Origin of the sequence: Alteromonas sp. KUL42, from assembly GCF_006538325.1 — a bacterium.
In the GTDB taxonomy this organism is placed as follows: domain Bacteria; phylum Pseudomonadota; class Gammaproteobacteria; order Enterobacterales; family Alteromonadaceae; genus Alteromonas.
The window spans coordinates 1-57,671 of record NZ_BJKK01000017.1 but is presented as its reverse complement, the minus strand read 5'-3'; the positions used below and the strand labels follow the sequence as shown (position 1 = coordinate 57,671).

48 protein-coding genes and 1 pseudogene (1 of these 49 running past the window's edge) are annotated in these 57,671 nt (G+C 44.6%); 25 read left to right on the top strand and 24 right to left on the bottom strand.

All coding sequences use genetic code 11. The features are described 5' to 3' along the window. The 6 genes from rapA to EYR97_RS17960 all read left to right on the top strand — a co-directional run. Positions 1–1,829, top strand: partial view of an RNA polymerase-associated protein RapA gene (gene rapA / locus EYR97_RS17985; protein WP_131095147.1) — the 3' portion only. 1,015 nt of this gene lie to the left of the window's left edge; only the last 1,829 of its 2,844 coding nucleotides appear in the window; the start codon falls outside the window, past its left edge; the stop codon is at positions 1,827–1,829. Then, on the top strand, positions 1,829–2,551 hold the full coding sequence (gene rluA, locus EYR97_RS17980) for a bifunctional tRNA pseudouridine(32) synthase/23S rRNA pseudouridine(746) synthase RluA (RefSeq protein ID WP_131095146.1): 723 nt from the start codon (positions 1,829–1,831) through the stop codon (positions 2,549–2,551). Before rapA ends, rluA begins: the two co-directional genes overlap by 1 nt. 174 nt (positions 2,552–2,725) lie before the next feature. Continuing rightward, positions 2,726–3,628 carry a DUF3530 family protein gene (locus EYR97_RS17975; protein ID WP_131095145.1) on the top strand — a complete coding sequence of 301 codons (903 nt, stop codon included), beginning with the start codon at positions 2,726–2,728 and terminating at the stop codon, positions 3,626–3,628. Between the two features lie 143 nt (positions 3,629–3,771). Continuing rightward, on the top strand, positions 3,772–4,095 hold the full coding sequence (locus tag EYR97_RS17970; RefSeq protein WP_131095144.1) for a hypothetical protein: 324 nt from the start codon (positions 3,772–3,774) through the stop codon (positions 4,093–4,095). Between the two features lie 105 nt (positions 4,096–4,200). After that, the gene (locus EYR97_RS17965) at positions 4,201–5,511 is read left to right on the top strand and encodes an AmpG family muropeptide MFS transporter (RefSeq protein ID WP_131095143.1); all 1,311 of its coding nucleotides are present in this window, start codon (positions 4,201–4,203) and stop codon (positions 5,509–5,511) included. A gap of 156 nt (positions 5,512–5,667) precedes the next feature. Then, positions 5,668–7,830 (top strand): hybrid sensor histidine kinase/response regulator, encoded by a 2,163-nt coding sequence (locus EYR97_RS17960; protein ID WP_131095163.1) that lies wholly within the window; start codon positions 5,668–5,670, stop codon positions 7,828–7,830. 3 nt (positions 7,831–7,833) lie between these two features. Here EYR97_RS17960 and EYR97_RS17955 read toward each other — a convergent pair whose 3' ends face one another. The 7 genes and pseudogenes from EYR97_RS17955 to rppH all read right to left on the bottom strand — a co-directional run bounded on the left by EYR97_RS17955 (position 7,834) and on the right by rppH (position 15,319). Then, positions 7,834–8,820 (bottom strand): sensor domain-containing diguanylate cyclase, encoded by a 987-nt coding sequence (locus tag EYR97_RS17955; protein WP_131095142.1) that lies wholly within the window; start codon positions 8,818–8,820, stop codon positions 7,834–7,836. Further along, positions 8,817–9,837: pseudogene (locus EYR97_RS17950) on the bottom strand (response regulator). Before EYR97_RS17950 ends, EYR97_RS17955 begins: the two are co-directional and overlap by 4 nt. A 9-nt stretch (positions 9,838–9,846) precedes the next feature. Then, entirely contained in the window at positions 9,847–10,680 is an 834-nt protein-coding gene (locus EYR97_RS17945) for a thymidylate synthase (protein ID WP_131095141.1), read from the bottom strand. 8 nt (positions 10,681–10,688) lie between these two features. Then, entirely contained in the window at positions 10,689–11,501 is an 813-nt protein-coding gene (lgt, locus tag EYR97_RS17940) for a prolipoprotein diacylglyceryl transferase (protein ID WP_131095140.1), read from the bottom strand. 4 nt (positions 11,502–11,505) lie between these two features. Continuing rightward, positions 11,506–12,312, bottom strand: a complete 807-nt coding sequence (locus EYR97_RS17935; RefSeq protein ID WP_131095139.1) for a sulfite exporter TauE/SafE family protein — start codon at positions 12,310–12,312, stop codon at positions 11,506–11,508. Positions 12,313–12,416: 104 nt separating this feature from the next. Continuing rightward, entirely contained in the window at positions 12,417–14,708 is a 2,292-nt protein-coding gene (ptsP, locus tag EYR97_RS17930; protein WP_131095162.1) for a phosphoenolpyruvate--protein phosphotransferase, read from the bottom strand. Positions 14,709–14,776: 68 nt separating this feature from the next. Next, positions 14,777–15,319, bottom strand: a complete 543-nt coding sequence (gene rppH, locus EYR97_RS17925; protein WP_131095138.1) for an RNA pyrophosphohydrolase — start codon at positions 15,317–15,319, stop codon at positions 14,777–14,779. A gap of 113 nt (positions 15,320–15,432) precedes the next feature. Between rppH and mutH the strand changes: the two genes are divergently transcribed. Then, complete coding sequence (mutH, locus tag EYR97_RS17920; RefSeq protein ID WP_131095137.1) at positions 15,433–16,113, top strand: DNA mismatch repair endonuclease MutH; 681 nt, start codon at positions 15,433–15,435, stop codon at positions 16,111–16,113. 90 nt (positions 16,114–16,203) lie between these two features. Here the strand turns inward: mutH and EYR97_RS17915 are convergent, their stop codons facing one another. Together EYR97_RS17915 and EYR97_RS17910 are read right to left on the bottom strand one after the other, a co-directional pair. Then, a complete protein-coding gene (locus tag EYR97_RS17915) occupies positions 16,204–17,274 on the bottom strand; it encodes a DNA mismatch repair protein (RefSeq protein ID WP_131095136.1) in 1,071 nt (356 codons plus the stop codon). A gap of 31 nt (positions 17,275–17,305) precedes the next feature. Next, the gene (locus EYR97_RS17910; RefSeq protein ID WP_131095135.1) at positions 17,306–18,811 is read right to left on the bottom strand and encodes an inorganic triphosphatase; all 1,506 of its coding nucleotides are present in this window, start codon (positions 18,809–18,811) and stop codon (positions 17,306–17,308) included. A gap of 259 nt (positions 18,812–19,070) precedes the next feature. On the opposite strand from EYR97_RS17910, the gene EYR97_RS17905 reads away from it, so the two are divergent. Then, entirely contained in the window at positions 19,071–19,673 is a 603-nt protein-coding gene (locus EYR97_RS17905) for a TIGR04211 family SH3 domain-containing protein (protein ID WP_131095134.1), read from the top strand. A 76-nt stretch (positions 19,674–19,749) separates the two neighbouring features. On the opposite strand, the gene EYR97_RS17900 is transcribed toward EYR97_RS17905, so the two are convergent. From EYR97_RS17900 to EYR97_RS17865, 7 genes are all read right to left on the bottom strand, one after another. Next, the gene (locus EYR97_RS17900; protein ID WP_131095133.1) at positions 19,750–21,102 is read right to left on the bottom strand and encodes a HAMP domain-containing sensor histidine kinase; all 1,353 of its coding nucleotides are present in this window, start codon (positions 21,100–21,102) and stop codon (positions 19,750–19,752) included. Continuing rightward, a complete protein-coding gene (locus tag EYR97_RS17895; RefSeq protein WP_131095132.1) occupies positions 21,102–21,836 on the bottom strand; it encodes a response regulator transcription factor in 735 nt (244 codons plus the stop codon). Before EYR97_RS17895 ends, EYR97_RS17900 begins: the two co-directional genes overlap by 1 nt. Continuing rightward, complete coding sequence (locus EYR97_RS17890) at positions 21,808–25,026, bottom strand: efflux RND transporter permease subunit (RefSeq protein WP_131095131.1); 3,219 nt, start codon at positions 25,024–25,026, stop codon at positions 21,808–21,810. Before EYR97_RS17890 ends, EYR97_RS17895 begins: the two co-directional genes overlap by 29 nt. Continuing rightward, the gene (locus EYR97_RS17885; RefSeq protein ID WP_131095130.1) at positions 25,019–26,452 is read right to left on the bottom strand and encodes an efflux RND transporter periplasmic adaptor subunit; all 1,434 of its coding nucleotides are present in this window, start codon (positions 26,450–26,452) and stop codon (positions 25,019–25,021) included. Before EYR97_RS17885 ends, EYR97_RS17890 begins: the two co-directional genes overlap by 8 nt. After that, entirely contained in the window at positions 26,449–27,891 is a 1,443-nt protein-coding gene (locus EYR97_RS17880; RefSeq protein ID WP_131095129.1) for an efflux transporter outer membrane subunit, read from the bottom strand. The genes EYR97_RS17885 and EYR97_RS17880 overlap by 4 nt, the downstream gene beginning before the upstream one ends. A 274-nt stretch (positions 27,892–28,165) precedes the next feature. Then, complete coding sequence (gene putA, locus EYR97_RS17875; RefSeq protein WP_131095128.1) at positions 28,166–31,963, bottom strand: bifunctional proline dehydrogenase/L-glutamate gamma-semialdehyde dehydrogenase PutA; 3,798 nt, start codon at positions 31,961–31,963, stop codon at positions 28,166–28,168. A 304-nt stretch (positions 31,964–32,267) separates the two neighbouring features. Then, entirely contained in the window at positions 32,268–33,314 is a 1,047-nt protein-coding gene (locus EYR97_RS17865) for a zinc-dependent alcohol dehydrogenase family protein (protein ID WP_131095127.1), read from the bottom strand. A gap of 184 nt (positions 33,315–33,498) precedes the next feature. Here EYR97_RS17865 and EYR97_RS17860 point away from each other — a divergent pair, with 184 nt between their 5' ends. The 12 genes from EYR97_RS17860 to EYR97_RS17805 all read left to right on the top strand — a co-directional run bounded on the left by EYR97_RS17860 (position 33,499) and on the right by EYR97_RS17805 (position 42,839). Beyond that, positions 33,499–33,954, top strand: a complete 456-nt coding sequence (locus EYR97_RS17860) for an Lrp/AsnC family transcriptional regulator (RefSeq protein WP_131095126.1) — start codon at positions 33,499–33,501, stop codon at positions 33,952–33,954. A 224-nt stretch (positions 33,955–34,178) separates the two neighbouring features. Beyond that, positions 34,179–35,894 (top strand): TIGR03545 family protein, encoded by a 1,716-nt coding sequence (locus EYR97_RS17855; protein WP_131095125.1) that lies wholly within the window; start codon positions 34,179–34,181, stop codon positions 35,892–35,894. Positions 35,895–36,008: 114 nt separating this feature from the next. Next, the gene (gene ftsB, locus EYR97_RS17850) at positions 36,009–36,299 is read left to right on the top strand and encodes a cell division protein FtsB (protein ID WP_131095124.1); all 291 of its coding nucleotides are present in this window, start codon (positions 36,009–36,011) and stop codon (positions 36,297–36,299) included. 5 nt (positions 36,300–36,304) lie between these two features. Beyond that, complete coding sequence (gene ispD, locus EYR97_RS17845) at positions 36,305–37,078, top strand: 2-C-methyl-D-erythritol 4-phosphate cytidylyltransferase (RefSeq protein ID WP_131095123.1); 774 nt, start codon at positions 36,305–36,307, stop codon at positions 37,076–37,078. After that, on the top strand, positions 37,069–37,542 hold the full coding sequence (ispF, locus tag EYR97_RS17840) for a 2-C-methyl-D-erythritol 2,4-cyclodiphosphate synthase (RefSeq protein ID WP_131095122.1): 474 nt from the start codon (positions 37,069–37,071) through the stop codon (positions 37,540–37,542). The genes ispD and ispF overlap by 10 nt, the downstream gene beginning before the upstream one ends. Continuing rightward, positions 37,539–38,615, top strand: coding sequence for a tRNA pseudouridine(13) synthase TruD (gene truD, locus EYR97_RS17835; protein ID WP_131095121.1), 1,077 nt, complete (start codon positions 37,539–37,541; stop codon positions 38,613–38,615). Before ispF ends, truD begins: the two co-directional genes overlap by 4 nt. A 129-nt stretch (positions 38,616–38,744) precedes the next feature. After that, a complete protein-coding gene (locus tag EYR97_RS17830; protein WP_131095120.1) occupies positions 38,745–39,380 on the top strand; it encodes a protein-L-isoaspartate(D-aspartate) O-methyltransferase in 636 nt (211 codons plus the stop codon). Further along, the gene (locus EYR97_RS17825; protein WP_131095119.1) at positions 39,377–39,955 is read left to right on the top strand and encodes a YqaA family protein; all 579 of its coding nucleotides are present in this window, start codon (positions 39,377–39,379) and stop codon (positions 39,953–39,955) included. Before EYR97_RS17830 ends, EYR97_RS17825 begins: the two co-directional genes overlap by 4 nt. A 1-nt stretch (position 39,956) precedes the next feature. Beyond that, positions 39,957–40,847 carry a peptidoglycan DD-metalloendopeptidase family protein gene (locus tag EYR97_RS17820; protein WP_131095118.1) on the top strand — a complete coding sequence of 297 codons (891 nt, stop codon included), beginning with the start codon at positions 39,957–39,959 and terminating at the stop codon, positions 40,845–40,847. Positions 40,848–40,921: 74 nt separating this feature from the next. After that, complete coding sequence (rpoS, locus tag EYR97_RS17815) at positions 40,922–41,914, top strand: RNA polymerase sigma factor RpoS (RefSeq protein WP_131095117.1); 993 nt, start codon at positions 40,922–40,924, stop codon at positions 41,912–41,914. A 181-nt stretch (positions 41,915–42,095) separates the two neighbouring features. Continuing rightward, positions 42,096–42,461, top strand: coding sequence for a hypothetical protein (locus EYR97_RS17810; RefSeq protein WP_131095116.1), 366 nt, complete (start codon positions 42,096–42,098; stop codon positions 42,459–42,461). Between the two features lie 48 nt (positions 42,462–42,509). After that, on the top strand, positions 42,510–42,839 hold the full coding sequence (locus EYR97_RS17805) for a superoxide dismutase [Ni] (protein ID WP_242635110.1): 330 nt from the start codon (positions 42,510–42,512) through the stop codon (positions 42,837–42,839). A 148-nt stretch (positions 42,840–42,987) separates the two neighbouring features. On the opposite strand, the gene folA is transcribed toward EYR97_RS17805, so the two are convergent. From folA to rplU, 4 genes are all read right to left on the bottom strand, one after another. Then, on the bottom strand, positions 42,988–43,491 hold the full coding sequence (gene folA, locus EYR97_RS17800) for a type 3 dihydrofolate reductase (protein WP_242635109.1): 504 nt from the start codon (positions 43,489–43,491) through the stop codon (positions 42,988–42,990). A gap of 179 nt (positions 43,492–43,670) precedes the next feature. Continuing rightward, positions 43,671–44,849, bottom strand: a complete 1,179-nt coding sequence (cgtA, locus tag EYR97_RS17795) for an Obg family GTPase CgtA (protein ID WP_131095115.1) — start codon at positions 44,847–44,849, stop codon at positions 43,671–43,673. 146 nt (positions 44,850–44,995) lie between these two features. Beyond that, positions 44,996–45,253, bottom strand: coding sequence for a 50S ribosomal protein L27 (gene rpmA, locus EYR97_RS17790; protein ID WP_012517170.1), 258 nt, complete (start codon positions 45,251–45,253; stop codon positions 44,996–44,998). A gap of 15 nt (positions 45,254–45,268) precedes the next feature. Continuing rightward, positions 45,269–45,580, bottom strand: a complete 312-nt coding sequence (gene rplU / locus EYR97_RS17785; protein WP_131095114.1) for a 50S ribosomal protein L21 — start codon at positions 45,578–45,580, stop codon at positions 45,269–45,271. Positions 45,581–46,012: 432 nt separating this feature from the next. Here rplU and ispB point away from each other — a divergent pair, with 432 nt between their 5' ends. Beyond that, positions 46,013–46,987, top strand: a complete 975-nt coding sequence (gene ispB, locus EYR97_RS17780) for an octaprenyl diphosphate synthase (RefSeq protein ID WP_131095113.1) — start codon at positions 46,013–46,015, stop codon at positions 46,985–46,987. A 181-nt stretch (positions 46,988–47,168) separates the two neighbouring features. Here the strand turns inward: ispB and EYR97_RS17775 are convergent, their stop codons facing one another. The 3 genes from EYR97_RS17775 to EYR97_RS17765 all read right to left on the bottom strand — a co-directional run bounded on the left by EYR97_RS17775 (position 47,169) and on the right by EYR97_RS17765 (position 51,541). Continuing rightward, entirely contained in the window at positions 47,169–47,888 is a 720-nt protein-coding gene (locus EYR97_RS17775) for a ZIP family metal transporter (RefSeq protein ID WP_131095112.1), read from the bottom strand. Between the two features lie 133 nt (positions 47,889–48,021). Beyond that, entirely contained in the window at positions 48,022–49,341 is a 1,320-nt protein-coding gene (gene pepQ / locus EYR97_RS17770) for a Xaa-Pro dipeptidase (protein WP_131095111.1), read from the bottom strand. 106 nt (positions 49,342–49,447) lie between these two features. Then, positions 49,448–51,541 carry a transglycosylase SLT domain-containing protein gene (locus EYR97_RS17765; protein WP_242635108.1) on the bottom strand — a complete coding sequence of 698 codons (2,094 nt, stop codon included), beginning with the start codon at positions 51,539–51,541 and terminating at the stop codon, positions 49,448–49,450. A gap of 585 nt (positions 51,542–52,126) precedes the next feature. Here EYR97_RS17765 and fadB point away from each other — a divergent pair. Together fadB and fadA are read left to right on the top strand one after the other, a co-directional pair. After that, positions 52,127–54,277 carry a fatty acid oxidation complex subunit alpha FadB gene (gene fadB / locus EYR97_RS17760; RefSeq protein ID WP_131095109.1) on the top strand — a complete coding sequence of 717 codons (2,151 nt, stop codon included), beginning with the start codon at positions 52,127–52,129 and terminating at the stop codon, positions 54,275–54,277. An 18-nt stretch (positions 54,278–54,295) separates the two neighbouring features. Beyond that, entirely contained in the window at positions 54,296–55,459 is a 1,164-nt protein-coding gene (fadA, locus tag EYR97_RS17755; protein WP_131095108.1) for an acetyl-CoA C-acyltransferase FadA, read from the top strand. Positions 55,460–55,533: 74 nt separating this feature from the next. Here fadA and EYR97_RS17750 read toward each other — a convergent pair whose 3' ends face one another. Continuing rightward, a complete protein-coding gene (locus EYR97_RS17750; RefSeq protein WP_131095107.1) occupies positions 55,534–56,502 on the bottom strand; it encodes an integron integrase in 969 nt (322 codons plus the stop codon). 277 nt (positions 56,503–56,779) lie between these two features. On the opposite strand from EYR97_RS17750, the gene EYR97_RS17745 reads away from it, so the two are divergent. Both EYR97_RS17745 and EYR97_RS17740 read left to right on the top strand, forming a co-directional pair. Continuing rightward, positions 56,780–57,034 carry a hypothetical protein gene (locus tag EYR97_RS17745; RefSeq protein ID WP_131095106.1) on the top strand — a complete coding sequence of 85 codons (255 nt, stop codon included), beginning with the start codon at positions 56,780–56,782 and terminating at the stop codon, positions 57,032–57,034. 181 nt (positions 57,035–57,215) lie between these two features. After that, positions 57,216–57,635, top strand: a complete 420-nt coding sequence (locus EYR97_RS17740) for a hypothetical protein (protein ID WP_131095105.1) — start codon at positions 57,216–57,218, stop codon at positions 57,633–57,635. Positions 57,636–57,671 lie beyond the last annotated feature (36 nt).

Here is a 57,671-nt window from a genome sequence, read left to right as displayed (position 1 = left end):
TATTAGACTCTGCCCGCTTCCACAGCTACGACGCGTTCTTAGAAGAAGAGTCAAAGTACAGTCAATTAGCCGATGCGGTAGCACCGCTTTTATCAGATGCCGAGCCCAATGAAAAACAACAGGCCAAGCTAAAAGAGTTTGCCCCTGATGTTATGGCACACGCCGGCGACCTAACAAACGCAGAAAATCGCCACAACTTGCTACACCAACTTATCGACTGTCACGGTACAGGACGCATGTTGTTTAGGAACCGCCGTGCAAACATTGAAGGGTTTCCTGAGCGTAAGTTAAATGCCTATGAACTGCCTCTTCCTGAGGTGTATAGCGAAGCTGTGAAAGGCGGCGACCTAACCTATTCTTTATACCCAGAGCGCATGGCTAGTGTGGTAAATAGCTGGACTAAGCAGGATCCTCGCGTGTCGTGGTTACTTAACTTTATGCAGGACGTAAAGCCAGAGAAAATACTGCTTATTTGCGCAAGTGCTCGCACCGCTCAACAGCTCGGTGAAGTTATCCGCACGCAAACAGGTATTCGTCACAGCGTATTCCACGAAGGAATGAGTATAGTTGAGCGCGATAAGGCTGCCCATTACTTTGCCGATGAAGAAGACGGTGCGCAAATTTTACTGTGTAGTGAAATTGGCAGTGAAGGACGAAACTTTCAATTCGCACATCATTTGGTGTTATTTGATTTACCCATTACGCCGGACTTATTAGAACAGCGAATTGGACGTTTAGATCGTATTGGTCAAACCCAAACCGTACAAATTCACGTGCCTTACCTTGCCAAAACAGCCCAGCACGTATTGTTAGATTGGTACCACGAAGGCCTAAACGCCTTTGAAAAAACCTGTCCAACGGGTTCAGGGGTTTTTGAGGATGTTAAGCCCATTCTCATTGGTGCATGTTTGCACCCAGATGATAGCAGTGCGCGTAACGACCTAGTAAACATGAGCGTTACCTTAAACAGTCAATTAGTCGCACAGTTAGAAGCCGGCCGTGACCGCTTGCTTGAATTAAACGCTTCAGGTGAAGGACGGGTAGAACAATTACTTGAAGACATCATCACGTTAGATAGCGAGCAAGACTTGTCACGATTTATGGGCAGAGTATTCGATGCAATTGGCGTGCAACAAGACGAGAAAGGTAATGACTGTTTTATCTTGATGCCAACGGAATCGATGGTAAGTCAATTGCCGGGGCTCGACCCAGAGGGTATGACGGTAACGTACAAACGTCGTGTTGCCACCACTTTGGAAAATGTCCAGTTTTTGAGCTGGGATCACCCACTTGTTCATACAGCAATAGACGTTGTACTGACAGATGTTCATGGCAAAAGTAGCATTGGTTTTATTGCCGAACCTTCACTGCCTAAAGGTGCTTATTGGGTTGAAGCGCTTTTCGTATTGCACGCCCAAGCGCCTAAATCTTTGCAGCTGGGCCGCTTCTTGCCTCAAACACCGGTTAGAATTTGTCTAGATGCACAAGGTAAAGCGTCAGACTTAAGCTTTGATGTGAAACGCAAGGTGGGAAGAAAGATATCAGCTCAACTTATCAAAGCGCTGCAGCAACCTTTGGAATTGGCTATTGAAAAAGCACGCAAGTTGGCCCACCAGCAAGCCAATCAAAAACAGCACGATGCGCTTGCTACCATGCACAATACGCTAAACGCAGAAATACAACGACTTAAAGATCTGCAAAAACGCAACCCAGCGGTGCGTGACAGTGAAATTGAGTTTATAGAGATGCAAATGAATGCGCTGGATAAAGTCATTCAAAGTGCCGATGTGCAATTAGATGCGCTTCGCATTGTGGTGAACAATCCATAATGGCTAACCCTGACTTTGTTTATAATCCTCCACTAACACCTTATCTCGATTTTCTTTATCGAGATGAGGACATGCTAGTAATGCAAAAACCCAGTGGCCTTTTAAGCGTACCCGGTAAAGCCTTAGAGCACCGCGATGCACTTATTACTCGGGTCAACCGTGTATATCCAACGGCAACCGTTGTACATAGGTTAGACATGGCCACATCGGGTTTGATAGTGCTTGCGCTAAACAAAGACAGTCATCGCAATATATCCAAACAATTTGAGTTTCGCCAAACGAAGAAACGCTATTTCGCAAAGGTATATGGTCACGTGTTACAAGACAGTGGAAAAGTAGAATTACCACTTATTTGCGATTGGCCGAACCGCCCCAAACAAATGGTTGACCATGAACGCGGCAAGCCAGCATGTACGCGTTTTGAGGTGATTGAGCGCACAAATGATGGCGAAAATCGTCCATTCACCTTAGTTGCGTTACATCCAATCACAGGGCGTTCGCACCAATTACGAGTGCACATGCTTGCATTGGGGCACCCCATTCTAGGCGACCGTCTCTATGCACATGCAGATGCGCTGGCCATGGCGCCTCGTTTACAACTACATGCTGAGAGTTTGTGCCTTACACACCCGACAAAAAACGAATGGCTTATATTTAATAGTAAGCTTCCGTTTTCCAATTATTGTCCCGAGCCGCTTTCAGACGAAACTACCGAAGCATAACAACGTGGTAGTTCGTTGTATATGTCGATGAAATAAAAACTAGCCCAAGGGCTAATGGCAATCCGCATAGGAGTCTACCCTCTCAGGGTGTAGTAAATGAGTGTAGATTTCTATTCTTGTGCCGATACACTAAAAGTATCCTTTTATTCATCATTTTGAGGTCACGAATAGTCGATGAAACTACGCGCTTTTACCTTTCTGTTAATAACGTTGCTTTTATCAATATCGGTGCGTGCGTCGAACGACTTTTTCACAGATATTAGCAACGCCTATTTGCCCGGAGAGGTGAAAGAGTTGCTCGCCGGTGAGTTAACCATTCCCGTTATTGAATTAGAGGCTCATACACCACTCCCGTTAGGTACAGCAGTCCTGCTAACAGAACCCTTTCCTTCCAGCTTAACATTGGCACAGGGCAATACGTTGGCGCAGTTATTGTCTGAAAAAGGTTGGAATGTGGTGCTAAGCCCTTTTAATTTGCCTACCAAGGATGTCATTGACGCTGATACACAAGGTGACTCATCAGTTGCAAATTCATCAACAGACAGCCTAGCAACGAGCTCGCCAGAGCAACAAGCTGCCAATAAAATCCATCCACGCAGTAACCAGCTAACCCAATACCTCGATTTCGACGCTACATCTACACAGCTTGCACTTCAACTGAATGCTCTTAACAATTATCTACAAGGAAGGCAAGGCTATCGCATGGTCATTGCTCAAGGCATGCTGGCGGCAACTTACCTTGCAGTTACCAAAGACCAAGAGACACTTCACCCTGATACGTTAATTGCAATTTCACCTTTCTGGCCTGATACCACTGTAAACGACCTCATCATAGACAACATTGCGCAAGCCGAATATCCACTGCTTGACCTTTCTTTGGAAGGGTTTAACGATTGGACACAAGATACGCTAGACAGACGAAGAATTAGTGCTCAAAATGCATTGAAGATTCACTACCGACAAATTATTATCCCCACACATGTGTTGGCGATAAGCGCCAATCAAAATCAAAAACCACCACATATTCAACTTGTTGCAAGCAGTACAATTGGATGGACTCGCTATCTTGGCTGGTAATTTTTGTTTTCAGGGTATAGGCTAAATTAGCACCCAAAACAATTACCTAGTAATTGCTAATAAAAAAGCAGTACCCTCTAATTAAGCAGTAAGATGGTTATGAACTATAATAAATACACCAAGCAAATACGGTTGGGTTCCTCGTGACTGTTCAATATTTTGTAGATAGTAAAGCGAAGCAACTGTGTTTTTATTTGAAAGCATTCTGGCTAGGAGAGCTTCCTCTGGAAGAGCTAGAACTATTCTTCTGGGATAGTATGGAAGAGTGGGGCCAGATTGATTACACATTGACACAGCCTTACACACCAAAAGAGCGCGTCTTTTGGCACCTGTTGCACCAAGTGCATTATTGGGGAGAAGACAAACTCATGCATGATGAGTATCTTATTGACGAGCTCAAAAATTGCGTAAGCTACTTAGAAGGATTAGGTCACTGTCCGCTAGACTGTGTTGGTGTACGCCCGTAACTTTTCTTTTTCTATTCTTGAAGTAGCAACATAAGATTGCTTGTTGCTAAACACGCCCTATCGTGGCTCAATATTGTTTTTGCGACTTGGCCAAAGGCGGAATTCTTGTTAGCTGCAATCAAAACCTATAACGACAAACGCTTTTTAAGTATCTTCTTCTTCGGTGTATCAAGCGGCTTTCCGTGGATAATGATTGGCTCGGTCCTTTCTGCTTGGCTGAAAGATGAAGGGCTATCACGTTCTGCCATAGGCTTATTCGGCATGATTTTCGCCACTTACTCGTTCAATTTTTTGTGGTCTCCCTTGGTGGACAAACTCAAGCCCCCTATGCTTGGGCAGCGTCGAGGTTGGATATTCGCCATGCAAAGTTTGATTGTTATGTGCTGTTTAACCATGTCTTTATTGCGCGCTGAAAGCGACTTGTATTACGTGGCCCTTGTCGGGCTTTTTATTGCCATTGCGTCAGCCACCCAAGATATTGCTATAGACGGTTTCAGAATAGATACCATTGCAGAAAATGATAGAGATGGTATGTCTGCCGCCTCATCTGTTGCTACCGCGGGTTGGTGGACTGGCTACGGAGGGTTGGGCGCTATTCCTTTCTTCCTCGCCGACATGACTACCTGGACTTGGCCAAGCATGTATTTATTACTGGCGGGCTTTATGCTGTTACTTATGCTCGCCACACTCTTTACCCAAGAGCCAATCGTAGACAGAGAAGCACTGCTTGACCGTGTTAGCCATAAGCAATCAACACAATCTTCACTGGGGTATTGGTTGAAATCGACCCTAGTTACCCCTTTCGCAGAATTTTTCAGTAGAAATGGCGTGAAGTTAGCCGCGTCTTTTTTACTATTTATCTTCCTATTTAAGATAGGTGAAGCGTTTTTGGGAAGAATGAGCATTGTATTTTACAAGGAAGTCGGATTTTCCAATAGTGACATTGCCACGTACTCAAAACTGCTAAATTGGTGGGTAACAATTCTCTTTTCCATTCTAGGCGGTATCGTCAATATCCGTTATGGCATCTATAAAGGCCTTATGATTGCCGGTATTGCGATGGCAGCTTCTAACTTGCTTTTCGCGGTTATAGCGCAGACTGGCCCTTCTACTTCACTATTGGCTGTAACCGTTATTGTTGATGGGTTTACCGGTGCTTGGAGCACGGTAGCCATGGTGGCCTTTATTTCCTTACTGTGTAATCGCGCATTCAGTGCCACCCAATATGCACTGATGGCATCACTGAGTGTAGCTGGTCGCACACTAGTGGCATCGAGTAGTGGGCTTTTTGTTGACGCATTGGATGGAAACTGGAGTTTATTCTTTGTATGTACAGCCCTAATGGTGATACCAAGCCTTTGCTTTTTATACAGCATTCGGGAAGACATAAAAAAAGTTGAATGTTCAAATAATTAACAACGCCCCTTGCAAGTCCGTGTAAATTATCTACAGTTAAAGAGCAAGGGTGCCAGATGCATAAGAGGCAGGAGTAAAGCCTGCTAACCTTTGGTGTTTGTCATGCAGTATTTCTGGCTAATTTAGGTGGCAATACAAAAGCAAGGAACTGCTACGTTGACAACCAATGTGAATAATTCTCGTCGACAATCCAAATTAATCAGTCGCGCATTTGCTTACTCTAAGATAAAAGTCGCGACTTGGATCATTGTAGTCATTACCTTGCTCATGATGATCTATACATTAAACCTGCAACACACAGCACTTTTGGCTTTGAAGGCCCGTAGCCAATTAGAAGATTACATTGTTGCCACTGAGCAGCATTTAAATCACTACCAATCAGCGAGGAGCGTTCCTGCGCTTAATCAAATACAAAAAGATATATCAGCCACCTACAGCATGATTGAAGCATACTTCAGTCAAGACATCGACCCTCACTTTGTACCCAAAGAACTGTCTTTTCAAAATTTTGAAATCAAATTAGCAAATTTAAATAGGGATTCAGCTCACGGGGTCGTACAAGATATTTTGCTTCTTCTATTTACGTTAAAACAAGTACCAAAAGAGCAGGTAATCAGCTTACTAGATGCAGGCTTTACACTTACGCCAATGATCAACGCCATGCAGGTAGAAGAACAATCACTAATAGATGAGATATCTAATCGCCGTCAGCAACTTGTGTTGATATTGTTTTTTTCATTACTCTCTTTAGCACTTTTACAGTTATTTACATGGTTGTTTTATAAAAGTCACTCTCACAAGCGCGTTACTAAACTCACCCGTTCCCATTTACGCGTTGCAATGGTAGAAAGTGACGCTACACACAAGAAAGAATTCTTGCAGCTTATTAGTCACGAGTTTCGTGCACCGATTAGCGCCATTATTAGTGCCCTTGAGTTAATACCCAATATGAAAGCGCACCAGGAGCGCCTGATTCAGCAAGCGGAACAATCCAGTTACCGGCTATTAAATCTCACCAATAATCTCACCGAATTATTAACCGATAATGTAGAAGATGATTTGCTATTTCAGCAATTAGATTTGATCAGTTTGCTGGATGAATGCATATCTCCATTCTCGGTCGCACTTAAAGATAAAAAAGTCGACTTCAATATGCACTGCAGCCACAGTGTGCCCCATTACATTGAATCTGATCCCACGGCGATATCGAAGGTTATTACTAATGTGTTGGAAAATGCCGTTAAATTCACTGCTAATGGGTTAATTGATGTCACTATTACTACACAAGTTAAAAACCGCGGCGTTTTTCTGGTTGTTATCATTAGTGATACTGGTATCGGCATTAACGATGAAGCACAAACAAAAATTTTCGACAAATTCTACAGGGGTAATCATTCTAGTAGTAAAAAGTTTGCGGGGGCGGGTATTGGTCTGTCAGTGGCGAAACACAGTCTCGATAAGCTAGGCGGTACCGTAACCGTAACAAGTACATTAAACGTAGGTTCTGAATTCAAAATTTTGTTTCCCATTAAACCCGTTGAAATACCACCTGCCAAAGCAGTTCACGTATCTAATGCGAAATTTGCCATTGTCGACGATTTAGAAATTTCGAGACTTCATTTACACGCTATGATCACCACACAAGGGTATAGTGCACGCACGTTTTCATCAGGTGCAGAACTACTCAACTTGCACGATGATGTACTTCAATTTACAGCAATTATTGCTGACCTGTATATGCCTGGTATGACAGGATTGGAGCTAGTAAAAACACTGCACGCCATTTTCGGTGAGCGTATTCCTCCCATCATTGTACTTTCCGCTACACCTGATATCGCCAATATTGTTGCCAATACGGATTTATCTATATTTCAAAGTTTTGTGAAGCCAATAGATAAATATCGCTTTGTTGATACCTTACACCAACTAGCAACCCAAAAGGCTAAAGCGATTGTCGATGTTAAAAAAGCCAAAATACTCGTAGTGGAAGATGAACCAATTAATGCTGAAATGGTTCAATACATGCTTTCTTGCATGGGGCATGAGGTAACAGTTTGCTACACAGGTGAAGAAGCGATAGTCCAAACCAATGAGAACGAGTTTGAATGTTTGCTGCTCGATATCAACTTACCTGATATCAACGGATTGGAAGTAGCCAAAATTGTTAAGGAGCGCCACCCTTTGCTACCTATAATTGCGCTAACGGCCAATGCTAGACGCAACGATAAGGAAGCGTCGTTACAGGCAGGAATTCGCTATCACTTAGTTAAACCTGTAACGTTTCAAGAATTGAAAAATACCTTGAAGCTGGCACTATAATCACTATGCCAATGCTGGCGCAAAAACTCGGAATTGATTACGACCGTTTTGCTTTGCAGTATATAAAGCTTGATCGGCTAATTCGAGCCACGCCATAGCCGAAGAAAACTCAGGGTCAAACTGTGCCAACCCGAGACTAACCGTAAATTGAATGGTTTCGCCTTCGTGTTCTACCATCAAACGTTGTGCAAGTTGACGAATGCGCTCAGCCACAATTTTAGCGTCATCTACCGACGAGTCAGTCAAGATAATAGCAAACTCCTCGCCACCATAACGCCCTGCCAAATCAGTTTCTCGAATACAGCGTTTGATCAATGCCGCTAGCATTTTTATTACTTTGTCACCCGCTTGGTGACCATAGGTATCGTTGATGCGCTTGAAGTGGTCAATATCTAACATCATTGCGGTGCTGGGCTTATCTCGGCGTACACACAATTTAAAGACTTCATCAAAGCGCTCTTGCCAATACCGGCGATTGTACAACCCCGTAAGACCATCTACGCGACTTGCGGTTTCCAACTCACCATTGAGCATTTCCATCCCCAATTTTCCGAGTGCCTGTTCGGTCACATCGTAAACCAACATGCAAAATTGGCTCACATTTCCATGATCATCAACTATCGGAAACATAGTCACGTTCTGGTACATGTGCTCTGCAGCACATGTCACCGGTCGATTACAACCAAATTTAAATAAGTAAGGTCGCTGCTCCCATATAATGAATACAGGGCTTTTCAGATTGAATACAGGGTCAACTTTCGTGCGTAACCACTGCTCCTCTATCTCAGGAAAGTGGGTAAATAAGCTGTGCCCGACAATTTCACCAGAGCGTTTACCACCGTGGTTTTCCATGAACTTATTCCACATCTGTACCTTGAAATCACCATCCAAGATAACAATGCCCACTTCAATAGAGTTAAATAACTCTGCTGGAAATGGCAAGTTGCCTAAGAGCGAAGAAGACGTTGGCGTATTAGTGTGGCTGTTCATAGACTGTCCTTGTCGTCATGTATTAGGCGAGCGTAGATTTGATTGATAGCGTCACCAGGGAACAGGAGTAATAAATCAAACGAGATATCACGTGCTTTAATGGCATAACCTATTTCGATAGCCATTAGCTTACCCCAGCGCTGCACGTTGTCACTCAACAGGGTCGATAACCCCTTGTGCTGGCCAAGTAGTACAGGATGCGTGTGACTAAACGCCACGCTTAATTGTTCAGAAAGGCCATTAAGACAAGCACCAATAAGAATATTAGACACATCCATCAGTGCCTCTAACGCCAGTCTTTCAGGTGACTCTGAAGGCGGATACTTTAAAAGCTCTACAATGTTTTGAGAGTTAGTATCGTTGAATATAACCAGCGCCTCTCCACTTATTCCTTCACTAATAAAGCCCTTTGATACGGCAGACACGCGGTCGTTGCGATTAATTTCCGCAACTGCCATCGACAACTCATTGCTTTCAATCAGATTAACATTCGGAATAGGTAAGTTGATAAACTCACCAAGGAGCTGAGCCAAGCTTTCACCTGCGCGTCCCATTGCAACATTCACCATTTCACGACATGCATCGAGCTTGTCTTCTACAGTGGCAGCTTCATCAATTGTACTCACTGCACTACTGGACTGCGCCTCGCCATTGTATATACCGTAAGACGTGAGAATATTGGTTAATTTTTCATTGTCGATGGGCTTACGAATAAAATCTAGCGCCCCCATGGCCATCAGTTTTTTCTCTGGCTTGCGGCTGCACATCACCAGACACAACGATAACTAGGCACGGTAGATCTTCTTGGCGAATAACCTCCATGGTTTTATAGCCATCCATAACAGGCATATTAAGGTCGAGAAAAACCACATCGCCTTTGCCCTCGCGGATAAGGTCGATAGCTTGCGCACCGTTTTCGGCAAAGGAAATCTCCACCTGCCAACCATCGGGAATACTGCGCGCCATTTGGCGCCTTGCAAAACCGGAGTCGTCACAAATTAATATTGGAGTACTCATCGTAACTCCTTATATGGCGACTGGCGCTTTAATGTGTGGGTGAGACTGATAGTTTTTTAATTCAAAGTCTTCGAAGGTAAACCCAAATATATCTTTTACATCTGGGTTTATTGCCATGGTAGGGCGTGCAAACGGCTCGCGACTTAATTGTAACTCTACCTGCTCTAAATGATTAGAATACAAGTGAGCATCACCTAGAGTATGAATAAAATCACCCGGCTCTAAATCGCACACTTGTGCCATCATCATGGTCAGCAGAGCATAGCTTGCTATATTGAAAGGCACACCTAAGAAAATATCACCGCTGCGTTGATACAATTGACAGCTCAATTTGCCGTCGAGTACATAAAACTGGAACAGCGTGTGGCAAGGTGGCAGCGCCTGTTTACCCATAGCCGCATTTTCTTTCGGTGAATACTGCGTATCAGGCAATACCGCTGGGTTCCAACCACTTACGATTAAACGTCGTGAGTCAGGGTTAGTTTTTATTTGCTCAACCACTTCTGCAATTTGATCGACAGATGTGCCATCACCTCTATCCCAACTACGCCACTGATGACCGTATACTGGACCAAGTTCGCCCTCTTCGGTGGCCCACTCATCCCATATACTCACGCCATGCTCTTTCAAATAAGCAATATTGGTTTCACCTTTGAGAAACCAAAGCAATTCATGAATGATTGATTTTAGGTGACATTTCTTGGTGGTCACCAACGGAAAACCCTCTTGAAGGTTAAAGCGCATTTGATAACCAAATACACTGAGTGTTCCGGTGCCTGTTCTATCTTCTTTTTTCACACCCGTATCACGTACATGGCGCATGAGAGCGAGATATTCTTTCATCGTTATTCTTATATTTTTTCTGATTTAATACGGTCTGTTCCACGCATATATGCGCGAACCATCAATCCTATGCCTAATGCGATCATAGGTAAACAAAGAAGTTGCCCTTGGCTTAGTCCCATTTGATATAAACCAATATGTGCATCGGGTTCTCTAAAGTATTCTACCGTAAAACGAAAGCTCCCATAACCCAGAAGAAAGAGTCCACTTACTGCACCAACGGGGCGCTTCTTAGCTGAAAACAGCCACAGAATCACAAATAAAAGTACACCTTCTAATGCAAATTCATATAGCTGTGAAGGATGGCGAGGAACATTGCCAGCATTAGGAAAAATAACCGCCCAAGGAACGTCTGTGGAACGCCCCCAAAGCTCTGCATTTAAAAAGTTACCGATGCGTCCGGCACCTAAGCCAATGGGCACCAATGGCGCTACAAAATCGCCCAATTGCAAGAAGGTAGTATTCATTCGTTTCGCTTGCCAATATAACGCTGTTAACACACCTAGCAAGCCACCGTGGAACGACATTCCGCCTGCCCATATTTTAAAGAGATAAAGCGGGTCGTCCAAGAACATACCGAACTGATAGAAAAAGACATAGCCAATGCGCCCACCAAGAATAACGCCCACAAAACTCCAAAACAATAGGTCGCTCAGTTGGTCGCGACTCCATGACGTCTGTGATAACCGCTTTTGCGCTAACAGGTAGGCGGCAATGAACCCCACCAGATACATCAACCCGTACCAACGCACACTTAACGGACCAAGACTAAAAATAACGGGGTCGATACTGGGAAAAACCAGAAAACTGCTCTGTTCCATTATATTATTCAATTCCTAAAATCATTCTTATGCTCACAAGCACTAGCAAACAGGCAAGCATCATTTTCAAAATACGTACATTGACCTTTTGCCCCAATTTGGCGCCTATATTAGCGGCAAACACCGAGGTTACAACGATCCCCAGAGTCGCAGGTAAATAAACATAACCTATGCTATGTTCAGGCACATCTGTTGCGTTCCAACCTGCAATTATAAAACTCGCTGTGCCAAATATGGCAATAATTAAACCACTAAAAGCAGCACATCCTATCGCAATTCGCACATTTACTCTAAACCAAACTAATGCTGGTACCAATAACGCTCCGCCGCCAATACCCATTAACGCACTTAGTACGCCGGCACCACTACCAACCGCACCCAAAGTTATCTTTGACGCATCATTTTGCGACGCTTTCTGCTTACCAAAAATCATTTGGGCAGCTATTAAAATTACTAATACGGCAAACACATCTTTGAGTGTTCGCCCCGATATATGACTGGCGATTTGCGCACCAATAATTGCCCCAAAGGCGATACCTACACCAGTATACAGGACGATATTGGCTTTAATATTACCAAGTTTGTAATGCGCGAATGCTGATGACATCCCCGTAAATATTATGGTGGATAATGATGTTGCAACGGCGACAGGCATGACACTTTCCGTTGTCATGTCCAAAAAGTGTACTAGCAGGTATGACAACGCTGGTACAATGATTAACCCACCACCAATGCCCAGCATACCAGCCAAAATACCCACAACTGCTCCTAGCAGTAAACAGGCTAGAAAAATGACAACCATAGGTTCCATACATTATTCCCCTTAAACATCGCACGGAAGCCTATCATATTGCGCTTAGAAGCACATGATTTTGCCCGCAAATGGCACCCTTGATTGTGAATTAGCGAATGGTGCTAAGCACCTGCTCGTATGAGGCCACCTAACCCCTTGGTTTCAAGGTATTCATTTAGGTGGACGAATACTTCTTCCTGACTGGCTGAGGTAAGAGCCAATGCAAGTAATTGTTTGCATTCCTCAATAGTAACTTTGCGAATGAGCCAGTTAATTTTTCTTAAGTTGAACCCATTCATACTCAATCGGCGATATCCCATCCCCATAAGTAGCAAGGCACCGGCAGGTTCACCGGCAATCTCTCCGCATATGGTGACAGGCACCTGTGCTTGATTGGCCTTTTCAACTACATCATACAATGCACCGAGTACCGCAGGGTGATAACTGTTATACAACCCCGCCACCCGCGTATTGTTTCGGTCAACGGCAAGCAAGTACTGGGTTAAATCGTTGCTGCCCACAGAGAAGAAATCTACGTACTTCGCCAATTGAGGTAATTGATAAAGCACAGAAGGAACTTCCAACATGATACCTAGTTTAGGCTTGTGCAAGGTTTTGTTGTCGCTGGCGACTTCGTCAGATATCTCAAAAAAGGCTTGGTTGATTAGCCGTTTTGCTTCTTGAACCTCTGATACTGTGGATATCATTGGCAACATAATCTGTAAATTTTGCAGACCGATGCTGGCACGCAGCATAGCGCGAATTTGCACGAGGAATATTTCAGGGTGATCAAGGGTAAGACGTATGCCGCGCCAACCCAGAAATGGGTTTTCTTCGTTTATAGGAAAGTACGGTAGGGGTTTATCCCCCCCTACATCCAGCGTACGCATGGTGATAGGCAAATCAGGCGCTGCTTCTAGCACTTGTCGGTATAATGCAACCTGCTCTTGTTCAGAAGGAAAGCGCTCGCGAAGCATGAATGGAATTTCAGTTCGATACAACCCAACGCCTGCACCTATTTGCTCTGCGTTTAATTCGACTTCAGCGGATAGCCCGGCGTTGATGTAAAGTGACATGCGACAACCGTCAACGCTTTCACAAGGTTTGTCCGCTTCGGCGTCAATTTTTTCAGCTATTGCCGATTCTTCTTCAATAAGCTGAATAAATTCGGCTTTAATATTGCGCTCTGGCGAGACGATCACTTCCCCTGAATACCCATCGAGCAAAATTTCTTTGTCTTCCAGCAATGAAGGCGTCACGTTTTGACATCCCATTACCGCGGGCACACCCATTGCTCGTGCTAGAATTGCTGCGTGAGAGTTATTCGACCCTCTTATAGAAATAATACCTTTGAGTTTATCTCGGGGAAATTCAGCTAGCATGGGAGCTGACACTTCATGTGCCACTAATATACTGGCGTCAGTAACCGTCTTCTCCGACGCTTTTTGACCGTTTGCTTCAAATAAAATATTCGCAAGTATGCGGTCAGACAAGTCAACAATGTCAATGGCGCGTTCCTGCATGTAGGGGTCGTCCATCGCTTGGAATCGCGCTGCATAGCTTTCTACCACCATTTTTAATGAAGAAGCTGCATCCCACCCCTGGCGAATTTTTTCTTCTACTTCACGCCCTAAGCTATTGGCATCGAGCAAATGGTGATAAAGCTGGAAAATAGACTTAACATCATCAGGTATCCCGTCATCCAAACGGTTTGACAGCGCATCCACGTGTTTGCGGGTAACTTCCACACCTTTGCGATATAACTGAATCTGTTCACTAGGCTGGTTTGTATGTTTGACAACCCAGTTCTTTAGATTCACCGATTTGTCTTGTGAAACCCCCTTGCCAATAGCAAGTCCGGGCGACCCTGCAATACCACGCACATTTTTTTGTTGGGCAATACTGTCTGGTGACGATGACAAGATTAACGCACCGCGAATATCTGCGTTGGTAATTTCAAGGGCAAGTTGCGCCGCCAGTGTAACTAAGAATGCTTCTTCGTCTTCGCTAAAGCGGCGCATTTCGGATTGCTGAAGCGTTATAACACCGAGAACACGGCGTTGGTTAATGATTGGCGTACCTAAGAATGCGTTGTAGCTTTCTTCTTGCACTTCAGGGTAGTGCTTAAAACGTGGGTGACTGTGTGCATTGACGATGTTCAGCGGCTCTTCCCGTTGCCCAACTAAGCCAATAAGCCCTTCTGAGAAACCGATACGTACTTGCTCAACGGCATCTGGGTGTAAGCCGTCGGTAGCTTTTAAAATAAATTCTTGCGCGTCGTAATCGGCCAAATAAATTGAGCAAGAGTCTACGTTTAAGGTTTGCTTAACCCGAGAGGCGAGACGAAACAAAGCGGTATCAAGTGCAGGAATTTGATTCATTTCCTGCACTATCCGTTTTAATGTGGTTAGCATCGAGCCTGTATTGCTTTGCGTACTCACCCAATTATCCTTATTCACGCTTGGTTACACGTTCCATGCTTTCACCCGCGTCTACGTTTTTTACCACGCTTGTTAGGCGGTACGTTTTGTCGTTGTTGCACACGTTGTTGTGCCGACATGACTACCGGCGAAAATTCTTTCATCACCCGTCGGTATACGTCGCGTTTAAACGACACCACATTGCGAATGGGATACCAGTAACTTACCCATCGCCAGTCATCAAATTCAGGATGACCGGTTTTTAACACATTGACGTCTTTTTCGTTGCAATCGAGTTGCAACAAGAACCACTTTTGTTTTTGTCCTATACAAACAGGGTTGCTACCTTGGCGAATTAATCGTTTTGGCAGTTTATATCTAAGCCAGTTACGGGTAACACTTAAAATGGTGACATCTTTCGGTGTCAGTCCTACTTCTTCGTGAAGCTCGCGGTACATAGCTTGTTCAGCAGATTCCCCTTCATCAATTCCGCCTTGAGGGAACTGCCATGAATGTTGACCATAACGTCTTGCCCAAAATACTTGACCCATTTTGTTGCAAATCACTATGCCCACATTCGCACGGAATCCATCGGCATCTATCACATAGACTCCCGGGCACACTATACTGTTATATGTTTTCATTCTTCCACAAACTATGCTCCAATCATAGTGTTAATGTTCACTATGGCTTTTCAATTAGGAAATTTATAACAAATATGCATCTCCCCATGTCTCCCCCAGTATCCTCTGATGACTTACTTGCGCGCTGTCACGCTATTGCAGGGCTTACGTTAGGGGAATTAGCCGATATGGCACATGTCGCTATACCTGAGAACCTACAACGTCACAAAGGGTGGCCTGGTATGCTGATTGAAAAGTGGTTAGGTGCAAGCGCAGGCTCTAAGCCTCAACAAGACTTTCCGGAACTTGGTATAGAACTCAAAACTATTCCGATTGACAGACAGTTTACACCTTTAGAAACCACGTATGTCTGTTTTGCGCCTTTACTGATGGCACCAGGTGTGACATGGGAAACCTCAAATGTGCGAAATAAACTTCAACAAGTCTTGTGGCTACCAGTAGAAGGAGAAAGAACCATTCCACTGGCTGAACGCCGAGTAGCAACAGGTTTTTATTGGCGTCCGAATGAAGACGAAGACATGCTACTAAGAGCAGATTGGGAAGAGCTTACCGAACAAATTATCACAGGATACGTTGAATCCATTACCTCTAGACAGGGTAATGCACTTCATATTCGACCTAAGGCTGCAAATGGAAAAGTACTCACCGACGCATTAAACCCGGACGGTGAGCGAATTAAAACCCGTCCGAGGGGCTTTTACTTGCGTAAAACGTTCACCCAAAACATACTGGCCAATGCGTTTTTTACGCCTTAGTCTACAGTTTATCTGGTCGATACGTTTTAGCGACAGTGAAAGCCCGTAGCGAAGGTAAAAGCCCTTAGCGAAGGTAGAAGGTAAAAGCCCTTAGCGATGATTTAAGTGCTTAACCAAATAGTCACTCAAGAACTTCTCAGAATTAATACCCATGCGCTTGGCGACTGCGGCTAATTTAGCATCGCTGTGTAGTAAGACATTTTTGGCATACTCCAAACGATAGTGCTGCATAAAACGACGAAAATTCTTCTTTTCACTTAGTCGCAGTGCCAGCGCAAGTGATGTAGGGTCAATATCAGCCCCCTCGCAAAATTCCGAAAGGGTAATAAAACGAGTTTTATACACTTTAGACTCTATCGTATAACGCTCTGCTTTTGACACAGTATGACTAATTTCATAGGGCGTTGCTTTACCTGAATCTAAACGTTCGTAGTCAATTGGAGACGGTAAGCTATTGCGCACGAATGTGAGTGAAAAGAGCACTGCCAGCAGTGCACTACCCAACATTAAGTGATGAAAGCTTTCCCAAAATGGTATTTTCAAAAATCCAAATGTAGCGGCAGTAACCAACAAAATACTCATGAAAGCTACGCCAACGACGCTGCCCAGCACACCTGCCAAGCGAGGCATTCGAAGACCTTTTATATCAACTGCTTGCTCGGGCAAATGACGATGATACATTTGAATATGCTCGGTAATAAATATACCAATGAGCAAAACACTGAACCCAGTTAATAGAGACGTTATGTACAAAGGCCAATAAGCAAGAGGGTCACCTATTGGTGAAACACTGAGCCATTGCTGCTTTTGACCAGTAGCGATAAGTAACATACTGCATTGCACCACAGCTGTAACGATCACGGGCAGCCACAACCTTTTTCGAGCAGACGGTTTAGCAATCAACATAGGCTTGATTGCGCGGTAGCACAAGGTAATTGCGAGCACTGCAAATACCTCTGTTAAGCCATAAATAACCGTGAATTGTGAGGTTTGTAGCAGGCGCAACACTTCATCAACCATAAACAATGGCCAACACAGAAAGGCGCCTATTAAATACGGCATGCTGGTAAGATTTACTTTAAACAGTACCAATCTACCTAGGCCTACAACATACAAGCCTAACAACACATACAACAGATACTCATGTACAACTGAGGTCATTGTAACTCTCTATTATTGAAAATTCGCTTAATTACCAATAGATCTCACGTTGCATGGCAACTGTGCGAGTTCTCTCCATTACACGGATAAGTGTGGTTAACTTCTCCGCCGTCCATTTTCTTAACTCGTTATGAGATTCCAGGTCAGCATCATCAACTGAGCGCTTGAGCATTAGCAAGGCGTTCAATTCATCAATACCTGTTAATAAATCTAGCCAAGGTGCACGAAAGTTGCCACGCTCTTCAACAAACAAATCGCCTAGCAAAAAGCCACTCCACAACGTTTGTCTTAATACTATTTCAACAGCGACGTAGTTAGCCGGCCCCATTGTTTTGCTCAATGGCATACTTTGCTGTACCGTTTGCCAACCTTGAGACAGCCATCCCTTTGCGTGCTCTAGTACCGTGTGATCATACCCAGTTGCCACTTTGCGCCACGGTTTATTTTGGACTAGTTTAATTGCCAGAATTTTGATATCGGTTGCATCGTTATCAAACAACAACTTTTTAGGCTCATGGGCGTACAACAAGCCGGCCTGACGACCTTGCAAATAACTCACCATAGCGGGGTGTTTATTCAGCGCTTTGTTAAACAAACTTTTTTTGGACAGTAAATAGCGCAAGCTTTGAAGATCGTCTTGCCAACGCCATTTTTGCGCGTGATTGACCAGCTTTTTGTGTAGTGAGAGTAATTCTGGGCACTGTAAGACCGGCAGATATAAAGACACGCTCTGAAGTAATAGGCGAATACTCTTCTCAATTTCCGCCAACATCTTGATAGATTCACTCTCACAAAAGATATATTCGTGATGTTGCCAATGAGCCAGTGCCGTTTGGACTGCTAAACAAAATGCCTCTTCAGTGGATGTATCATCATCTAAGGCAAGGAAATCAGGAAGTGGGTTTATCTTGGCATTAAAGCCATGCAGTAATTGATAACCTTGCGCAGCTTTAGAAACATCACTTAGACGCACAGGCATATTGTCATTTATTAATGTTGCCAAGGTGAAAAGGCTATTGATATCACCTGAGATCAACTCTAATTCAATTTCATTAATGGGCGAGCTCGCCTTATCGGTGCATGCTTCTCCACAATCTAAAACCAATTCAACTTTACTTTCTCCCAGCTCTAACATGTAAGCATTACGCGTAAAGTGTGTACTGAACTGCTTAGTTAGGCCGGCATTCTTTTCTGTAACATCCCAATCTCGAGGCCATACATCAGCATCAAATAGGGTTAAATCCGGTTGCGGGTAATTCAGCGGAATATTAAATTCAGAGCGCGTATGCAAACCACCACTGACCACACCATTGGTTTTAAGGGTTTGTTCGTATCGACCATCATTTCCGCGTACGCGAAAGCCCATTTTTTGATTTTGAAAATCGTGCTTGTTCGTATCGTAGTAGTCATTCTCCAAACGCATTTCTCGATGGGACGCTACATGAATACTGTGTTTTTCAAACAAAGGGAGTACGCTTTGTGTAAAAGCGTGGTGAGCATGCTCACCGGTAACAAATTTTAATTCAATTTCAGACATGGTTGCGCTAAGGCCTGTTGCTCTTCAAACACCCGCCTTGTCTACACGACACACAGATCGCTGCAAAAACACACAGTATAGATCAGCGGTCCCTAGACATAGCTGTAGATGGTTACACCTTACCTTTGTCGATGGGTTTTCGCAATGTGATTAGTACTGTGTTGAATTAATTGCCAATGTGTTTAAAACGGGAACAAACTTGCCTTTACTGCGGTCAACCAATACCATCGACATTTTTAAACGCAGAATTGGACCTTATATGATTCGAAAGTGGTTAGCAGCAACCCTTATTGCATGCTCTTTTCAAGCATTTTCGCTACAAGACACCGCCGATTTAGAAGCATCGTTATCTCATTACATCAGAGATGACTTATTTATTTTCATACACACGGGCCCAAGTCGTAATTATCGCATTTTAGGCTCGGTCGTGGCAGGAACGCCTATTACGGTACTAGAAGAAAATAGTGAAACCGAGTTTACTCAAATTACCGACAATGAAGGACGTACAGGCTGGGTAGAAAGTCGATTTGTTACCTCGACCATGTCACAAGCAGAGCAATTGCCCAAATTGCGTGAAGCGCTAACGCAAACACAAGATAGCTTGCAGACGGCACAATCTGAAAACGCAAGAATGCGACAGCAACTTAACGATGCGCGCCAGCAAGTGTCCGAATTAACAACAGAGAATGAATCTCAAGCCAACACAATAAAGCGCTTAACAGCACAGGTAGACAACGCTGATAATGAAGAAATGGTCATGTGGTTTACCCGCGGCGGTATTGTAGCTGGGGCTGGAATATTATTGGGTGTATTGTTAACGTTTATCCCTAAGCGTCGTCGTCGCAACAACGAGTGGATGTAAATTATCTCGTCTAGCCTATTTCCCTTTGAGCCGAGATTTATCGGCTCATTCGGAGACTCATGATCTTCCTTTCTTATTACTGAAGAGTGAGTACAACTCGATAGCCTGTCGCCCTAAGGCCTCTTTTGTTTTGTTCCGCTTCTATTATTTCTTTATCGGTATTTTTTAGATCCACCGACTCATGAAAATAACCCCAATTAAGTTTTGCACATAACTTATCAATAAGCTTTAAACCTATTCCGAATCCACCGTCTAAGTTGTTCCCTTCAGAGTACTGAGGCAGCACCACTCTCTCCTCTGCTACTAACTCTAACTCTTCGTTTAGAACGGTAAGTGAATTACCTAAAAGACGAATTGTAACCTCACCTTCTTGGGTATGCTGATAGGCATTTCGAATAACATTACCAATGACGATTTCACTTGCCGTTCTTGGTAGTGTTAATTCGCACTCGTTGAGGTCAATTAACACGTTCACATCTTTGCCAGACAATAAGTACATTAAGTCTTGGCTAAGCGTTTCAACTAAGTCTTTAACATTAACTGTCTCTCTCGGCAATACAGCGTTTTCATCTCTTCCAAGCCAAAGCAAGGTTTCAGTTAAATCAGTCATTGTCTTTGAAGCATGATCAACACGTGATAGCGCATTATTGCCTTTGGTGTTTGTACTATCGATTACACGATTTAATAAAGCAATGCTGCTTCTTATCACTGCTATGGGCGTTCTAAGCTCGTGACTGGCGTGATTGACAAACTCCCGCTCTCGATTAAGCGTGTTACGCACATTCTGTAAACTGCCGTGTATCATACTTGCAAGTACATTGAGTTCTTTATAACGAAATTCTGGAATAGGCTTGTCTAGCTCATTTTCATCGAGAGAGGCTGCCCACAACTGAAGGGATTCGATAGGACGAGATACACTGCGCATCAAGAAAAGAAGCGCAACAAAGAAAGAAATCATAGCTGCAATTCCCACAATAGCACTGTAAATTACATGATTGATTCTAAAGTGCTTTCCACCATCAGAAGGCGGGGCAACAAAAACTTGTGAAACGTAGCGCTTTTGCCCATTTTCCAACGGAACTAATATCGCAAAATACGCAGATAGTGGGCGTGAAAACCAGTTAGGCTTGTTGATGTTTTTCATTAACAAAAAAGGCATAAAACTTTCTTCAGCGAAGCTCTGTTTTACTTCGCTGGGCAAGTCATCATAATTAGCATAGACATGAAAGCCGAGTATTTGAGCATGATTACTATTACCAAGTTCGGTGCTTTGCGCCGCTCGTATCATCGTATTTCGAAGCATTCCGTCCATACCATCGAAAAAGCTATCACTGCTTTGTACAGAGAAAAGCACAATAATTACCGCCGCCAAACTTAACAACGTCCATAAAACATATCGTCTTAAGCTGATACGAAGACCGCTTACCATTAATCAGCCCCTTGATTGTTAGTTTGTGATAACTGGTTTTCTTTATCCACATTAGTTGCTTGTTCTGGCTTTATAACCAAGCAAAAACCTGTGCTCGCTATCGCCTTCACTTCAATATTAGCATTTGCATTAACTAACGATTTACGTAAGTTATGAAGATGAACTTTAAGCGCATTACTTTCTGGTGCGTCCTCTCCCCACACAGCTTCAACTAAGCGTGCCCTAGGCATAACCCTACCTCGCTTTTGTAGCAATGCTTTCAGCAGCGTAAATGCTGTGGGACTTAGCTTGATAGGCGTGCTCTCCACATTGACCACCTCGTTTCCCACTTCCAAACTTACATTACCGAAACTCAGTTTTTTAATCTGCGAAGAGCGCCTGTGTGACAGCGCTTGGACCCGAGCGACAAGTTCAGGCATATCAAACGGCTTTACTAAATAATCATCAGCGCCTTTTTGAAACCCTTCTAGCTTGTTTTCCAATTGATCACGGGCGGTAAGCATAATGATAGGTGTATCATTGCCATCATCGCGTACTTTCTCGCATACGCTTAAACCATCAAGTCGCGGTAAATTAATGTCCAGCACTACAACATCAAACGGATGCTTTTGGATAAGAGACAGCGCGGCCACACCGTTTGCAGCGTGGTCGCATACCATGTTTTCAAGCTCCAAATAGTCGATAATATTGCCCGCTAGGCCCAAATCATCTTCCACTAGCAAGACACGGATCATTAGCCGTACTCTCCTTTGTGGGTTTAACCAAATACTTTGCCACTAATCGGCTTACATCGTCATAAATTAACAGTAAAGCCGGTATTAATAAAAGTGTGATGACGGTGGCAAACAAAATTCCATACCCTAGCGACGCCGCAGCCGGAATTAAGAACTGTGCTTGTACCGAGGTTTCGCCCAATATGGGGTACAAACCTACAAAGGTGGTAATTGAAGTGAGTAGCACGGCACGCAAGCGACTAGTACAAGCTTCGATAACTGCTGTTTCCACTGGCACACCATCTTCTCTCAAAGCATTAAATCGTGAAACTAATAGCAAGCTGTCGTTAACCACCACACCGCTTAGCGCCAATATGCCGTTTAGAGAAAGTAGACTAATCATAAGTCCATTCGACCAGTGGCCAATAATAGCACCAACAATGCCGAAAGGGATTGCGGTCATAATAATAAGCGGCTGAACATAGGATTTAAGCGGTATTGCTAACAACGCGAAGATAGACAACAAGGCTAATATAAACACGCTTTGCATTGAACTTTGTGTCTCAGCTTGCTGCTCAGCCTCACCAGCAAAATAAAGCGATAAGTCTTGATACTGGCGTGATAGCTGAGGAACGAACTCGCTATTTAGGTTTTTCACTAATTCTGTAGAAGTAATAACATCGCTATCCACCGACGCACTTACCGTAAGAGCACGTAAGCCATCTATACGAACAACCTGCTTTTCTTGTACATCTTGAATAACGTTAGCCACGACAGAAAGTGGAACTACTGTGCCATCATCTAGGCGCACTTGGGTATTCATTACATCAGACGGATTCATCCTATCTTTTTCAGGGTAACGCACCCGCACTTTTACTTCGTTTTTGTCGCGCAAATAACGTTGTACAATTTCTCCACCAAATGCTTTTAACAGTTGCTGCGATAGGCTTTGCGTATTTAATCCTAAAGCTCGTCCTTCAGGAGTGAGTTCGAAGCGCATCATGGCTTCGCCGGGTGTCAGCGAGCTTTCTACCGCGTATACGCCATCGATACTATTTAGTACTTCAATAAAGGCATCATTAGCCGCCGTCAGGGTATCGTCGTTAATGCTTTTAATTTCAACGTTAAACCCGTCAACCATCTCTCGTCGTGAGCGTATTTTTAGGCTTTTTACTCCTTCTAAATTGCCGGTTAGAGCATTCCAGCGCGCTGATAATTCATCGAGAGAATAAGAAGAGTCTTTATCAAGTGAAATGGTGATGGTTCCACTTTGATCGCCACTTGCCGTCACTTGCAAACTACTAATGCCGCTCTTAGTCACGCCTTTCTCTTGTGTTAATTGACGATCTGCCTCAAGCGCATTTCTCTCTAGCAGCATTAAGTTGCGTTCGTTCTGCCCATAGCTCGCATCACTATAAAGCGACATATTGGCCGATACCGTGTCGCCCTGCATGCTAGGGAAGAAGCTCACTCTTACCGCGCCTGTTAACGGTAAGCTAACCACCATTATAAAAAGTGCAATAAACAACAATACAGCGGCATAACGGTAGGCTACGGTAATGTTCAACAACCGTTGATACACGCGATAGTTAAACCACTGAAGTCCATCATCCGCTTTTTGTTGCACTTTGTTCCACAAGCCACCTAAGCCTTTGCGGGCTTTCTGTTTCGTTGGCAGATGGGCTAAATGAGAAGGTAAGATCAGCTTTGATTCCACCACCGACAACAATAAACACAAGGTAACGATAGTGCCGAACTGAGAATAAAGCGTACCTAAGCCGCCCGAAACGTTTGATAAAGCGAAAAAGGTGGCCACCGTGGTCAAAACCCCAAACAGTGTGGGAACAGCCACTTTATGAGTACCTAAAATGGTGTTTTGAAGTGTATCGCCGTGCTGTTTACGCGTGGCGTACACACTCTCCCCCACCACCACGGCATCGTCCACCACAATACCAAGGGCCATGATAAAACCGAATGTGGTCATCTCGTTTAACGTCATTCCCGTATAGCTGTCGGTCATGAAGTACAAGGTGCCGAAGAAGATAAACGGCAAGCCTGCCGCCACCCAAAATGCTACACGTAAATTAAGAAACACTGCAAGAGTAACAAACACCAACACAATGCCCATAAGCGCGTTGTTGGTGAGTAACGCCAATCGCTCAGTAATAAGCGTGCTTTTGTCATACCAGGTTTCAAGCTCTACGCCTTCGGGCAGTACACCTTTTTCGTGCCATTCATCCACTACTTCGTGGGCCTGCTGCACCATTTTGGTCACGTCACCATATTCATCCATGAGCACTTGAATGCCGTACCCATTGGAACCGTTGTAACGTGATAGGTGATAGCTATCATCGGCAAACATATCGCGTACTGTAGCGACATCGCCAACAGTGAGTATGACGCCATTGGTATCGGTAATCAGGGGAATGTTGGCAAAATCTCTCGCCCAGTAAGACTGTTCAGACGCTTTTAAACGAATCACCTTTTCTTTGTTGCGCAAGCTGGTGGTAAGCGCGGTATTCGACTCCTGGTTAACGGCATCAGCTACGTCTGACAGCGTTAATCCGTAGGCTTGAAGCTTGCCTTCGTCTATTTCAATAGACATCATAGGGTCAACAAAGCTGCCTGCGCTGACTTCGCGAATGTCGTCTGTTGCTAGTAAATCTCGCTCTAATTGCTCACCCAAGTACTGAAGCGTAGCATGGTCTACATCACCATAAAGCTGCACCCAAATAGCATGTTCTTGTCGGCGTGCTTTGCTAATAACAGGGTTTTCAGCATCAGATGGAAAGTTAGAAATACTATCTACTTCGGTTTTGATGTCGTTGAAAAGCGTGTCTAAATCGTATTCGGTTTCTTTTTCTACCTGCACACTTGCGCCGCTGGCGTTCGAGGTAGACGTAATTCGCTTAATCCCCGGGATCGCTTCCAGAGCGGTTTCAATTTTGATAGCTATGCCTTCTTCAGCTTGTTTAGGATCACCGCTATCGTATGTCATCGATATGGTAACAAAGCGCGGTTCCATACTAGGAAACGCTTCTTTGCGGATATCATTCATAGAAACCAAACCAAGCACAATTAGGCTGATCATCAACAAATTGGCCGCCACCGAATTCTGTGCAAACCAAGCGATAACTCCCCTGGAACTTTGCGCATTGTCTTTAGGTTCTTCGCTCCCACCCAAAGGTGCACCGCCTCGATTGTTAGTCATTGGCTCGCCCTCCTGTTTTTCCTTCTATCACAGGCTTTACTTGCGCATTCACCAAGTAACTATTTAAAGGCCGCGCAACCACAAGCGCTTGGCGTATTTCGTCAACCTGTTCTGACATGCTGTCGCCGCTAACGTTACCCGAGGTTTTACCCGCAACATTACTCACAATATCGCCCGTAACTTCACTGGTTTTTGGTGGGGTGATGTAGGCATAACCTTCACTTTCAAACAGCACCGAAGGCGTAAATTTTGCCAACTGCCCGGTAGATGGCATTACTATCCATACTTCTTGCTTTTGCGAGATAGCAGAAGCCGGCAGTTTCCACACATTCTCAAGTACTCTACCTTCAATATCGGCCTGCACAAAGCTGCCGAATAAAAGAGGCGTGGAATATGCTAACGGCTTTTCAATAGCAGCAATGGCGTTACGCTGCCGTGTTGTATCGCTTTGATGCCATTCAGCGCGTACGATATTGGCATCCCAGGTATTTCCCGTAGTAGTATCGGTAAGCGTTACCGACCAATTAAGGGGTACATCACCAGACAACTGCGTTTTAGAACCAGAAGGTAATTGAGCCCATTGCCTAGGTGAAAGGCCAATAGCCACTTCGGCAATATCTGCAGAATAGAGTGTGGCAACGGCACTACCAGCTTGAACATAGCTCCCTAGCGCAATGTCACGGCTGACTACCAACGCATTGAAAGGGGCACGTAACGCGGTAAACGCCAAATCTCGCTTGGCTGAATTTACACTTTGCTCGGCTTCATCCAATGTTGCCTGAGCGGCTTTTAGCTGTGGTTCACGCAATACCAACGTCGACAGTGGCTCTCCATCAAGCCCTGAACGTGTCCACTCATCTTTCGCTTGAATACCCTGTAATCGCTCTTCTTCTAGGCTTACCAACGCGGTTTGATAAGTTGCAGTGGCACTTGCTAACGCCTGTTGATAGCTGGTGTCATCAATACGTGCCAATACCGTATTATCACTAACCAATGCGCCGGTTTTAAAAAGTGGCGATACGTGGGTAACTTGACCACTAACCTGTGCGACTAAGCTCAAACTATCTTGCGGAACAACCTGACCATACCCCCTCACCTTAGCACTATAGCTGTCGGCGGTTACATCAATAACGCCTACTTGCGCTAGGTGAGAATCACTAGTTTTCTCTTTTTCTAATGCCCGTGTAGACAAAACGTCTGTGGTCACATCACTACTATGTGCACTTTCACCATTTACTGCTTTCTTTGCTTGAAAACCCTTTTTTGATTGCTCAGAATTAGCGGGCATTTCCTGAGGCATTGACTTCGAAGCTTCCTGCGGCCTGGCGCCTGGGTGCTGGGCGCCCATATTTATCATGGTATACATGACCGCTAGCGCAATACTTGCAGCGGCGAGTAAGGTTACAATCATTCGTTTGTTTCTCATTGCGACACTCCAAGGCCAAGGGCTAGGCCTAAGTCAATTCGGTTTTGTAGTTTCTGGGCGTTAAGCTCAACTGCTTGAGCTTGTAGGTTAAAGCGCGTGTCATACACGGAAAGTACGTCCAAGATATCAGCAAGGCCTTGTCGATATTGACCTTCAATGTTAGAGACGCTGCGCTCTGCATTCGCTAACGCCACATTGGTGTGGCTAATTCGAGCACTCAATGCGGTTTCGCTATCCAGCGCATTTTGGGTTTCCTGCACCGCCGTTAATAGCGTTTCGCGATACTGCCACCAAGCGTTGGCTGAGGTTAGCTTTGCATCTTCAACTTGCGCCCTTAAAGCGCCCCCCTGAAACAGTGGCGCAGTCATTTGCCCAAGCAAACTCCATAAAGGGTTAGTAAACAAAGCTTGTGAAGGTGTGGAGGCATTATCAGAAAAGGACGCTGATAAGCTAATACTTGGCAACAGCGCTTTGTAGGCCACATCGACTTCAAACTCTGTTGCTTTTAACGCATAAAAAGCCGCCTGAAGATCGGGTCTACGCGCTAGATCCTGTTTAGGCAAAGTTGTCAGCGGCAATAACACGTCGGGAAAACTAACTTGCGTGTTGAGCTCGTTTAGCGACTGGTCTTGCCTGCCTAAGAATACGGCCAACGTGCGCTTTGCTGTTAACAGTGCATTTTCATATTGAGCAATAGTAGCGCGTGTATTTGCACTGCTTGTACGCGCAGTATCTAAATCGTCTAGGCTTCCCAGCCCAGTGCTATAGCGCTTTAAGATAACGGCTTCGTTATTTTCTAATACCATTAACCGAGACTGTTCAATATTCAGTAATTGCTGCTGAGTAAGTATGTCGATATAGCTTCTTATTACGTTAGCGACCAGAGAATCTCTGGCTGACTGATAGCTGGCTCTGGCACTTATTGCATCTAAGTTTGCTGCACTTATTCCATCGCTGATTTTTTGCCATAGGTCCAGCTCCCAACTGACGTTCATGCTCGCACTATAGCTCGGACTACTCGTGTTTGAGCTGTTGTTTAAGTTGGTAGATGCACTGCTATTGGTGGATTCACTTTTTGACGCAGAAAAGCTTACGTCAACATTAAGGTTACTATCCGCTTTTGCGCTATCAATGGCTACTTGTGCTTTTCTAAGCGTTATTAGCGACTGCTGCAGACTAGCATTAGAAGACAAGGCTTCATCAATGTAACCGGCTAAGTGGGCTAACTCTTTGAAATCAATGACATCGGTTAACGTCGTGTCCGAATTCAGCAGCAAGGTTTGTGTTGATTCTTGTTGCCGTGCTTGAGACTGCCAGACGACGTTGCTCCCCGTTGACGTAGATGCCGATTCGCTCAACACTCTGTCATCAGTACTTGCGCATGCAGACAGCAAAATGCAAAGGGTAATACTATTTACCGTCAGTTTTATCTTGCCCATTACTTGTGCCTATTACTTGGCGCATAGCTTACTTTCGAAGGTCTATGCGCAGCCTTTTTAAATTAACTGACACGAGTATTTCAAACGCAGGGTTAAGGCCCGGTTAAGGAAAGAAAAAGGAAAGGGTAAGGTATTAGAAAAGCTGAAAGAAAATCCAAGGTAAGCAAAATAAAAAGGCCAGCTTAACGCTGGCCTTTGAATGAGGTGTTGTGAAGATAGCTATTTTATTAAGTAGCTATCTTACCAAGAAGGTAATTACCACAAGCATTATCGCTTATTCATCATCTTCAACTAAGGTCATCAATGACGTGTTTCCACCTGATGCCGTAGTATCAATACTGATGGTCTTCTCTGTCATCAAACGTTGAATCAAGTTGTCGTTATACTCTGCGGTGATAACTGGCAAAATTGCACCTTCGCGCGATGAAAGCATGGCTGTGATACGCGCTGTACGCTGGGTACTTGAATCTACAACAACGCCTGACAAATCTTCGTCCATCAGCAAGGTGTCTAAATGCGCAAGACGTGCAACTTGGAATAGACCAGATGGCGCGCCTGTAGACTCAAACTTGTTCTGAATTTCTACGGCTTCCTCGTAGAATATTTCAGACACAACCGACACTACAGGGTTACCTGTTGATAGTGCAGTTACAATAGACAATAACCAGTATTCAAAAGTTACGTCCTTATCGGCAAAACACACCAAGATACCACGAGGCTCAAGGTACAGCTTATTAGACTCGCCTGTTGGGCCTGGCAATGTTTGTGGCTTCGCCAACTTACGCTCAACACTGGTTAGCTGTTGACGTGCTGTAGCCAAGGTACGGTTCAAATCGTCTGCCAACTCGTCAACAATATCGACCTTAGCAATTTTTGCTAGCAGCTGACGAACCATGGAAATGCGGTCGTTCAACGCAGTGTGTCGCCATTGCCCTTCTACCGCTTTTGCCTTGTCCATCATAACATGGGCGCGTTCTGCAATTTTTTCATCACCCACTAACGCTGCATCTGTACTGTCGACGTCCTCAATGTGTGATGGTTTAGGCGTTGCACGCTCCATCATTAAACGCGGTAAGTAGTTAGGGCCACCCGCTTTTGGCCCTGTGCCTGACAGACCTCGACCGCCAAATGGCTGCACACCAACAATGGCACCAATCATATTGCGGTTTATGTATACGTTACCCGCACGGCTCTTAGCAGCTAATTCATTCGCACGCTCTTCAATGCGAGAATGAATTCCCATGGTCAAGCCGTAACCTGTACTATTGATTTGCTCAAGTACGTTTTCCAGCTCTTTAGACTTGAATCTAACAATGTGAACCACCGGGCCGAAGACTTCTTTCTCAAGTACATTAATGTTCTTGATTTCATACAAGGTTGGCGTAAAGAAGGTACCGTTTTCAAAACCTTCTGGCATGTCATTGCGATAAAGTAGCTTTGCTTTGTCTTCCATGTATTTCTGATGATCGGTCAGGCTCTTAAGTGCCTTTTCATCGATTACAGGACCAACATCAGTGGCTAGTTGTGTTGGGTCGCCGACGGTAAGCTCTTTCATTGCACCAATCAACATATCAGTGAGATCGTCAGCAATATCTTCTTGTACAAACAATACGCGTAGTGCTGAACAGCGCTGACCCGCACTTTGGAAACCTGAATGGATAACATCGTCAACAACTTGTTCAGGTAGCGCTGTTGAGTCAACAATCATACAGTTTTGACCACCGGTTTCGGCAATCAATGGTACTTGCTCTCCACCGCGCTCTGCTAGTACTTGTGAAATAAGCGTTCCAGTTTGTGTTGAACCAGTGAACATAACCGCTTTAATGCGCTCGTCAGGTAGCAAGGTGTCACCCACGTCTTTGCCTGGTGCAATAATGAGTTTTAGTGCATCTTCTGGTAAACCAACGGAATGCATAATATCAACTGCACGCTGAGCAATAATGCTGGTTTGCTCAGCAGGCTTTGCAATAACCGTATTACCTGTCACCAATGCAGCAGCGACCTGTCCCAAGAAAATGGCAAGTGGGAAGTTCCACGGGCTGATACAAAGTACTACGCCACGGGGAAGTAAGCGTTGATCTTCAGCCAGCTCTTCTGCGCGTACCGCATAATAGCGACAGAAATCTACCGCTTCGCGCACTTCATCAATACTGTCTTGTGCCACTTTGCCAGCTTCTCGCATACAAATTGCGATAAGCTCTGCCATATGGCGTTCTAGGGCATCTGCGGTACGGTTGAGAATTTCGGCACGCTCTTTAACATCGCGTTTTGACCATGCATCAAAGCCCGTATCAGTCGCGCCAAGGGCCTTTAACATGTCATCAGGTTTGGCATAATAGTGATAGCCCACAACATCGTTGTGATCAGTAGGACTACGCACAGGCGTAGCACCCTCTGGTATTTCGCCTGTCACTTTGTAATGCTCTTGCCAGCGCTCTAGCTCGTGCTTAAGCGCAGTGACCGCGTTGGTGTCAGTAAGATCTAACCCTCTGGAGTTATCTCGCTCAGGTGCATACAACCCACGGGGTGTTTTGATGAGTTTGTTATAGCGCACTTTAAGACGCTGGGTTTTCTCTACTGGGTCTTCTAGCAGTGACTCAACGGGCTTTTCATCATCCACGATGGCGTTTACAAAAGAAGAGTTCGCACCGTTTTCAAGAAGGCGACGAACAAGGTAAGCCAATAGGTCTTCATGCTCACCTACTGGTGCATATACGCGACACTGAATTTTGTCTTGTGTTACAACTTGGTCATACAGGGTATCACCCATGCCGTGTAAGCACTGGAATTCAAACCCTTCTTTGTCGTCACCCGCTAGCTCAACAATGACAGAGGCAGTGTAGGCGTTGTGTGTAGCAAACTGCGGGTAAATTGAATCGCGGTACTCAAGTAAGCGGTTAGCACAGGCGTGATATGACACATCCGTTGACGATTTACGCGTAAATACAGGAAACTCTTCAAGCCCAGCTTGTTGAGTCAGTTTAATTTCTGTATCCCAGTATGCGCCTTTAACTAAGCGCACCATCAATGGACGCCCTACTTCTAACGTTAGTGCACGCAAATGCTCGATAACGTGAATAGCGCGCTTTTGGTATGCTTGAACCGCCAAGCCAAAGCCCGACCAACCATTGAGGTCTTCGTCGCGAAATACCGCTTCAATAATATCGAGTGATAACTCAAGTCTGTCAGCTTCTTCAGCATCAACTGTCAAGCCTATGTCGTATTCCTTCGCCATCATGCACAGTGCTTTTAGGCGAGGAGGGATCTCTTCCATCGCGCGCTCGCGGTGCGAAAATTCGAAACGTGGATGAATGGCAGAAAGCTTGACAGAAATACCGGGAGAACGCTTTGGTCCACGGCCATTTGCCGCTTTACCAATAACTTTTATGGCTTTTACATAGGCATCGTAATAGCGGTCGGCGTCACGCATGGTGCGGGCGCCTTCACCTAGCATATCGTATGAGTATACATAGCCTTTAGTTTCTTTATCTTTTGCACGCTCTACCGCATCTTCGATAGTTTCACCCATTACGAATTGGCGACCCATGACGCGCATGGCGATATTCATAGCACGGCGAATTACCGGCTCACCCAATCTACCCAAGGTTTTCTTCAATAGGCCAAACTGCTCTTGTTTACGCTTATCGGCGTAATTCACCATGTTGCCGGTAAACAATAACCCCCATGCTGATGCGTTAACAAAAAGCGAATCTGAATTACCTAAATGGGGAGTCCACTGTCCTTTTGACAGTTTATCGCGAATGAGCTCGTCTTGTGTTGCTCTGTCTGGTACGCGCAGTAAAGCTTCGGCCAAACACATTAACACCACACCTTCGGCGGTAGACAATGAGTACTCGTTTAACAGTGCATCAACACCACCGTGCCCTTCTTGTTCACGGCGAATTTGGAGTACCATTTTCCGTGCTCTTTCCCAAGCGCGACTTCTCGCACGAGGGTTTACCTCGGCAATAGGCAATATTTGATCGACGGCCACCGACTCACTAATGCGATAGTAATCTCGAATACGTTGGCGTAGGGGTGATGTTGTGTGAAGTGTGTCGTTAATGAGCATTGCAACCCTTTCATAGAAATAGCTGTAACAAAAAAAAGCGTTCCTGCCGTGATAGGCCTACCCACGGTTACATGGAAGCGACTAAAAAACAAGCAAAGTAGCTACTTTGCAATTACGCATCGTTCTTATCTTTTAACTTTATTATTTTGGATGAAGATCACGACAGCGCCAAAATTGCGCGGATGTTAGCACACAAAAAAGCCCTGCCAAGCCCCCGTCCACAAAGTTTTTTTAATTCTCTGTCAAGCTACGTATTCAGTGCGTTAGATGACATTTAACACGCCTCTGTTTCAGCGCTATTTTTTCACTCAGTATCAAGAGAAATTACTGTCACGCCAGGTTGCGCATATTTGTCCATTTCAGATAACGCTTGGGGGGCCTCTTCAAGAGAAATTATCTTTCCTATGAGCGCTTGAGGATTGAGCTTTCTCGCAGAGATCATGTCAAACATAGCTTCATAGCGATGGGCCTGTATACCGTGGCTTCCTACAATCTCAAGTTCATGTGCCACCACAGCATCCATTGGGATAGGCGGCGTTGATTGTTCGGCTAGGAGCAAACCAACTTGAACGTGTTTACCACGTTTTCTTAAACTATTTACTGAGTTAACACAGGTAATTGGATTACCTAGAGCATCAATTGACACATGAGCACCGCCTGAAGAGAGTTGCTTTATAAAAGCTGGTACATCAGATTCTCTAGTGGCGTTAACCACTACATCTGCGCCCAATTTTTTAGCAAGAGATAACGCTTCATCTGAAATATCAACCGCAATCACATTGGCGCCAATGCTTGAGGCGATCATGACTGCTGATAACCCTACACCACCGCAGCCGTGAACAGCAACCCACTGTCCCGCGCTAACCTTTCCCTGATCTACCACTGCGCGAAATGATGTGGCGAAGCGGCATCCCAAACTAGCAGCTGTCACAAAGTCAATCTCTCCGGGTAGATGAACCAAGTTCACATCAGCGAAGTCTATTTCCACGTATTCGGCAAAGGACCCCCAATGCGTAAAACCAGGCTGAGTTTGATTCCCACATACTTGGTGATTTCCCGACGAGCATTCTGAGCATCTACCACACGCACTGATAAAAGGCACAGTTACATTGTCGCCCACGTTAAAACGCTTAACTTCATTACCGATAGCTTCAACAACGCCGGCAAACTCGTGGCCCGGAACATGCGGCAAACTTATCCCGTCATCATGCCCCATCCAACCATGCCAATCACTGCGGCACACTCCTGTTGCTTTAACTTGAATTACAACCCCATGAGCTTTAGGCACGGGCTTTGCCACTTCTTCAATACTTAGCTTTCCGCCAAATTGTTCAAACAGTACCGCTTTCATAACCATGGCTCCTTTAAAAGGGTTAACTACACACGTTAAGTGTATTTTCTGAATGGGTTCATTCTAATTGAAAGTTCTTGAAATAACCTTGCTTTGCAGTTGCATAATTAAGCCTTGCTTGAAAGATTCTTTCACTTAGAATCAATCAAAAGAAAGACGCTACTAATTATTGACGACCGAATAAATGGATAACACAGATAAAAAGATTTTAGCGTTGTTACAACAAGATGGAAGACTCGCTAATGCCAAGCTCGCTGAACAACTTAATATGAGTGAAACCCCTTGCTGGAGAAGAGTAAAACGCTTAGAAAGCGAGGGGTATATTGAGAGTTATCAAGCGAATTTAGATAAACGCAAACTCGGCTATGGAGTGTTAGCATTTGTACAGCTTACCTATACCGCCCATGACACTAAAACGACTAATGACTTTATAAGTATTATCAATAATTGCGACAATGTACTAAGTTGCCACAACACCACTGGCAACGCAGATTTTCTATTACAAGTCGTCGCAAAAGACTTGGATGACTATAGCCATTTCGTAGACAGTGTATTGCGAAAACTACCGGGTATATCAGACATATCATCAAGTATATCTCTTAAAGAACTAAAGTCTTCTACTCGATTACCAATAGCGTAATTAGCGCGAAGTCGATCGAATCTCGCGCTGATGAACTTTTTTATTTTGTAATGCGTTTGTATTGATGGAAGATCTGGTGTGAGTACATTACACTGAATTTTCGTTGTCATACCCCAAGGCAAATGCTTTTTATTGAAGTTTTCGAATGGTTTATTGTACGCCATTTGGAAATATCACCATCAAATTGCTGAATTGGGGAAATACACAGTATCAAGGAGTGGAATATGAGTAGCGCTAGCAAAGGCAAGCCTGTTTTGAAATGGGTTGTTGGTTTTTTCGTTGTACTTTTTTTGGTGTATTTTTTATTCGCCAACACCATTATAAAAGCGGTGCTAGAGTCAAAACTTGGCGAGTCTTACGGTGCTGAAGTCAATATTGACGACTTTGATCACTCCTTGTTCCCTACCACGGTAACGTTAAAAGGCATTGCATTAACTAACCCAACTAAGCCTACACACAATCAAGTATTTGTTGGTGAAGCCAATGCAGATGTGGAGCTGGCCCCTTTGTTAAACGATCAGGTTATCGTCAACAACCTCAATTTACTCGAAGTACAATTTGATACCAGTCGTCCCGAACCCGGTGACGTTTATCGTGTGCCTGAGCGTTCGCTGTCTTTTGATGAAATGAAAGCAAAAGCACAAGAAGCCGTACCTACCGTTGACGAGCTATTGGCGCGCAATCCGCTAAAGACCACTGCCGCCATTGAAGACGCGAAAGCAGCTTACGAGACTTACAGTAAAACACTGAAAGAAGACTATACCTCACTGCCCGACAAATCACGCATTGACTACTACAAAAGTGAAGTCGCAAAGCTGAAAGAAACCAATTACAAAGACCCACAAGCCCTTATTGAAGCAAAAACGGTATTTGATAAATTAAAAGAAGAAATGCAAGCCGACAAAGCCCTTATTAGTAGTTTTACAGAAAAGGCGTCAAAGGCGAAAAAAGCACTTAGTGCAAGTGCAGAGGCGCTTAAAAACGCGCCTAAAGAAGATTACGCATTACTGAAAGGTGTAATTGCAGGCGACCAAGCAGCGCTTTCTCAAGTTACTTATTTTGTATTTGGCGATAAAGCAGCTGAATATACTGAGTATTTAATGGCGGCGATGCAAATTGTTATGCCGCTGATTCAAGGCGAAGAAAAAAGCGAGGCCCCCGCTGAAGTTCCCAACATATTGGTTAAAGAAGCAAATGTATCTGTGTTATGGCAAAACGAATCTATCACCAGCAAATGGAATAACATCACCAACGTGCATGAAGTCTTTGGTAACCCCACTACCTTTACCATTGAAGCGGCTGGAGATTTACTTAAGTCATTCACCTCAAACGGTGAGTTTTGGATTGATGGCAATGGCGTAGATGCCAGTCAGGTATGGCAGTTAGCTGGCGTGAATATGGCAAACATTACTATGAGCGGTAATGAAACCCTCAATGCGGTACTCAAGTCTGCACTCATGCAAACTAACGGTTCAATGAAGGTTACCGACAACATGTTGTCTGGTACCGGTGAAGTTGATTTACAAGAATTGGTAATGGAAGCCGCAGGTACCAGTGAAGTTACAGAGGCTATCGCAAAAGCCTTGCAAACGTTAACCAGCTTGAACATGACCATGTTACTGGATGGCACTTTGTCTAACCCAGGTTTTAATATAAAGTCTGATTTAGACAATAAACTAGCCCAAGCCGCATTGTCACAACTTACCGATAGCCAGAAAGGTAAGTTAGAAGAGCTAAACGGTAAGCTCAATAGTATGATTGGCGACCAACAATCTCTGTTATCAGGTGAATTGGTAGACGTTAACAGCATGATAAGCGCAGCCCAAGGTGACAGTGCTGCTTTACAAGAATTACTGCAAGCGCAATTAAACAATGTGGTTGAGCAGCAAAAGAATAAATTGCTCGACAAATTGAAAGGGAAATTTGGTCAAGGTGAATAATGTACCTTTGACTCAGCGCTGCATAGCGGCATAATAGGCAAATGCAGAGGCTGTGACTGCCTCTGCATTTTTTTGCTCAACCTTTTTTTGCTCAACCTAAAGTCAGGTGAATCTGTGTTGCAAGGTAAATGGCTTCCCATCGTTTTGTTAGTACTGCTTGGACTACTGCAGTACCGGCTATGGTTTGGCAAAAACAGTATTCCCGATTATTACAGTCGACAGCAAGAAGTTCAGCAACAAGCCAATCAAAATGCCAACCTTGTACAACGCAATGCGTTGTTAAAAGCTGATATCAACGATTTAAAAATAGGTCTTGAAGCGATAGAAGAACGCGCTAGAAATGAGCTTGGCTTGATCAAGAAAGGCGAAACCTTTTATCGCATTTTACCTGCAGAAACTAAGTGAAGAAAATGACTACCCCTCGTGTTGTTGCGGTCATTCCCGCAGCAGGCGTTGGCAGCCGAATGCAAGCCGACCGCCCCAAGCAATACCTTAGCATTGCCTCAAAAACCATACTTGAACACACAATTGACGCCTTGCTAAGCCACCCTCACATAGATGATGTAATTGTTGCCATAAGCCCTGATGATCACTACTTCGATGCGCTAGAATTGAGGAAAAAGCCCATTACTGTTGTAAATGGAGGAAAAGAACGCGCCGACAGTGTACTTAATGGCATATCAATACTAGCTGATAATGATTGGGCTTTAGTACATGACGCGGCCCGCCCCTGTGTTGATGACAACGATATCACGGCACTTCTTGCTGTGATCTACGACAACACTGTTGCAGGAGGAATTTTAGCCAGCCCAGTGCGCGACACCATGAAACGTGCCAAAGCAAGCAATAACATGGATAATGGCATTACTTCTACTTCAACACCTGTTATATCCCATACTGAAACACGGGATAATTTATGGCATGCCCTTACGCCGCAGTTGTTTCCCGCAGGGCTACTTAAGCAGGCACTAAAAAAAGGCTTAGAAGACGGTGCGAATATTACCGATGAAGCTTCAGCCATGGAATTAGCCGGGCATCGCGTTGCCCTTATCAGCGGTAGCCCTGCCAATATTAAAATTACGCATCCGGCAGATCTTCCTTTAGCAACATTTTATCTACAACAAAAATTAAACACGCGCCCTGATATGGCGCACATTCAAAAGGCACAATCACAATGCGAATAGGACACGGCTTTGACGTACACAAATTTGGTGGTGAAGGCCCCATCACAATTGGTGGCGTAAAGATTGATTATGTTGAAGGGCTTGTAGCGCACTCTGACGGTGACGTGTTACTACATGCGCTATGCGATGCGCTACTGGGTGGTGCCGCGCTAGGCGACATTGGCAAACACTTTCCCGACACCGATGACGCTTACGCCGGTGCGGACAGCCGTGTTTTATTGCGTCATGTTGTTGCTGTGGTCAAAGAGAAAGGCTACAAACTTAGTAATGCCGATATGACCATAGTGGCTCAAGCGCCCAAGATGGCGCCACACATTCACGCCATGCGTGAAATTATTGCCAAAGACTGCGATGTTCACATTGATGATATCAACGTAAAAGCCACCACCACCGAAAAGCTTGGATATACTGGACGCAAAGAAGGTATTGCGTCGCATGCTGTAGTGCTATTGGAAAAACTATGAAACCGTTAGATACCGAACACTGGCAATATTATTTCACTAAACCTGTTTCTACAGGCATCTTCAAATTTCAAGCCGACGACTTTCAAGTTGTAGAAGATTTGGGTTACGAGCCTTGTGGCGAGGGCGAGCATCAGTTCGTTTTTATCGAAAAGACAAACACCAATACCGCTTATGTTGCCGAGCAATTGGCGCGGTTTGTTAATTTGCCACTGCGCCAAGTGACCTATGCAGGCAGGAAAGACAAATATGCGGTTACACAGCAGTGGTTTGGCATACACGCTCCCGGCAAAGCAGACTTTGATTTTAGTGGCTTTGAACTTGAAGGTGTGCGGGTTTTAAAACAAACAAGACACAACAAAAAATTACGCACTGGCCAGCTAAAAGGCAATCACTTCACTATTACGTTGCGTCAAGTACTACACCCAGAAGCAATAGAAGCACGTTTAAAGGAAATTGCTCAACACGGCGTACCAAATTATTACGGCGAGCAACGCTTTGGCGTTATGCGCTTAAACGAAATGGGTGAAGTACAGCGCGGTGGAAACCTTGTTATGGCCGAGCGTATGGTTAATGGTGAAACCATACGACACAGAAACAAACGCTCTATGGCACTGTCGGCACTGCGCAGTTGGTTGTTTAATGAAATGCTCTCGACCCGCTTAGCACAAGGACAATTTGATAAGGTTTTGGAAGGCGATGCCTTAGTGCTGTCGGGCTCAAATAGCTATTTTGTGCATCAAGAGGCTAGTAGACACGAACAGACACAGCAACGTTACAATGACAAAGACGTTTGCCCATCAGCACCGCTATGGGGTAAAGGCAATTTAGCAACATCACACGCTGCGCTTAAAATGGAAGAGGAAGTCGCTCATCAACATGCACAAGTGGTGGACTTTTTAAGTCAGTGCGGCTTTGAACAAGAACGTCGCGCTATCAAAATTTGGCCATCACAACTTGAATGGTTGGTTAAGGGTGATACATTTACTGTTTCGTTTGCACTTCCCAGTGGCTGTTTTGCAACTTCGGTGTTAAGAGAGTGCGTCGAGACCTTATCGCCAATAAACAGAGTATAAAAATGGACTGTTTGTTTTTAGCGCACATGACGGTTGTTTAAAGTTTAGATAATATACACAAAAGCGTGGCTCGCAAAATCACCTGTTTTGCGTAGTTTTGAATAATAATAAAGGAAAGTACGCAATATCATGAGAGCTTCTAGAAAAGGAGACGCGTTAGCACAGCTGCTATATAACGAAGGTATACGTTCGCAAGCTGTGTTAAACGCCATTGCAGGTACACCCCGCGAAGGTTTTTTACCCGACGCATTAAAACACAAGGCCTATCAAAATACGGCATTGCCCATTGGTCAAGGACAAACCATTTCGCAGCCGTATATTGTTGCCAAAATGACCGAATTGCTACTAGATAGCCCAAATAAACCTGAAAAGGTGTTAGAAATAGGCACAGGTTCAGGTTATCAAACCGCCATTTTAGCCCAGCTTTTTAATAAAGTATTTAGTGTAGAACGCATCAAATCACTGCAGTTTCAAGCTAAACGCCGCATGAACCAACTCGACCTTCACAATATCTCTATGAAACACGGTGACGGTTGGAAAGGTTGGGTTTCAAAAGGCCCTTACGACGCCATTATTGTTACGGCGGCTGCGGCAAGCCTTCCTCAAGATTTGTGCGATCAGCTTAAAGAAGGCGGTAGAATGATTATCCCTGTGGGTAACGAACAACAATCACTGCTTTGCATTGATAGAATAGAAGGTGAGCTACAAACCTCAACCATTGAGTCAGTCAGGTTTGTCCCCCTTGTTGCAGGAGAGCTAATGTGAAGCTTTTTGAGCCATGCTATGACATGGCATTACGCTGGGCCAGGCATCGTCATGCAACCAAATACTTAGGTGGGCTCAGCTTTTCAGAATCGGTGTTCTTTCCTATTCCTCCCGATGTAATGTTAGCGCCCATGGCGTTATCTCAACCAAACAGAGCGTGGCAATTTGCGCTTATTACCACAATTGCGTCTATTTTGGGCGGTATTGCAGGATATTGTCTCGGCTATTTTGCCTTTGAGGCTTGGCTCTCACCGCTTATTGAGCAATGGGGCTATGCACACAAAATAGATACCGCCATGCAGTGGTTTAAGGATTATGGCGTGTGGGTTGTATTTTTAGCGGGGTTCTCGCCTATCCCCTATAAAATATTCACTGTAAGCGCTGGTTTCCTGCAAATGGCATTCTTTCCTTTCATCATTGCGTCGGCTGTTGGTCGCGGTGCCCGTTTCTTTTTGGTTGCAGGGTTAATGCGCTGGGGTGGAGCAGCCATGGAGCAAAAGCTACGGCAGTATGTAGAAATTCTTGGCTGGGGCGTGGTATTACTTGCCATAGCCGCTTACTTGTTGCTGCGATGACATGCTTAAGCCGCTAGGGACTGTTGCAGCTACATTACTCTATCTATTCGCTCTGCAAGGATGCGCAGACAGAAGCGCCCCTGCTCCTGTTGTATTACTTAATAGTCAAGTTGTTGATGGCAGCGAAGAATACACCCAAGATACGTATAAAGTACAACGTGGCGACACCCTTTTTGCAGTGGCTTGGTACACCGGTAACGATTATCTAGATCTTGCAAAATATAACGGATTATCTGAACCTTACACTATTTTCCCCGGCCAAACTCTTCGGGTTACGCCCCCTAGTAAGGCAGCCTATGCCACCGATAGATCGCCAAAACTGACTAAAAAGTCAACAGATCCGACCACGCCCAGTGTAGACAAAAGTCTGGTTGACCGCAAAAAAACACAGGCGTATCGTGAAAGTGAAGAAATTGTTAAAGCACCTAAAATACCTGTTCCAACAACTGCACCGGTAGTTGTTCCTAAGAAGCCTGTTTCGAGCGTGAAAAAAGTCGCTCCAACAAGTTTCCCAAGTAAGGTAAAGCAATGGGTGTGGCCCGCACAAGGTAAACTGGTTGACACATTCAGTAAGGCGGAATCGGGCAACAAAGGTATAGATATAGCTGGTGCGCGAGGCAGTAATGTACTTGCCGCAGCAGATGGGAAAGTTGTTTACTCAGGAAGTGCTCTTCGCGGCTACGGTAACTTAGTAATAATTAAGCATACCGATACTTTCTTAAGTGCTTACGCATACAATGACACCATAGTAGTTAAAGAACGTGAATGGGTGTCGGCGGGTCAAAAAATAGCAACCATGGGTAACAGCGGTACAGATTCGGTTAAGCTTCATTTTGAAGTTAGGTATCGTGGGAAATCTTTAGACCCGCTTAAATACCTGCCAAGATTATAATAATAACAATAAATAATAAGAAAAAAGACAAAGGAGAAACGTCATAAGGCAAACCTTGTAGCAGGAGATTCACGATGGGTAAATCAACGAAAGCCTTGGAATCAAAACCTCAAGATGACTTAGAAGTCATCGATATGCCAGCTGATATGAAGGCTGACGAGACCTTAACAAACGATGCTGAATTGGAGAGTGATGACGCACTTTTCAGTCAGGATGACCAACCTAAAAATCTGGATGCAACACAACTTTATCTTGGTGAGATTGGTTTTTCACCACTGCTTACCGCAGAAGAAGAAGTGTATTTTGCACGCCGCTCACTGAAAGGCTGTGAAGCCTCGCGCAAACGTATGATTGTAAGCAACCTTCGCTTGGTTGTGAAAATAGCTCGCCGTTACAACAATCGTGGATTAGCTCTACTTGACCTTATTGAAGAGGGAAATTTAGGCCTTATTCGCGCTGTAGAGAAGTTTGACCCAGAACGTGGGTTCCGTTTCTCAACTTACGCCACATGGTGGATTAGACAGACTATTGAACGCGCCATAATGAACCAAACGCGCACCATCCGTTTGCCTATACACGTTGTTAAAGAACTTAACGTATACCTTAGAGCGTCACGTGAGTTATCTCAAAAGCTGGATCATGAGCCAACAGCTGAAGAAATAGCAGCAGCACTTGATAAGCCCGTTGAAGACGTGACAAAGATGCTTCGTCTAAATGAGCGTATTACGTCAGTAGACACACCAATTGGTGGTGAAAACGACAAAGCGCTACTTGATATTATTGCAGACGAAAAAGAGTTTAGCCCTGAAGAGTGCTTACAAGATTCTGACATTAAAACAAACATTATTACATGGTTAGAAGAACTAAACCCCAAGCAACGAGAAGTACTTGCAAGACGCTTTGGATTAATGGGTTATGAACCATCTACCCTAGAGGATGTAGGTGTTGAAATTGGGTTGACGCGAGAGCGTGTTCGCCAAATTCAAGTTGAGGCACTTCGCAGGTTACGCGACATGCTTGGTCACCAAGGCCTTTCATTAGAAAACTTGTTTGATCAAATGAAATAGCCCCCATTCAATGCACCCGAGATGGTTATAGCCAAATCAGTGCTTATCTTTAACAAAAAATCCCCGCAAAGCAATTCGTGGGGATTTTTTTTACTTTGTCATCCTCAAAAGCCAAAATAGAAATAATTATCATTTGCATGTGGAAAATTATTATTCTATGGTGTATTCAGGAGGAGCCAACATGCAACTACAATTTTTGTGCCCAAAACATACTGATTGGGTTTACAGTCATCCTGAACAAGCGATTCACGTGATGGCAAGGGATGAAATGCAAGGAAACATGCTTATGTATAGCGGCCAGCTCAGCGAGGCAGTGCCTTACTTGGGATGCGCTTTTGATATTGCAGTTATTTTGTTAGAGATTGACGGTGGAACTAACACTAAAATGGCTAAAAAAATTATGTCACTAGCAAGTATGTTAGAAGAGACATATTTTCATCTAAGGCTACCGCTTTATAGAAATGCAATTATTGACCGAGCTCACACAGTAGTTACAGCTTCGGAGAGCATGGTTGAACACGGTGTTACATGGAAATTCAAGGCGTAAAGTAGTGCCACTGTTTTTTAATATGCACCCACTTCTTCGCGACAGGGTTTGCAGATACAAATAGTGCACTACGCAAACCGTTATAGTGACTCACTTAATCAAAGTAAAAAAAGTAAAAACGAAACACCCACACTTTCGGATAACGTACGGATTTCAAGCTTGGTAAGAGAAAAGGAAATTCATGCTGAAAAGGTTAAGCCAGAAATTCGAGTTATATGGGGCGACTATTTTAAGGCCCCTCAACTTGAGAAGTTCTTGGACTCTCACGAGCTTGTACATAAAATCAATTTGGCAACTTCAGCGTGTAAGCTGCATGTTGACAGAAATAAAGCATTAGAATTGCTCTCTCATGTAAACGATTTAGCAACGCGCTTTTGAAAAACAAAAGAGGTTGAAACAAAGTCGGTTTCCTGCCCATATCCACCATTTGAATTTGTTGTGTTTAGCATAGTGCGAATCGTTGGGAAGATTATTTATCATATAAGACGTTGAAGTCGCCGAATAACATACCTGTTATAAGTTCCTCTTACTTGCGCCTAGTTAACTTAACAAAGCAATAGGAATGAGGGTTTTTATCATCAGGCTGGAAGACTTCGCGCTCTTCTTCTGTCCACGAATCTAACGCTTCAAAATCTGGAAACTGAGTATCACCAGGTACGTCTAAGTCAATATACGTTAAATACAGAGTGTCAGCAGAATCAAGAAATAACTGATAGATAGTTCCGCCGCCAATAACCATAATTTCATCAGTATCTGTACTCAGTGCTTTTGCAACTTCTAGTGCAGATTCTGGAGAGTCTACTACCGTTGCATCAGATAGACTGTATTCACTGTTACTGGTAATAACGATGTTAGGGCGCCCCGGTAATGCCTTACCAATTGACTCATAGGTTTTTCTACCCATGATCACGGCCTTGCCCATAGTAACCGATTTAAAGTGCTTCAAATCCGCCGGCAGATGCCAAGGCATGTCATTGTCTGCACCGATTATTCGGTTATTCGCCATGGCGGCAATCATTGCTAATTTCATATTCTTTCTACCTCAATGTTCCTGTTGCTTATGATACAGGAACTGACACGTAATTAACGCTCTCATAAATATTTGTTAATGGGAAAATGCAAAAAAGCACGACGAACGTCGTGCTTCTATAATGTGTAGAATGCTAGAGTGAAACTGTTTCTCAGCGACTGTTCCTCAGCGGCTGTTTCTCAGCGACGATACTCAACTTCCACGTCGTAATCGTCTTCGTCCCAGTCATCATCATCAAGATCGTCACCTAAGCCATCTTCAAACTCATCGTGAGCTTCAAGAGTATTCTTGTGGTACGTATCCCACTTGAACTCCACCTCTTTCTTGTCTTCTTGCTCTTCAAGTTCCGCAGGAAGAGTTTCAATGAAGTCCATAATGTCGTTACAAAGCGGGTCTAGGTTTAGTTTCTGGAAAGCAGAAATTTGATAAACCGGACCTTCCCAACCTAACGCGTCAATAACGTGCTGACAGCGCTCTTCGGCTTCTTCTTCAAGTAATAGGTCTACTTTGTTGAATACTAGCCAACGTGGTTTTTCTGCCAACTTAGGGCTGTATTTCTCTAGCTCTTCAATAATGGCTTTGGCATGTTCTGCTGGGTCGGTTTCGTCAACTGGGAAAATGTCCACTACGTGAAGCAAAATACGGCAGCGCTCTAAGTGCTTTAAGAAGCGAATACCTAGGCCAGCACCATCGGCAGCGCCTTCAATAAGCCCTGGAATATCGGCAACCACGAAGCTGCGCTGAGAGTCTTGACGTACAACACCCAAATTAGGCACAAGGGTGGTGAACGGATAGTCTGCTACTTTTGGCTTTGCCGCCGATACCGAGCGAATAAACGTAGATTTACCAGCATTTGGCATCCCTAATAAGCCCACATCCGCAAGTAGCATAAGCTCTAGCTTCAAGTTGCGAATTTCACCTGGTGTACCATTGGTCTTTTGACGTGGCGCGCGGTTCGTACTGCTCTTAAAACGCGCATTACCCAAGCCGTGAAAACCACCTTGGGCCACTTTCAGTTTTTGACCATGGCGAGTAAGGTCGCCAAGTACCTCTCCGGTGTCGTTGTCGGTTGCCCGTGTTCCCACAGGCACCATAACCGTTAGGTCTTTACCCTTTTTACCGATACAGTTGCCGCCTTGGCCGTTTTGGCCACGCTCTGCACGGTGAAAACGTTCAAAGCGATAATCGATCAATGTATTCAGGTTTTCATCGGCTTGTAAAAATACACTGCCGCCGTCACCACCGTCGCCACCATCCGGGCCGCCTTTAGGTACGTATTTTTCCCTTCTAAAGCCAATAACACCGTTGCCGCCATCTCCGGCTTCAACGCGAATTTCAGCTTCATCTACAAATTTCATTTATCACTCCGGGCTATTAAGCCGTGGGTTATTAACTTACTTGAGTAAACCCTAAGTTTACACCATATTACGCCTTTGCGCGTTAAAACAAAAAACCCCGCAAGCGCGGGGTTTTTCTAAGCCTGTTCGGCGAGAAGCTTTCGCGCTTACTCAGCTACGATGCTTACAAATTTACGGTTCTTCGGTCCTTTAACGTCGAACTGAACTTTACCGTCTTTTAATGCAAACAACGTGTGGTCTTTACCGATACCCATGTTGTCACCAGCGTGGAAACGAGTACCACGTTGACGAACAATGATGTTACCAGCAAGAACAGATTCACCACCAAAGCGCTTAACACCTAGGCGTTTACTTTCTGAATCACGACCGTTTTTGGTACTACCACCAGCTTTTTTGTGTGCCATGTGTTCGTGCTCCTATTATGCGTTGATACCAGTGATTTTCACTTCCGTGAACCACTGACGGTGACCAGCTTGCTTACGGTGGTGCTTACGACGACGGAACTTAACGATTTTTACTTTATCGCCACGACCGTGTGTAACAACCTCAGCAGTCACCTTACCACCAGCAACGATTGGTGTGCCGATTTTTACATCGTCACCGTTGCTTACCATTAAAACTTTGTCAAATTCAACCGTTTCGCCTGGGGCTACTTCGATTTTTTCAAGACGAACGGTTTGGCCTTCGGCCACACGGTGTTGTTTACCGCCACTTTGGAAAACCGCGTACATAGTTAACTCCGCTCTGCGTCCACTGACGCTTCAATTCAAAAAACAGGGCGCGAATTGTACGTGAAACATCCGTAAATCACAACCCCGATTCGCAGAAAAATAGATTATTTTTCCAACATGGTGCGGATTATGCCCGAATTGCCCATTTTATGCAGCTTTAAAAGGCATAAATAGCGAAAAAATTGGAGAAAAGTACGATCTTTGCATTATATATTTGAGTATGAAACATCAAAATTGTGATCAATTGATCGCCAAAGAGGCTGATCGCGAACGATCGGGATCGCACAAGATCATTACTGATCATGCCAAAGTACATTTAAATACGGTAAGCCGTCATTTTTTAAGACAATTGGGTGGATAGAAAACCTGATTAAGGTACAATCGCCACCAGTTACTACCCAGACGTTAGAGTAAGTTTTTATTGCCATGCCTATGGATATAGATCAAATCCGCGCCTTATCGCACGAAGATATGCAGGCGGTTAACCAGTTGATTCAACAGCAAGTTGACTCAGACGTGTCACTTATCAATCAACTTGGTTTTTACATTGTAAACAGTGGCGGCAAACGACTACGCCCATTGCTTACCGTGTTAAGCGCCCGAGCAATGGGCATTGACAATAATGATCACCACACGCTGGCAGCCATTGTTGAATTTATTCACACTGCCACATTGTTGCACGATGACGTGGTAGACGAATCGACCATGCGACGTGGTCGCGAAACGGCAAATGCGATCTTTGGTAATCAAGCCTCTGTATTAGTGGGTGATTTCCTGTATACCCGCTCATTTCAAATGATGGTAAGCCTTAAGCGCATGCGCGTAATGGAAATTTTGTCTGAAGCCACTAACCAAATTGCCGAAGGCGAAGTATTGCAGCTAATGAACTGCAATGACGCCTCGACCACTGAAGCACGTTATTTCGACGTTATCTATGGCAAAACAGCTCGCTTGTTTGAAGCGGCAACCCAACTAGCAGCCGTGCTTACCGATAAAGAAGCGCATATTGAAAAGGCTATGCAAGAATACGGTAAACATTTAGGCACCGCGTTCCAACTGGCTGACGATATTCTTGATTACATGGCCGACAGTGAAGAAATGGGTAAAAATGCCGGTGACGATTTGGCTGAAGGCAAGCCAACATTACCACTGCTTTACGCCATGTGGCATGCAACAAGCAATGAAGACAAACACCTTATTCAAGAAGCCATTGAACAGGGTAATGGTTTGCCTCACCTAACGCGTATTCAACAGATTATGGAAGAAACAGGCGCGTTAGATTACACCCGTGAACAAGCGAATAACGAAGTCAAAATGGCCATAGATAGCCTAGCTGTTATTCCAGATTCACAATACAAGGACGCACTTGTTGCACTGGCGTATATGTCGGTTGAGCGTACCAGTTAAAAGAAATGAATGAAGCCACTGCAGCACACTCATGCGGTTAAAAATGTGCTGTAGTAGCTGCCCAAGCGAGCCCCATACTGCTTTAATCGCTGCTTGTTTGGAATAACCAAACCTTGCGCCTCATTCTTGCCTGAAACTCGCTTTGAATGAACGAGGAAAGTACTGCAAAGGTCAACAGGCTCTAGTGCTTTTCTAGCATATAACCTATCAAGCCCACCAAAAAACCTAAGATACCACCTAGCGGGGGAAGCCAATGGTTTTCCATGCGAATTTGCGGTGCAATATCCTGAAACACCGAATATAGAATGCCACCAGCGGCAAACAACATTATGCCACTAACAATAACGGGATAGTGTACTAAGTAGTAAAAACCTATAAGACTGCACAAAGGGCCCAATAACGCCATCACGGCAAATAGGCCAATGAGTTTACCACTGCGCTTTTTATTCTTAGGCAGCATTTCTCGAAACGCATTGAAGCCTTCCGGCAAATTTTGTACAGCAATTAATGCGCCAAGCAACATGGTCCCCCCTCCTAATGCAGCAGTAGCACCAAGTGCAATAGATTCAGGCACAAAATCAGTCAGCATGGCCGTTAATTGGCTACCTGCGGTTTTCTTCTTAGCTAAATAAATATCAAGCGCCATAAAGGCAAGCGCACCACCAACAAAGCATAACAATGCCGTTGGAATAGACACATCCTTCACACCTTCTGGCACCAGCACCAAGCCCACCGCTGAAATAAGTGCTCCAGCCCCGAGTGCCAATATGCCGTGACGAAGTTCTTTTTCAATCCACCGAGGTTGAATACCCTTGTAGGTTGCTAACAATGCACCTGCTGGCATGGCAAGCCCAGCAAGGGTTGATATCACCACCAGTAACACTATGTCTGCTTGCCCCATATCAACTCCGTTATTTCGATGAAACTTCGCGTTTTGCGACGGTATCAACCTACACATTATTGTTTCATTAAACCAAAAAAGAGCAGCCTAAGCTGCTCTTTTCACAGTTATATTTGCCATAGGCAAACAACGACTAATTTAAATCGAGTTCACGGGTCATGTTCTCGTTTTTGTCGCGATGAACAATGATGTTATCTTCAATGCGAATTCCACCAAACGGCTTGTACGCGTCGATGGTATCCCAGTTTATATACTTCGAATTAGGCGTGGCCTTTAGATCGCGTAACAGGCTGTCGATGAAGTATAAGCCTGGCTCAATGGTGAACACCTGACGAGGCTCTACCACACGGGTACAGCGCAAAAATGGGTGATCTTCTGGCGCTGGTTTTGGTGTGCCTCTATCGTCATTTACCAACCCACCCACATCGTGTACTTGTAATCCTAAAAAGTGACCAATGCCATGCGGGAAGAACGTACGTGTAATACCCAGTTCTACAATTTCAGGCGGAGTTAAGTTAACAATACCCGTATCGTGAAGAATTTGCGCAATGCCGTCGTGTGCCAGTAGATGGATGTCGGTATACGCCACTCCGGGTTTAAGACTATCTGCCAGTGTCAACGTGACTTTATCAACCGCTTTTATCAAATCGCTAAAAAGCGCAGACTGCTGACTATAGGTACGCGTAATATCAGCAGCGTAACCGTGATAATTCGCCCCCGCATCAATGAGGAACGAGCGCGATTGCGAAGGTGCCACGGTATCGCATTGCATATAATGCAAAATAGCTGCGTGTTCGTTTAAAGCAACAATACTGGTGTAAGGTACATCGTTGTCACCCTGACGACACGCTGTGGCATAGGCCAAATTGATATCAAACTCGCTTTTACCTTCGCGGAACGCCTGCTCTGCCGCCTTATGCCCTGCTACCGCAAGCTTGTTTGCTTCACGCATGCAGTTAAGCTCGTAATCGGTTTTATAGGCGCGTTGGTAATGCAAGTAGTGCAGCACGCGGTCTGGGTTTACGTTTTCAAAGCCCAATGCTTTTGCCACTTCGATATACTCGCCAATATACGCAAAACGCTTTTTGTCATATGGCAGGTATTTTTCAACGGCATCGGCCTGTTGCAGTAGTTTAATGTCAAAACTGTCAGTCCAAAAGTCATTGGGCTCTGGCGGTACTTTGTGCCAGAAATCTTCAGGGCGATAAAAAATTAAAGTGGGTTTATCGACACCATTTACCACCAACCAACAGTTTGGATTGTCGATAACCGGAACCCAAGCTTTAAATTGGGGGTTAACCTTAAACGGGTAGTGGTTATCATCCAGAAACAAGCGCTTACCCTGCCCTGAGTGGATCACTAGGCCATCTAGGCCCTCTCGCAAAAGTGCCTCGCGCGTGCGCGCTTGAAGTTCATCGATATGTTCTTGGTAGGTTGCTTTATGTTGCGACATAGCCCCTCTTATATTTTTCGTCGTTAGATGGTTTGTCTTTTATAACAGTGTAACACGAGGACCGTATACCCTGCATTGCGCTAAGCGCAAATTGCACCGCGCTTGTCTAGCGCGGAGCAAGTTGTAAGAGCCCCGTTTCAGGATGAGTACTCACAGCCTCAGCAGAAGGGATCATATCGCGGGTAAGTTGCGGAAAGATATTCTCGTTACTTCCCAGTTGTTGATCGTAAATATGTTGGTACGCCATTACCGCTTTAACGTATGCACGTGTTTCTTTGTACGGAATATTCTCTATCCAAATATCAACGGGTATGGCTTCGTTAGCCGGTAGCCATTCCAATACTTTTCGCCACCCCGCATTATAAGAAGCCGACACCAGTACTGGGTTGTTGTTAAGCTTATCCATCAAATAACGCAGGTATTGAATACCGTAGTCGATGTTCTCGTCGGCCTGAAATAGTGCATTTCTAGTTACTTTTTCTTGTGCTACATAACGCGCGGTGCCAGGCATAATTTGCATCAACCCCGCGGCTCCTACGGAAGAAATAGCATCGGTACGAAACGAGCTTTCCCGTCTTGCGATAGCCATGGCAAACGACTTTGATACATTGTGAGCCTGAGACTTTTCACTGAATACATCATTGAAGGCCAAAGGAAAACGGCGTTCAACGTCGTCCCAGTAGCCACTTTGTGCAAAACTGTTAATGGCTTGGTCGTACAATCCCCATTCATAAGCCAAAATACCGGCATCAGTAACTTGCGATTCGGGAATGTGCGATAACAAGTAGAACCATTCACGGCGTGCTTCAGTGTTGCGCGCTAACCTAAAAAACTCTATGGCGCGCAATGTGGCAGGTGTGTTGGCAACTTTCGCCATCGCATCGGTGTTTTTAGGCGCAGGCGAATGAGACAACGATGGGATTTCGCCAATGTGTGCACTGGCCATGAAACCATAATAATGCCGCTCTTGCGCTAACGATTGATACAATACGGTAGCCTGCATCGACTGCCCCAACATTTCTAGTGCCCGTGCCTTCCAATAACGGTAGTTCTCTTCTTTCTGCAAGTACAAAGGCGCGTTATCTATAACATCTACCACTTCTTGCCATTTTTGCGTACGCAACAAATGTGCGATATGCCACAGCTTAACGTCTTCGTCTGCCCCTACTACATCGGCTTTTTCCAGCCATTCATGGGCTTGTGGTAAACGATCTAACGTGTAACTTAGCGCAATCGCCCGCTTGGCAATGTGTTGCTGTGGCTCAGACAATATGCCCTTGTCGAGATAACGCTTGAACACTTTGGCCGCTAGATCGGGCTTGCGCCATGCAAGTTTTTCGAGCGCCCATACAATCACTTCAGACTCATGTTCGTTATTTTTAAGTGGGAATAATGATTTTTGGTCAACACGGCTTGAGTCGCGGGTAACCGCAAGCCACGCATCGGCAATGTATTGCTGATCAGTGGGAAGCTGGCGTTTAAGATACGAAATAATACCGCGATTGCCCTCTTTAGCCGCTATTTCAATTCGCTGAATAACGCTTTCAGGCGTCATCATTCCCAAGCGTTTCCATTTCGCAAAAAGCGGGTCGCACTCGTCGGGTTGAGACTGCCCGTGAAGCCATAACGGGTTTACATCGGTAAGCACCGTACGTTGGTCTTCACCTTGCTTTAACCGGTAATTCAATGAGATACAGGTGAGTTTTGCTCCCATGCCACCGCGGTAATCATCTAAAAAGGTACTTCTGTAATTGTGACTGGCTAGGTAACTAAGCCATTGATAGCGCAACCCATAACTTACAGGTTGACCAGCATAGTCATCTAGAAATTGCCTCACTTCTCGTCGCGTATCAAGAGACATGGTGCGCTCTAGTTTCAAGCGCAATAAATAAGGGTATAGAGGGTAGTCGGCAAGTGCATAAATTTCATTGTCGAGGGTATTCACGCGGTGGCGTGAATAACTGCGCAGTCTTTTCTCTACACTTAAAAACTGTTCACGCTTGTCTTTGTAAATGTCGTTAGGCAGGTTGAGAAACGACTGTGTAGAAGTAGTTGCTACGGCGGTTATCGAGGTAAATGCACACAGGAAAATAGCGAGGATACAGACAATATTAAACACGGCAAGATTGCTGCCCCGCCCTTCGGGGCAAGGGTGGCACGGATAGTTGCCATGGCTTGATTTAGAATGACTACCAGACACAATAAAACTCCTACCTCTTCTATGCTTTACATGAAACATGTAGTGGCATATTCCTTAAGCTCAACAGCACCATTTACGCAGCTCTTTTGATTTCCCTTTTGGCTGCCCTTTTTATTTGATAAAAAGTTGCCAAACTAAACCGCCTAAACCCTAGTTTGCTTTACCCGTTGACCTAATAGCTTCTAATAACTTTTTGAAAAAAATCAGGTGACACGCAGACGGTAAACCGCAATGTGGCTTCTTGCCTTTAAAAATGTTGTGCCTATGGCCGTTAGCTATGCTTTACGAAAATAGCTAAAAATGATTGTAGATTATTCTTATAGTGGATTGGCGCTTTGCTCCAATAACGTACATTATACAACCACCCAATCCGAAATGAAGGGCGAATTTAATATTTACCCTTGAATTTAAGTCATCGGACCACTACCTTAAGACAAATTGAAACAGCTGTTTGAATGTTTTGTTGAAATTTTGTGTGGTTTTGTAAAAAATTAGCCACCCTAACGCGTTAGTGATTTGGACACGACCCTACAAACGAGTTGACTATACTCACTAACATCCTGGCCAATGCCGAAGGAGATGATAATGATATACACAGGCAAAAGTCTTTCCGTCAGCCTGTTAGATGACGGCTTTGCTGAGCTGGTATTCGACGCCCAAGGTTCAGTAAACAAGTTCGACCGCCAAACGGTGACAGAGCTTGACGAAGCAACACAAGCCCTACTTGCCAAAGGTGATGTAAAAGGCTTAGTAGTGCGCAGTGCAAAACCTACCTTTATTGTAGGTGCAGATATTACCGAGTTCACTGGCCTTTTCGCCATGGATGACGCAGAAGTACTACAATGGGTTGCGAATACTTCACAAGTATTTGACCGCTTCGAAGACTTACCTTTCCCTACCATCGCTGCAATTAACGGCTTCGCTCTAGGTGGCGGCTGTGAAATGGCATTGGCGTGTGACCTGCGTATTGCAGACACAACAGCTTCAATTGGTTTACCAGAAGTTAAGCTAGGCCTTATGCCTGGTTTTGGTGGTACGGTTCGCTTACCTCGTCTAATTGGCGCTGATAACGCTCTAGAGTGGATGACCACTGGCCGCGACAGAAAAGGCGCGAAAGCCCTTGCTGAAGGTGCGGTTGATGCAGTTGTTGCACCAGAAGCGCTAACTGAAGGCGCACTTTCAATGGTTAAGGACGCAGCTGACGGTAAGTTTGACTGGCAAGCACGTCGTGCGGTTAAGAAAGCCCCACTACAGCTAAACAAAAACGAAGCTATGATGAGCTTCTCTACAGCACAAGCCATGGTATTTGCTCAAGCAGGTAAACACTACCCTGCACCGCACAAAATGGTTGAGACTGTACAAAAAGCCTCTGTACTGGACCGTGAAGGCGCACTTAAGCTTGAAAACGAAGGCTTTGTAGCCCTTGCGAAAACCGATGCAGCGAAAGCGCAAATTGGTATTTTCCTTGCCGACCAGCTGGTTAAAAGCAAAGGCAAGAAGCAAGCAAAAGCAGCCACTAAGCAGTCTAAACTTAATGCTGTACTAGGTGCTGGCATCATGGGTGGCGGCATTGCGTATCAAAGCGCTGTGAAAGGCACGCCGGTAGTCATGAAAGACATTAACCAAGGTGCTCTTGACCTTGGTCTTTCAGAAGCAGCCAAAATTCTTGGTAAAGGCATGCAGCGCGGCAAAGTTGATGCGACTAAAATGGCGCAAACACTTAACGCTATTACACCTACCCTTGAGTACAGCACGCTTAAAGATGCAGACCTTGTTATTGAAGCGGTTGTAGAAAACCCGAAAGTAAAAGGTATTGTGCTTAAAGAAGTAGAAGACAATGTAGCAGACGACGCTATCATCACTTCAAACACGTCTACTATCTCTATCAATCAACTAGCAGAAAGCCTAGACAAGCCAGAGCGCTTCTGTGGTATGCACTTCTTTAACCCAGTGCACCGCATGCCGCTAGTTGAAATTATTCGTGGCGAAAAAACGTCAGAAGAAACCATTAATGCAGTGGTAGCCGCTACCCTTAAAATGGGCAAAACCCCAATTGTGGTTAACGACTGCCCAGGGTTCTTGGTAAACCGCGTATTGTTCCCGTATTTTGCGGGCTTCAGTAAGTTACTTATCGACGGTGCTGACTTTGTTGCTGTTGATAAAGTAATGGAAAAAATCTTTGGCTGGCCAATGGGCCCGGCTTACCTAATGGACGTTGTGGGTATCGACACTGGCGATCACGCAGCAGACGTAATGGCAGCGGGCATTCCAGAGCGTATGGCTCGCCTAGACAACGACCCAGTAACCTTGTTCTATAAAGAACAGCGTTTAGGTCAGAAGAACGGTAAAGGTTTCTACAATTACGGTGTTGATAAGCGCGGCAAGCCGTCTAAAACACCTGCTGAAGAAGCATACGCACTAATGGCACCACACGTAGCTGAGAAGTCAGACTTTGAAGCTGACGACATTATTGCACGCCTTATGATCCCAATGGCAAACGAAGCAATTCGCTGCCTAGAAGAAGGCATTGTAGATAGCGCAGCTGAAGCAGATATGGCGCTACTTTACGGCTTAGGTTTCCCTCCATTCCGCGGTGGTATTTTCCGTTGGATTGAAACCATTGGCTTGGCGAACTTTGTTGCCATGGCAGACAAGTACGCTGAACTTGGTCCAATTTATCAGATTTCAGACGGCGTTCGTGAAATGGCCGCTGCTGGTAAATCCTATTTCGCATAAGACCCGGAGGAAAATTTAATGAAAGAAGTAGTCGTAATTGATTGCGTTCGTACCCCTATGGGTCGTTCAAAAAACGGTGTTTTCAGAAATGTGCGTGCAGAAGATCTTTCTGCTGCGCTGATGACCGCGCTACTAGAGCGTAACCCTGGCGTAGATCCAGCGGAAATTGAAGACATTATTTGGGGCTGTGTTCAGCAAACTAAAGAACAAGGCTTCAACGTTGCACGTAACGCGCAACTACTCACAAAAATTCCACGCACTACAGGCGCGGTAACGGTTAACCGTTTATGTGGTTCATCAATGCAAGCCCTTCACGATGCAACAAGCGGCATCATGAGCGGCCGTGGTGATATTTACATGATTGGTGGTGTTGAGCACATGGGTCACGTACCGATGAACTACAACATCGACTTCCACCCAGGTCTTGCTAAATACACGGCGAAAGCGTCGGGTATGATGGGTATGACTGCCGAGCTACTTGGCCGTCAAAATGGTATTACTCGTGAGCAACAAGACGCTTTTGGTGCACGTTCGCACCAGCTAGCGCACAAAGCACACCTTGAAGGCCGCTGGGCTAACGAGATTGTGCCGGTTGAAGGCCACGATGCAAACGGCGTATTAAAGCTTATTGACTACGATGAAGTAGTTCGCCCAGAAAGCACTGTAGAGAGCATGGCGGCTCTTCGCCCAGTGTTCGACCCAGTAAACGGAACCGTAACTGCGGGTACGTCTTCTGCGCTGTCTGATGGTGCATCAGCAATGCTACTTATGTCAGCAGGGCGTGCGAAAGAGCTTGGCCTAACGCCTCGTGCGAAAATTCGCTCGATGGCAGTGGCGGGTTGTGATGCGGCAATTATGGGTTACGGCCCAGTGCCAGCAACACAAAAAGCGCTTAAGCGCGCTGGCCTTACTATGGACGATATTGAACTTGCTGAGTTTAACGAAGCGTTCGCAGCACAGGCGCTATCATGCATTAAGCAACTAGGTTGGATGGACCACCTAGATACTAAGATTAACCTTAACGGTGGTGCGATTGCACTTGGTCACCCGCTAGGTTGTTCTGGTTCGCGTATCTCGGGTACGCTTATCAACCTAATGGAATCACAAGACGTAAGCCTAGGCTTAGCGACTATGTGTATTGGTTTAGGCCAAGGTATTGCTACTGTATTTGAGCGTGTATAAGCGTTTAAATAAGCACTTTTAAAGCTAAATATTGAAAAGGGCCTTCGGGCCCTTTTTTGATGGCCGTTCAATAACTAAAAAACCAGATTTGATAGCGGGCTTACCACACCGTTCGCGCCTTGCTGCAAAATATGTGTGTATATTTGAGTGGTGCGTACATCGGCATGACCAAGTTGGTCTTGCACCGTCCTAATATCTGCTCCCGACTGTAATAGATGAGTTGCAAAAGAATGCCTTAGAGTATGAGGAGTGACATGTTTAATAATACCTGCATCATTTGCTGCCCGCGTAACAGCCCTTTGAATTTGCTTTTCATCTATGTGATGCCTGCGAAGTAATTTACTCTCTGGGTCGACACTTAATTTGGCAGCGGGAAATAAATACTGCCATTCAATGGTTTTATTGCGTTGTTGATATTTTTTCCGCAATGCATGCGGGATCCATGCCCCAGCAAATTCTGGTATTAGGGTATCTCTAGCTAAAAGTTTATCACTTTCACTTATATGATTTCTAAGTAGTGGAATAAGTGATTCTGACAAAGTTACTACACGGTGTTTTCCGCCTTTCCCGAACCAAATACGAATGCTTTTGTAATCAAAGTCGATGTCACCAACACGAAGACGCACACATTCCATTAATCGTAGACCACTTCCATATAACAGTGCTACTGCCAAATAATGGTGAATAGGTACTCGTCCTAACAGCGCTTTAACCTCAAGCTGTGTAAGCACTACTGGTAACTTTCTCTCTCTGCCACTACCTACAAAATTCATTTCATCAGGAAGAGGCTGGTTTAAATATTTATTGTATAGAAAAACCAAAGCATTAAGCGCTGTCGCTTGCGTAGAGCGAGAGTTTTTGCGCTTTATTGCTAAGTGCGTTAAATACGCTTCCACGTGGACAACATCTAAGTCTTTAGGATGCTGAAAATGATGGAAGCGAATGTAGTCTGTAATCCAATTTAGGTACGTTTGTATTGTGCGTTTAGCGTATCGCTTCAGCATCATGTGCTCGTAAAGTGCTTTAGTGAAAGTTGATTTCATAGTCTGCTCCTAGGAAAAAGCAGTCTAAGCAAAATATTTTTTCTAGATAACTGACCTTAACGCTTGTTTTAAGCGTGAAAAAACTCACGAAATACCCCAAATTCACCTGCACGCCGATTTGGTGTTTTTAACTTTTGAGCAAAAAACACCAAATACGATTTTTATTAGCAGTAGCGTTAGGTTATGGTAAATCCTTAAATAAACTTAAACGGACAAAAACCCCGTTCCGGTTCGGGAAATCGTACCGTTTTGGGAACGATTAAATTGTTAGGTGCCAGTGGATATTCTAATTTTGCTCTACTTTTTAACAACTTTTGTTGTTGGAGCTATCGCTATTTATTCGTACATAAAGGCAATTAAAGCTGTTTTTGGCTCTATTTTTATTGGTGTTGACCTTTCTGAATTTATTGGTGTTTTTGTCTTAAATTCGCGTGGTTCTTTAAGTGAAAAGCAATTACAAAAGAGGAACCATGCTGGCATATGGATTTTACTTTTATTTATTCTAGTAATGTCTTCACAAATTATTGTGTAAGCCATATAAATATAAAGAGCGAGTTCAAGGTTATATAAAAATGTCACCTAACAAGCCAATAAACTCTCTCACTTCGTTCGCTGGGACGCATACACGCGGGGCGGCTTCGCCATTATGCCCCACATGTCTGCGCCCGTTATTGGAAAGTTATATGCCTCGAACAACCTAGAAGGATTTTTCAATGTCTATGACGCTGTATGTCATTATGTCACTTAATGACGTTCCTGATACGAATGAACTGAATGAGTTATCAAATAAATTAACCGTTCCGGTCATCTTTTCTGAAAATGTAGATTTAAAAGAACATAGTGGTTTCTTACCAGCTAAGTTGAATGATAGTGATTCGGGAGTAGAAACTTATCTTGCGCCACTTTCCGAACTCGAAGAGTACTTTCCAACTTACGACTTTTCGCCATATGAAGAACCTGTCGTAGTAACGTTTCGCTGGGGTGGAAACATGGAAGAGATGATAGTTGCTCTCTATTCAGCATACCTTTTAGGTTATGAAAAACAGGTAATTACTTTTGAGTCACAAAGTGGTATCTACTTAACAAATGAGCAGGTAAAAGAAGGCGCTGAAGCCATGGTAAACGGCATATAACAAACGCATTAAATCGCTCGCAAGCTTATGTGGACT

Bases quoted from the DNA above. Each gene is read 5' to 3' on its own strand.
- ptsP (WP_131095162.1), bottom strand. From the start codon at position 14,708: ATGCTAACCACATTAAAACGGATAGTGCAGGAAATGAATCAAATTCCT.
- ispB (WP_131095113.1), top strand. From the start codon at position 46,013: ATGGATATAGATCAAATCCGCGCCTTATCGCACGAAGATATGCAGGCG.
- EYR97_RS17895 (WP_131095132.1), bottom strand. From the start codon at position 21,836: ATGATCCGTGTCTTGCTAGTGGAAGATGATTTGGGCCTAGCGGGCAAT.
- putA (WP_131095128.1), bottom strand. From the start codon at position 31,963: ATGCTCATTAACGACACACTTCACACAACATCACCCCTACGCCAACGT.
- EYR97_RS17860 (WP_131095126.1), top strand. From the start codon at position 33,499: ATGGATAACACAGATAAAAAGATTTTAGCGTTGTTACAACAAGATGGA.
- rpoS (WP_131095117.1), top strand. From the start codon at position 40,922: ATGGGTAAATCAACGAAAGCCTTGGAATCAAAACCTCAAGATGACTTA.
- EYR97_RS17830 (WP_131095120.1), top strand. From the start codon at position 38,745: ATGAGAGCTTCTAGAAAAGGAGACGCGTTAGCACAGCTGCTATATAAC.
- EYR97_RS17865 (WP_131095127.1), bottom strand. From the start codon at position 33,314: ATGAAAGCGGTACTGTTTGAACAATTTGGCGGAAAGCTAAGTATTGAA.
- EYR97_RS17885 (WP_131095130.1), bottom strand. From the start codon at position 26,452: ATGAGAAACAAACGAATGATTGTAACCTTACTCGCCGCTGCAAGTATT.
- fadA (WP_131095108.1), top strand. From the start codon at position 54,296: ATGAAAGAAGTAGTCGTAATTGATTGCGTTCGTACCCCTATGGGTCGT.
- pepQ (WP_131095111.1), bottom strand. From the start codon at position 49,341: ATGTCGCAACATAAAGCAACCTACCAAGAACATATCGATGAACTTCAA.
- EYR97_RS17905 (WP_131095134.1), top strand. From the start codon at position 19,071: ATGATTCGAAAGTGGTTAGCAGCAACCCTTATTGCATGCTCTTTTCAA.
- EYR97_RS17935 (WP_131095139.1), bottom strand. From the start codon at position 12,312: ATGGAACCTATGGTTGTCATTTTTCTAGCCTGTTTACTGCTAGGAGCA.
- EYR97_RS17880 (WP_131095129.1), bottom strand. From the start codon at position 27,891: ATGGGCAAGATAAAACTGACGGTAAATAGTATTACCCTTTGCATTTTG.
- rluA (WP_131095146.1), top strand. From the start codon at position 1,829: ATGGCTAACCCTGACTTTGTTTATAATCCTCCACTAACACCTTATCTC.
- cgtA (WP_131095115.1), bottom strand. From the start codon at position 44,849: ATGAAATTTGTAGATGAAGCTGAAATTCGCGTTGAAGCCGGAGATGGC.
- EYR97_RS17890 (WP_131095131.1), bottom strand. From the start codon at position 25,026: ATGACTAACAATCGAGGCGGTGCACCTTTGGGTGGGAGCGAAGAACCT.
- EYR97_RS17945 (WP_131095141.1), bottom strand. From the start codon at position 10,680: ATGAAAGAATATCTCGCTCTCATGCGCCATGTACGTGATACGGGTGTG.
- EYR97_RS17955 (WP_131095142.1), bottom strand. From the start codon at position 8,820: ATGAACAGCCACACTAATACGCCAACGTCTTCTTCGCTCTTAGGCAAC.
- folA (WP_242635109.1), bottom strand. From the start codon at position 43,491: ATGAAATTAGCAATGATTGCCGCCATGGCGAATAACCGAATAATCGGT.
- ispF (WP_131095122.1), top strand. From the start codon at position 37,069: ATGCGAATAGGACACGGCTTTGACGTACACAAATTTGGTGGTGAAGGC.
- EYR97_RS17820 (WP_131095118.1), top strand. From the start codon at position 39,957: ATGCTTAAGCCGCTAGGGACTGTTGCAGCTACATTACTCTATCTATTC.
- mutH (WP_131095137.1), top strand. From the start codon at position 15,433: ATGCATCTCCCCATGTCTCCCCCAGTATCCTCTGATGACTTACTTGCG.
- rplU (WP_131095114.1), bottom strand. From the start codon at position 45,580: ATGTACGCGGTTTTCCAAAGTGGCGGTAAACAACACCGTGTGGCCGAA.
- fadB (WP_131095109.1), top strand. From the start codon at position 52,127: ATGATATACACAGGCAAAAGTCTTTCCGTCAGCCTGTTAGATGACGGC.
- EYR97_RS17750 (WP_131095107.1), bottom strand. From the start codon at position 56,502: ATGAAATCAACTTTCACTAAAGCACTTTACGAGCACATGATGCTGAAG.
- EYR97_RS17975 (WP_131095145.1), top strand. From the start codon at position 2,726: ATGAAACTACGCGCTTTTACCTTTCTGTTAATAACGTTGCTTTTATCA.
- EYR97_RS17910 (WP_131095135.1), bottom strand. From the start codon at position 18,811: ATGTCTGAAATTGAATTAAAATTTGTTACCGGTGAGCATGCTCACCAC.
- lgt (WP_131095140.1), bottom strand. From the start codon at position 11,501: ATGGAACAGAGCAGTTTTCTGGTTTTTCCCAGTATCGACCCCGTTATT.
- rpmA (WP_012517170.1), bottom strand. From the start codon at position 45,253: ATGGCACACAAAAAAGCTGGTGGTAGTACCAAAAACGGTCGTGATTCA.
- EYR97_RS17810 (WP_131095116.1), top strand. From the start codon at position 42,096: ATGCAACTACAATTTTTGTGCCCAAAACATACTGATTGGGTTTACAGT.
- EYR97_RS17900 (WP_131095133.1), bottom strand. From the start codon at position 21,102: ATGGTAAGCGGTCTTCGTATCAGCTTAAGACGATATGTTTTATGGACG.
- truD (WP_131095121.1), top strand. From the start codon at position 37,539: ATGAAACCGTTAGATACCGAACACTGGCAATATTATTTCACTAAACCT.
- EYR97_RS17740 (WP_131095105.1), top strand. From the start codon at position 57,216: ATGTCTATGACGCTGTATGTCATTATGTCACTTAATGACGTTCCTGAT.
- EYR97_RS17855 (WP_131095125.1), top strand. From the start codon at position 34,179: ATGAGTAGCGCTAGCAAAGGCAAGCCTGTTTTGAAATGGGTTGTTGGT.
- EYR97_RS17915 (WP_131095136.1), bottom strand. From the start codon at position 17,274: ATGACCTCAGTTGTACATGAGTATCTGTTGTATGTGTTGTTAGGCTTG.
- EYR97_RS17775 (WP_131095112.1), bottom strand. From the start codon at position 47,888: ATGGGGCAAGCAGACATAGTGTTACTGGTGGTGATATCAACCCTTGCT.
- ispD (WP_131095123.1), top strand. From the start codon at position 36,305: ATGACTACCCCTCGTGTTGTTGCGGTCATTCCCGCAGCAGGCGTTGGC.